Below are 57,671 nucleotides of genomic sequence, written 5' to 3' on the forward strand. Positions count from 1 at the left end.
CAAAAATTCGGTAAAACCTCGCTCTATGTGCTCGGTAACCTCGTTTTTGACCTCTATTTCAAGTGTTCCTCCCTTGCGGAGTGGTGCAAAGGTAGAAAACTTTACCTATTCCTTCCAAGACTTTGTTGGGTCTTTTTTTGGGATGCTGCATAACGCGCTGTAAACGTGGTGGATATTTTTCGGTAGTTGGTAGATCGTAGTTGGTAGTTTGTAGAAAGTAGTTCGTAGATTATGGTTTGTAGAAAGTAGTTCATGTTTGGATTGCTAAGAGCTCGTTGTTTATAGATTATGTTTTGTAGAAAAGGGCATGGGGACATGGAGGGACACGAACCAGAGGTTCGCGCCAGCATCAATTAGTTTATCAGAGGACACTCGACAGGTCGTAGTTTGCAAATAAGGACAGGTCATAGAAAAGAATAAGTACATAAAGATTGAAGACAGTAAGAGCATGGTTGCTGTTCATTGTTTAGAGAAGGGCGATAAGGAGAAGGGCGTATAATCGCAGAAACATGGGCAACAAGTCGTCGGCAGTTGGTAGCTCCTGGAATGGTTCGTCTTTAGGAAAATAGGTCATACTCGATCTCCGGAGAGATCGACGGACCATACAGACTACCTGCCTAAGCGCTGAACTTCCTCCCCTTCCTCGCGATCACCGACAGGGTTGTTGGCTATCGGATTAACCGACTAATTCCTCTAAAACAAAGCTGTCTCAATTTTCTTCCCGACAAACCAACAGCGATATACAATGAACAACCAACGAACTATAATCAATGAACTTCTCCTGCCCTCAAACGTTTTCGTTAAAAAACACTGCTTAACATTTAAAAATCATCTGGTTTATTAATATCATTGTAATAGGCCAAAAAATGATTATAAACAATACCCTCGCAGAACACACATGAACAAGGCCTAACTTCTTTAGATAATGCAAAGATAAAGTCACAAAAAAAGCAATACCATAACAGTAAAGCTTTCTCATGTTCTCGAGCAACTATAAACCAAATTTGAATACTACAATGAAAAAAACATTACGAGCCACATCGCTTATCCTTGCAGGGTTATTTTCAGCAGGCATGCTTCCTTATAGCTTATCTGCACAAACGACTACAACAGATCAAAAAGGTTGGCATGCCCTTTTTGATGGCAGCACATTAAATGGCTGGAAAGCCGTTGGCGGAAAAGCACCGTACACGGTTGAAGATGGTGCAATTGTGGGACGCATGACAAAAAAGACCCCCAACTCATTCTTGATTACAGAAGCAGAATATGGCGATTTTATACTAGAGTTGGATGTAAAGCTTGAAGGGAGTCAGACCAATTCCGGTATACAGACACGGAGTCATTTCGACGCCGCAGCCAATAATGGACAAGGACGTGTATATGGTCGCCAGATGGAGATCGATCCGACCCCACGCGCTTGGACTGGTGGTGTCTACGATGAAGCACGTCGCGGATGGCTTTACCCTGTAGATCTCAACGAAAGTGCAAAAAGTCTATATAAAAGCAATGCATACAATCATTACCGCATCGAGGCTATTGGAGACGAATTAAAAACATGGGTGAATGGTGTCCCCGTTGCGTCTGTCATAGATACCATAGATAGAAAAGGCTTTATTGGGTTGCAAGTACATAGTATCCCTGAAGATCTAGACGGGCAGAAGGTGTATTTTAAAAACATCCGCATCCAAACAACAAACCTAAAGCCTAAATCGTCGACAAATAATATACATATTGTCAATCTACAGCCTAATCAGTTAAGTAAATCGGAGAAAAAGGATGGCTTCAAGTTGCTGTTTAACGGTCAAAATGCCAACGAATGGCGCAGTGTACGCTCCGATAAATTCCCTTCGCAAGGTTGGTCTGTGGGCAATGGTACGATTACTGTTCTAAAATCCGATGGCGGCGAATCTACCAACGGGGGCGATATCATCACAAAAGATAAATACGCAGCATTTGACCTATCCTTCGAATTCAAATTATCACCTGGAGCTAATAGTGGTGTTAAATATTTTGTTACGTTAAAAGAACAAACGAACGGTTCTGCTATCGGACTTGAATATCAAATATTAGACGATGAGAAGCACCCCGATGCTAAGCTTGGTCGGGAGGGCAACAGAACACTCGCTTCTTTATATGACTTAAAGACATCAAATAGAGAAGGGAGAGCACGTAGACCTATTGGAGAATGGAACAGAGGGCGTATTGTTGTCACGCCAGACAATCAAGTTACACACTACCTTAATGGTATAAAAATGTTAAGCTATCAACGCGGATCGCAAGAGTTCAAAGAGCTTGTTGCTAAAAGTAAATACAAAGACTGGGAGGCTTTTGGCGAAGCTAAAGAAGGACATATCCTCCTACAGGATCATGGCGACAATGTATCCTTCCGCAACATAAAAATTAAAAAGATCAAGTAATCAAAAAAGACGAAAAATGATCCACTCTTTATCACGTAGAAGCTTTATTAAAAAGACCACTATGGTCGGTGGTGCTTTAATTATGTCAAATAGCCTGCTTGGAAATATCAAGATGGCGTCCCCCAACGAGCGCATTAACTTGGTTTGTGTAGGTATTGGCAACCGAGCCGCTGAAATCATTAAAGATCTACATAAAACCGGCTTATGTAATGTCGTGGGGTTATGCGACGTCGATTTAGGGGCTAAACACACGTTGGATATCTTAAAGCTATTTCCGGATGCAAAAAAATTCCAAGATTTCAGACGTATGTTCGATGAGATGTCCAATGAATTTGATGCTGTCTCTATTGGCACCCCTGACTTTGCTCACTTTGCCGTAACCATGCAAGCAATCGACATGGGAAAACATGTATATGTCGAAAAACCAATGGCCAGTACTTTTTGGGAAGTTGAGCTGATGATGAACAAAGCAGCCAAACATCCTAATGTGGTGACTCAAATGGGAAATCAAGGCCATTCTGAGGCCAACTACTTCCAATTTAAAACATGGCAGGAAGCAGGTATTATTAAGGATGTTACCCGTATTGATGCCCACATGAATATGCCGCGTCGCTGGCATACATGGGACCCGAATATAACGCGTTTTCCACACGCAGAAACAATTCCTGACACCTTGGATTGGGACATCTGGCAAATGCAAACCTTAGGGCACGATTATAATAAAGACTTTGTAAATGGACAATGGCGTTGTTGGTTCGATTTTGGTATGGGGGCTCTAGGCGACTGGGGCGCTCACATTTTAGATACAGCACATGAGTTTTTAAATCTGGGATATCCAACTTCAGTAGAGGCCATTAAATTAGATGGTCATAACTCATTCTTTTTCCCTATGTCTTCGACATTAAAATTCCATTTTCCGAAACGTAGCAAGATGCCGGCACTAGACATTAACTGGTACGACGGGCTAGATAACCTCCCGCCTATTCCTACGGGTTATGGGGTATCTGGACTAGACCCAAATATTCCACCCCCAAGCACAGGTAAAATAGAGCCTGTAAAATTAAATCCAGGAAAAATCATCTATAGCAAGAACCTAACGTTTAAAGGTGGGTCTCACGGAAGTACTTTGCAAATTATACCTGCAGATAAAGCGAAAGAGATGGAGCGAAAACTACCGGAAGTACCAGCCTCTCCTTCCAATCACTTTGCTAATTTCCTCAAAGCTTGTAAAGGAGAAGAAAAAACACGCTCTTCATTTGATATAGCCGGACCACTCAGTCAGGTCTTCTGTTTAGGCGTTATCACACAGCGATTAAATAATAAAATTATCTTCGACCCGAAGAAAAAAGAAATAACCAACGATAGATTTGCAAACGCACTATTAATGGGTCCCCCTCCTGCAAAAGGATGGGAACAATATTACAAAGTCTAATACACGCTTGTCTTTTGCAGCGCCGAGGGTGCTGCAAAAGACAATTACGAAAACGCACTTAATCCCGTAATATCTTGTCCTGTGATTAACAAATGAATATCGTGCGTTCCTTCATACGTAATTACAGACTCCAGGTTCATCATATGTCGCATCAGTGGAAAATCCCCAACAATTCCCATCGCACCAAGCACTTGACGCCCTTCGCGTGCCACTTTCAAAGCCATCTCTACGTTGTTTCGTTTCGCCATGGAGATCTGTTGCGGCGTAGCTCTTCCTTCGTTTTTTAAAACTCCTAAACGCCACGACAACAACTGTGCTTTGGTTATCTCCGTCAACATTTCAGCCATCTTACGTTGTTGCAACTGAAATGCCGCGATCGGTTTACCGAACTGCTCTCGCTCCGTAGCATACTTTACTACCGTTTCATAACAGTCTAAAGCAGCTCCAATCACCCCCCATGAAATACCATATCGAGCCGAATTAAGGCACGATAACGGGCCTTTCATGCTAGCAACATCCGGCAAAATATCTGTTTGCCTTATATATACATTATCAAATACCAGCTCGCCTGTACGAGAAGCACGTAAAGACCATTTATTTCCGGTCTCTATACGCGTAAAACCCGCATATTCTCTCCGCACGATAACACCACGAACCTTACCTGCCTCATCGCGTGCCCACACGACCGCAACATCACATATAGGAGCATTCGTTATCCACATCTTAGCACCATTCAAACGGTAACCGTCACCATCTTTTGTTAATCGCGTTTCCATTTGTCCGGGATCCGAACCATGATTCGGCTCTGTTAGTCCAAAAGCACCAATTAAATCCCCCTTTGCAAGAGCCGGTAGCAATTCTTGTTTTTGCTGTTCCGAACCGTATGTGTATATTGGAAACATCACCAAAGACGATTGTACCGATGCGGCAGACCGTACAGCCGAATCGCCCGCTTCTAATTCCTGCATAATCAAACCATACGACATCTGATCTAACCCCGCTCCTCCATATGTAGCGGGAATATAAACTCCCAATGCTCCAATATCTCCTAGTTTTTTCATCAATCCGGGTATTTCGGTATGCCCCTGCGCGTGCTCCTCTATAGTCGGACGGATTTCACGTTGAACAAACTCGCGAACGGCCTGCCGAACCATCTTTTGCTCCGCACTCAATAAGTCATCAATGGCGTAATAATCGATATTGATATTTCTCATAAAATAGATCTATTCGTTACTGAACTAAAATTATAAAATATTTTACACTTAAAATTTTATTTATAAAAATAAAATTCACTATTTTTATGAAATCATAGAATAATATAAACCTACATATGATCAAGAAAGAATTAAAAGCGCTTGGGATCGATCTGCTTGTTAATGGAACATCAACGGGCACCAAATGGTTTGGTCAAGGCGAAAAAATTACTTCGTTTTCGCCTGTCGATGGTAAATCAATCGGACAGGTCTCTTCTTCCACACGAAAAGATTACGACAAAGTACTTCAAGCTGCCGAAAGCGCTAAAAAGGTCTGGGCTGATATCCCTGCCCCAAAGCGAGGAGAAATCGTCAGACAGTTTGGAGACAAATTGCGTGAACTAAAAGATGTTCTCGGAAAATTGGTTTCTTACGAAATGGGGAAATCTTACCAAGAAGGACTAGGAGAAGTACAGGAGATGATTGATATCTGCGATTTTGCAGTGGGACAATCGCGTCAATTGTATGGATTCACGATCCACTCAGAGCGCCCGTCACACCGGATGTACGAGCAATATCACCCACTCGGTATCGTCGGTATTATTTCAGCTTTTAACTTCCCTGTTGCTGTTTGGTCCTGGAACGCGGCGCTCGCTTTAATATGTGGCGATGTTATTATTTGGAAAGGTAGCGAAAAGACTCCTTTATGCGCTGTCGCCTGTCAAAAGATACTAGCAGATGTATTAAAGGCGAACAAACTCCCCGAAGGAATCTCTTCTCTTGTAACTGGGGATGCTGAAGTGGGCAAATGGCTTGCAGAAGATAAGCGTATCGCTTTGGTTTCAGCAACAGGATCTACCCGCATGGGCAAACAGGTTGCCGTTACAGTAGCTAATCGGTTAGGCCGATCTCTATTAGAGCTTGGAGGGAACAATGCCATTATTGTCACACCACAGGCCGATTTAAAAATGACAATCATAGGTGCTGTCTTTGGCGCAGTCGGCACAGCAGGTCAACGCTGCACCAGCACCAGAAGACTAATCATTCACAAAGACATCTATGAGCAGGTGAAAAAATCTTTGACCGACGCTTATAAACAGATTAAAATTGGAGATCCATTGAACACTAAAAATCATATGGGTCCTTTAATCGATACCGATGCCGTTCAAAACTATCTCGTTGCCATTGATAAAATAAAGGCCGAAGGTGGAACATTACTTGTCAAGGGTGGAGTTCTAAAAGGGAAAGGCTACGAAAGTGAGTGTTATGTACAACCTGTTATAGCCGAAGTCGAAAATAGCTATGAAATTGTTCAAACAGAGACATTCGCTCCTATATTATATCTCATCAAGTACGAAGGTGAAGTGGAAAATGCGATCGCTTTACAGAATCAAGTAGCGCAAGGTTTATCCTCAGCAATCATGACGACCAATTTACGTGAAGCCGAGCTATTTCTCAGCCAGAATGGTTCAGATTGTGGTATTGCCAATGTCAATATCGGCACCTCAGGTGCGGAGATTGGTGGGGCCTTTGGCGGCGAAAAAGAAACAGGAGGGGGACGAGAATCGGGATCGGATTCATGGAAAGCTTATATGCGCAGACAAACGAACACAATTAACTACAGCACAAGCCTTCCTCTTGCACAAGGCATTAAATTTGATTTATAATGAGAGAACTACATAAACAACTTTCAAAACATATCTTAGCCGATGGTCTGCCTATAGAGCTAGATCTTGAAAACTCACACGGTTCTTATATTAAGGATCGCAATGGAGATGAATACATTGATATGTTTAGCATGTTTGCCTCCTCACCTGTGGGCTACAATCATCCGCATATCGTCTCTCAACAGGATTTCCTTGGGAAGATGGCGATTAATAAACCTGCCATGTCAGATGCATATCCTTATCAATATGCAGACATTGTCAATACCTTTGAACGTGTTGCTATGCCGAAGGAACTTTCCTACTGCTTCTTCATCTCTGGAGGTACACTTGCCGTAGAGAACGCATTAAAAACCGCGTTCGATTGGAAAACAAGACTTAACCTTTCACGTGGAATACAAAAAGAAGCTTCACAGGTTATTCACTTTAAGCAAGCATTCCACGGCAGATCGGGCTACACCTTATCGTTGACCAACACCAAAGATCCCAGAAAGTACATGTATTTTCCAAAATTTGATTGGCCAAGGATTACCAACCCGAAGTTAACCTTCCCAATAACAGAGGATGCGATTAGCGAGACGATACAGGAAGAACGTTTAGCGATTAAACAGATTGAAGAGGCTTTACAGAAAGCACCTCATGAAGTTGCCTGTTTAATTATTGAGCCCATCCAGGCCGAAGGTGGCGACAATCATTTTCGCAAAGAATTTTTCAAAAAACTACGTCAGATCTGTGACGAACACGAGATTTTATTAATATTGGATGAGGTACAAACGGGGCTCGCTATGACCGGTAAAATGTGGGCTTTCCAGCACTATGATATTATTCCTGATGTAATCGCTTTTGGAAAAAAATCACAAGTTTGTGGAATCCTTGCCAATCGGGAAAAGCTGGACCAGGTCGAAAACCATGTTTTTAAAGAATCAAGCCGTATCAACTCCACGTTCGGCGGAAATTTCATCGACATGATTCGCTTTAAATTGATTCTGGAAATTATTGAAAAAGAAAAGCTCGTTGAGAAAGCTGAAAAAACTGGTGAATATCTGCTAGACAAAATAACAAAATTGACCCATACACATAAGCACTTAAGCAATGCTCGCGGACTAGGCTTACTGGTTGCATTTGATTTTGACACACCTGAGCAGCGTGATGCTTTTGTACATTCAGCATTTGAGAACAAGATGATTATTTTGGGTTGTGGCGAACGGAGTGTCCGTTTCAGACCACACCTCACTGCGACTATTGAAGATATAGACAAGGCTATTGCTGTGGTCGAAAAATCGTTATAAGAATATGCCCCGGTCACTTCTTAGTCCCGGGGCATATTACGATAAATGTTATTGTTTCGGTATATCTTCAATAACCCGAAAAGCTCCACTTTCATCGGCAATAAAAGTCATGGGCTGTTCTGGATTTTTTATAATTTCAAACAATGTAAATCCCCATGGTTTCCAAAAGTTCTCCAACACCTGCCCATAGGTTTTCGCTTGCCAATTATCAAAAATAGGTTTCAACGTCCAATCGTTTAGTGGCATAGGTTCTACAAAAACCTTTTGTGGTGTTTCCATAAATGTATATTCGGGCAAACGATTAAAGAGGTATGCGGTGTAGAAATACCGAGCACAGATTTCTTCAAACTGAATCGGGTGCAACACATGGTCCTTAACTTTCTCCAAAACTTCTTCATGATAAATCGCATTGGTACCATTGTCTTGCAGTGTAGCAATAATCGCAAAATCCTTCATTCGTAAAGAAAAAATCAACGTATTGATTTCATCTCTATAATTAAATGTATCAGCTGGATTATCTACCGGGAGCACAAGAATGGTAAATGGATTCTTGTGTTCAAATTCCATCGGTAGAATCAAGGATTGCAACATGGTATGCAGGTTACGAAACTTATGCACTAAAGCTTGTGAAAAGTTCATATCCCCCCCACTGATCAGGGCTTGCTTGACGCCGGCCTGTATTTCATTAAAGACAACACCATATAAGATACGTCCCACCCATTGAAACAGGAGTTCTTGCGGTAATTCCCGAACTCCATGATAGCCTTGCTCAATCGCTTGCTCAACCGCATCATCCATAATTCCAATCGCTTGAGCCGCATCCACACTACACGGCAGCTTCAGGCTTTTGTAGGTAACGATATTCTCATCCAACATTTTAAAAGGACTTTCCTCTAACCCAAAAGCACGCATCATCCATACCGGGAACACTTGTATTTGCTCGTCCGCAGAGACAAGCGCATCACCTGTTAAGAAACAGGTTTGATTATCGAATTTAAAATCTAAAAATGGATTGTAAAGTTTCCGTGCCATATAGGGGCAAAGGTATTTCTTTTACCCTACAATCGTGTATGACTAATGTCAATAAAGATTCTTTTAGCATTTCCGTAAATTTCCCCTAGCTTTGTATCGTCAAACCAAATACAATGGCTATTAAACGCGCTGCAACAAAGAAAAAACAAACGAGTAAAAGAACTACAGTAAGCTGGAAACGAAAAATCGGAATATGGATAGCGCGTATTACCATTGGTTTCTTTGGTTTTTCGCTTTTTTGGGTTTTACTGTTGATTTTCATGAATCCCCCCGTGACCTTTCTTCAGCTACAACGTGCGATAGAGCGCAAAGCAGCAGGCAAAGAATGGAAAATAGAGAAAGATTGGCTTCCATACGACGAGATGTCAGATAATCTAAAACGAGCAGCCATTGCCGGAGAGGACGCCACTTTCCTGAAGCACAATGGCTTCGATACCAAAGCTATTATGGAAGCCTTTGAAAAAAATCAAGAAGGCAAAAAATTAAGGGGCGGAAGTACGATTAGTCAACAAGTGGCTAAGAATGTATTTCTATGGCCTGAACGATCGTGGTTTCGTAAAGGATTAGAGACCTACTTCACCGTATTGATTGAAGTATGCTGGAGTAAAAAACGTATACTTGAAGTATATTTAAATGTTATAGAAATGGGGCAAGGGGTGTATGGTGCCGAGGCCGCGGCTCAGTATTACTACAGCAAATCAGCCAAGAGCTTAACAAAAAAAGAAGCCGCTTTAATCATTGCGATTCTACCAAGCCCACAAAAATGGGATGCGCGCCGCCCATCCTCGTATGTAAATAGGCGAGCAAACAGTATTGTGCGTTACATCAACTATTACGATATCCCAAAATAAACTTCACTAATCTTTGTAGATCCGTACGTCAATTTTACCCTCTTTGGTGATTGTCCCGCGATACATCCCTTCGGTGTTGAAAGGCATGGCAACTTGCCCATTATGATCTAGAACGATCATACCACCATCGCCCCCGAGTGCACCGATCTTTTCGATTACTGCTTTTGCTGCCGCTTCAGTACTTATAGCGGAACTATACGACAACTGCGCCGCCACATCGTAGGCAGCAACCGTACGAATATAAAATTCACCCCAGCCTGTACATGAAACAGCGACCTGCTTGTTTGCATAGTTTCCAGCCCCGATAATAGGTGAATCTCCAACACGACCATATTTCTTGTTCGTCATCCCTCCGGTCGACGTCCCCGCAGCTAGGTTTCCATAGCTATCCAATGCCACACAACCTACCGTACCAAATTTTTCATCATTAGGCTTTGCCAACTGCGTTTGTGGTGCCCCATGATCTAATTCTGTTTTTTCAGCGTCTCGTTTTAAAATGCGTTGCAAGGCATCCCATCGCGGTTGCGTCCAAAAATAAGATGGGTCAATGATTTCCACTCCTTTGGTCGTTGCAAACTCTTCGGCTCCACGGCCCACCATCATCACGTGTTCAGACTGTTCCATCACAGCTTTAGCGGCCATAATAGGGTTACGAATCGTCTGTACCCCGGCAACGGCACCTGCTAGCAAAGTTTTTCCATCCATGATCGATGCATCCAATTCATTTTCTCCTTTATGATTAAAAACAGCCCCCTTTCCTGCATTGAATAACGGAGAATCTTCCATTACCCGAATTGCAGCAGCCACAGCATCAACACTCGTTCCGCCTCCCTTAAGCACCTGATACCCTTCGTGTAGAGACTGTTCTAAAACAACGCGATAGGCCTGCTCTAGCGCATCACTCATATTCTTTTTCAAGATCGTTCCGGCACCACCGTGGATGGCCAATACGTAGGTAGGTTGTTTCATCTGCTGTGCCTGAAGGATATACGAACAACACCCCAAAAGTGCAAGTACAAAAATTCTCTTCACCATCTTACTCGTCGTCTAAAAGATCCGACTTTAAATCGTCAATCTCACGACGATCTTTCTTCGTGGGTCTTCCTGTTCCGCGGTCCCGCTTCAGCATAGGCGCATGAAATACCGACTTAAATGCGTAGGTTTCCTCTTCCGGTGTCTGGTCCTCGTAAAACTGAACAGCCGTTTTCGCGTCGACGCGACGTTCCAATAATCCGACTACACGAATAACCTTACGCTCTGGTCCTTTTTGAATCTGATAGACCTCCCCTACTTTAACAACATAGGATGCTTTCACATTCTGTCCATTCAGCTTCACCCGACCCGCTTTACATGCCTCAGTCGCCAAGCTCCGTGTTTTAAACAGTCTAATCGACCATAGATATTTATCGATTCTTAGTTTTTCCTTTTCTTCAGCCATACAGCAAATTTACTTTAATTTTCATAAGTTTGTAACTACATTAAAATACATACAAAATCAACATGGAACTAGAAAAACTTCAGAAACAGATAGAAGAAGCTTGGGAAGATAGAAACTTATTGACATACTCGGAATATACTGATGCTATCCGTTTCGTCATTCAACAATTGGATGAAGGAAAACTTCGTGTTGCGGAACCTATTGGATCACGTTGGCATGTAAACGATTGGATTAAGAAAGCCGTTATCCTTTACTTCCCTATTTGCGATATGAAAGAGATTGACAATGGTCCTTTCATTTATCATGACAAAATGAAGTTAAAAACCAATTACAAAGAAATTGGTGTGCGTGTTGTTCCTGGTGCATCTGCTCGCTATGGCGCGTACCTATCCAAAGGCGTAATTATGATGCCTTCCTATGTGAATATTGGTGCTTACGTGGATGAAGGCACGATGGTAGATACTTGGGCAACTGTAGGTTCATGTGCACAGATTGGTAAAAATGTACATTTAAGTGGTGGTGTTGGAATTGGTGGTGTGTTAGAACCCGTACAAGCGGCTCCAGTTATTATAGAAGATAATGTATTCGTTGGTTCACGCGTTATCGTCGTAGAAGGTATCCGTGTGGAAACTGAAGCTGTTTTGGGTGCAAACGTCGTGTTGACAGCCTCCACGAAAATTATCGATGTATCCGGTGATGAGCCTGTGGAATATAAAGGTTATGTACCAGCACGTTCCGTGGTTATCCCGGGATCTTACACAAAGAAATTTGCTGCAGGCGAATACCAAGTTCCTTGTGCGCTGATTATCGGTAAACGTAAAGAGTCAACAGACAAGAAAACATCATTGAATGATGCTTTACGTGATCATAGTGTAGCCGTATAAATTAAACGATGTATACATCTTTCGATAGAGAAGATTTAAATAAGGCCTTAGAAACGCTAAAAAGCGGAGGCCTTATTTTGTATCCCACCGATACCATTTGGGGCATTGGTTGTGACGCCACAAATGAAGAAGCTGTTGCCAAAATATTCGCCCTCAAGGGGCGTGATATCGGTAAAAGCATGATTGTTCTATTACACAATGACAATCAGCTGGCCTCTTATGTCAACGATATTCCCGAAGTAGCCTACGAATTGATCGAATACACGGAGAAGCCGCTAACGATCGTATATAGCAATGCCAAAAATCTGGCTGCAAATGCGATTGCAGAAGATGGATCTATCGGCATTCGAGTTGTCAAACATCCTTTTTGTGAGCAGCTGTTGCAGCGTTTTAAGAAGCCTATTATCTCGACCTCAGCCAACCTGAGTGGCGAACCTTCGCCTAAAAGTTTTGCGGACATTGATGACGCTGTAAAACAAGGCGTTGACTATATCGTCGAATACCAACAAGATGAGGAAGGTGACGGCAAATCTTCTACCGTCATGAAACTTGATCCTAGCGGAAAATTTGTATTTTTGAGAAAATAAATAGCTAAATAGTAAAGACGATGAAAAAGATAATCGGACTCTTGTTCTGTGTGTTGGTTTCGCTTCAACTGAGCCAGGCACAACAAAAAATAGAACCTGCAAAAGCGGGTGTACAATATGGCAAAAAAATTGATGCCAAAAATGCAATCTCCGTAAACAAACTGGAAAACAATCTTAAAAAATCGGAAACCTTCACTGGAAAAATTGAAGGTGAAGTGGTTGAAGTTTGTAAAAAGAAAGGTTGCTTCATGACACTTAAACGCGATAATGGCGAAACCATTATGGTGCGTTTCACAGATTACGGCTACTTTGTACCAGCAGATCTGATCGGTAAAAAAGTAGCAGTAGAAGGCCGTGCGAAAGTGAAAGAAACATCTGTAGAATGGTTGAAACACTACGCGGAAGATAAAGGTGCCTCAAAAGAGGAAATTGCTAAGATCACGAAGCCGAAAACGGATATCAATATCGTGGCTGATGGTGTATACGTTATCAAATAAGTAAGGATAATTCCACCATAGAAAAGGGCTTCCATACTTTGGGAGCCCTTTTCATTTGAAAGTCTAGGCCTCAAAAAAACACATTTCTCGGCTGTGTTTATTATCTTAGCTGTTAATGAATAGCTTAAAGACGCACAAAACACAATCGATCAACATCAAAGGGAAACTATTCACATTTGATCGCCCTTTAGTGATGGGAATCCTCAACATCACGCCAGACTCCTTCTACGATGGCGGGCAACATAATAACGTAGAGCAGGCCATGGTCAAAGCCAATGAGCTATTGATAAATGGTGCTGACATTATCGATATCGGAGCTTATTCCTCTCGACCTGGAGCACCACTCATCAGCGTGCAGGAAGAGCTTAACCGCGCCATACCTGTAATTGAAAAACTGCACAAGGCCTACCCTGACGCGATACTCTCTATTGACACCTTTCGAGCGGAGGTCGCTGAAGCAGCAATTACTGCCGGTGCTCATATCATTAATGATGTATCCGGCGGAACTATAGATCCCAATATGTTTGCTACCGTAGCACAGTTACAAGTGCCGTACATCTTGATGCACATGCGCGGTATTCCAGAAAACATGCAAGAGCTAACCACCTATGATGATATCGTAGAAGATGTAGCTACTTTTTTGGCAGAAAAAGTAAACCAGCTACGTGCCTTAGGTGTAAAAGATATTATCTTAGATCCAGGCTTTGGTTTTGCGAAAAATCTAGATCAAAACTATGAACTCCTTCATCGTTTGGAGGAACTACAATATCTAGGTCTTCCGATTTTAGGCGGATTGTCTCGAAAATCTATGATTTACAAAAAACTAAATATTACACCCAGCGAAGCATTGACAGGCACCATTGTCTTAAATACGATCTTACTAACAAAAGGCATCCACATTCTACGGGTTCATGACGTTGCTGAAGCAAAACAAACTATTGATCTACTATTTAACCCCATACTGTGAAGAAGATAAGTGACATTGTAACCATTGGATTTGCACTCTTCGCGATGTTTTTTGGTGCCGGAAACTTACTCCTTCCTCCATTTATTGGCTTACAGATCGGCACACATATTTGGATTACGATCTTGGCCTTTGCCTTGACCGGCATTTTACTTCCTTTTATGGGAATTATATCCGTCAATAATTCCGGCGATAACTTTAATGATCTAGGACGTCGTGTTCATCCACAACTCGCACCTATTCTTGGAAGCATCATCATGATATGTATCGGTCCTCTAATTGCGATTCCTCGAACAGCGGCCACGACCTTCGAAGTAGGCGTGCTCCCGTCCTTTCCGGATAGTAACCACATTTGGACATCGATTATCTTTTTTGCTGCCACCTGGCTTTTCGCCATCGTTCCTTCTAAGGTTGTCGATCTGGTCGGTAATTTCCTGACTCCTTTTTTACTTATCCTCTTAACAATCTTAGTGGTCAGCGGTATTATCCATCCTACAGCCGTTCCTACAGAACGTTCTGTATCAACGACAGAAGCATTTAGTTTTGGTTTTATGGAGGGATATCAAACATTGGATGTCCTCGCTTCCGTCGTTTTCGCAGGCATTATTATCGCTGCAACAAAAACCAAGGGATACGCGTCTACAAAAGAAAAAAGCAAAGTCGTGATTGCTGCGGGTGCGCTCGCTGCTTATTGTGTATATATGGGGGATTAATTTATCTCGGTTCCACTTCAGGCATAACGAATCTCGATATCAAGAGATCCGAATTACTTATCCATATTTCTAGAACCGTTTTAGGAGAATATGGCACCCTCGCCATTGCGCTTAGTATAGCCTTAGCCTGTCTGACAACCGCTATCGCTGTAACCGCTGCCGTTGGCACCTTTTTTAGTGAGCTCACCGGCGGAAGAATAAGCTACAAAATATTGGTCACCATTTGCTGTCTGATCTCTGCCGTATTATCGATTACCGGTGTAGACAACATTATTCAATTTGCGTACCCTCCTCTGGCCTTCGTATACCCTATTGTCATTACACTCGTCCTTTATATTGTAATTTTTGGACGTTTCATCACCTCCAAATTACCGTATGTCGGAGCACTTATTGCGACGACGCTTATTGCTTCGCTAGGGTTATTGAATATGTTCAATCTGCTCTCGCCACAGGTCTTGGTTCAACTAAATCGTATTCCGTATTTTGAATACGAATTGGGGTGGGTTGTGCCGTCTATTGTATTTTTTGTCTTGTTCTTCGTTATTGAAAAAATCAGGAGCTTACGCAATTAGTCTTTGCCAAACTTGCGAGTACTCCGAACCATAGATTCATAAAAAAGAGCGTTAAATCTTCTTCGATTTAACGCTCTTTTTATAGTAGCAGCCCGGTCATTGACTACCCTCGCGCTACCAACTACGATCTACTAACCACACACTACCGAACCGTACTACCCGGTTTTATCGTTGATGTCGGATTAACAAAATCAAGGCGTCCATCCGCATCTTCTGCCATTAGGATCATTCCCTGTGATGTAATACCTTTAATCTCCCGTGGTTCAAGGTTCACTAAAATAGAAACTTGCTTACCGACAATATCTTCTGGTGCAAAAAACTCAGCAATTCCAGAAACCACAGTACGTTGATCTATTCCCGTATCAATCTTCAACTTCAAAAGTTTTTTTGTTTTAGCGACTTTCTCTGCTTCGATAATTGTTCCTATGCGTACATCCATCTTCAAGAAATCATCATAGCTGATATTCGCTTTTGCTGGCTCCGCAGTAGACTGGCTCAACGCATTGTGCGCCTTCGCATCGGCTAACTTCTGTAACTGGAAATCAACTTGTTCATCTGTAATTTTCTCAAACAACAAAGCCGATTCGCCCAATGTGTGCCCGGTAGGGATGATATCTGGACGACCAGCATTTTCCCATTCCTGCTTTTCAAGGTTCAACATAGCAAACAAACGATCCGAAGATTTCGGTAAGAATGGCTGCGCTAAAACCGCTAAGTTAGCCACAATTTGCCCCGCCACATATAAAACGGTTTTCACACGCTCAGGATCCTCTTTAAAAACTTTCCAAGGTTCTTCATCCGCCAAATATTTATTCCCCAAACGTGCAGCATTCATAAAGTGCCCCAGTGCCTCACGGAATCTATACTGCCCAATTGAATTGCTAATCTCTACCGGAAAAGATTTTAACTCATCCAATACCGATTGATCTTGCGTCGTCAGTGCAGAGCCCATCAATAGATCTCCATCAAAATATTTCTGACTCAAAACCATAACACGATTCACAAAGTTGCCAAGAATAGCAACGAGCTCATTGTTTACGCGGGCCTGAAAATCCTTCCATGTAAACTCACTGTCCGAAGTCTCCGGTAAAATAGAGGTAAGCACATACCGTAACTCATCCTGCCTACCCGGGAACTCTTCCAAATACTCATGTAACCAAACGGCATGATTTCTGGAAGTCGATAGCTTTTCTCCTTCTAAATTCAAAAACTCATTAGCCGGTACGTTATCCGGAAGGATATACTCTCCGTGTGCGTGTAAGATCGCTGGGAAAATAATACAGTGAAAAACAATATTATCCTTGCCAATAAAATGAATCAACGTCGAGTCGTCAGCTTCATTTTCATGTTTTTTCCAATAGTCTTCCCAATTCTTATTATTATCTATCGCCCATTGTTTCGTCGCAGAAATATAACCAATTGGGGCATCCAACCATACATACAGTTTCTTTCCTGCAGCTTCTTCCAATGGTACGTCTACGCCCCAATCCAAATCACGCGTCATGGAACGCGGCTGTAAACCCGACTTAAGCCAGGATTGACATTGCCCGAATACATTAGACTTAAGCTCTCCCTTCTTTCCTTCAATGAGCCACTCTTCGAGCCAAGGTTGATATTTATCCAACGGCAAGTACCAATGCTTCGTTTCTTTAAGAATCGGCGTCTTTCCGCTAAGCGTAGATTTTGGATTAATGAGATCTGTCGGGTTTAAAGAGGTACCACACTTCTCACATTGGTCGCCATAAGCTCCTTCGTTGTGACAATGTGGACAAGTACCGACAATATAACGGTCCGCTAAAAATTGTTGATAATCCTCATCAAAGTATTGTTCAGAAAACTTCTCAATAAACTCACCTTTTTCATAAAGGTTCAAGAAAAATTCCTGCGATAATTCATGGTGAATTTTCTCCGATGTACGGTGATAAATATCAAAGTGAATACCAAACTCTTCGAAGCTTTCTTTGATTTGTTTATTATACTTATCAATGATCTGTTGTGGTGTAACACCTTCCTTTTTCGCTTTAATGGTGATCGCAGCTCCATGTTCGTCCGAACCACAAACAAAAACGATGTCCTTTTTATTCAAGCGCAAAAAACGCGCAAATATATCTCCCGGAATATATGCACCTGCAAGATGTCCGATATGGAGAGGTCCATTGGCATACGGCAAAGCCGATGTAATAGTAAAACGATTCTTCGATAAAATACTCAAGGTGTAGTAATTTTAAATGATACGTAAATGGCCTGATAAACAGAAAAGACTTACAGTCACAAGACAGGTTGGAGTCCCTTAGCTTCTGTTGAAAAAAGGCTCTTTAAAAAAAGATTTGTTTCTTTCGCAAAGATAACTCAATTTGCGGTTAAAATAAGCGTGTCGTATGAAAATACCTGAATTTCTTAAGAAAGGCGATAAAGTAGCCATTGTATGTCCTGCAAGTTACATTAAGGGCGATATCGACCTTGCCGTTACGGTATTAACGGAATGGGGATTAGAAGTGGAAGTGGGCGAAACAGTCACCTCACAGTTTCACCAATTTGCGGGTACCGATGCCCTTCGTGCTGCCGACCTACAGAAAGCGTTAGACGACCCGTCAATAAAAGCAGTATTTGCGGCTCGCGGCGGTTACGGAACCGTTCGCATTATCGATCATATCAATTTCAACCGTTTTAGAAAACATCCTAAATGGGTGATTGGCTTTAGCGATATTACGGTATTACATAGCCATATACACCACCGATTTAATATTCCTACTATTCACGGACAAATGCCAAAGTCATTTGAAGATAGCTCCAAAGATGCGCTAGAATCATTAAAGCGTGCCCTTTTCGGACAAAAAATGGATTTCACATATAGTCAAACCGATTATCCAAATAGGTCGGGCAACGGATCTGGTCAACTAATCGGAGGTAATCTAGCCATATTACAAAGTATTCTTAGCTCAAAATCAGATGGCAAATATGATGGTAAGGTATTGTTTATTGAAGATGTTGGTGAATCACATTATAACATCGATCGTATGTTGTGGACACTTAAGCGTGCAAAAAAATTAGACAAATTAGCAGGTTTAATTGTTGGAGGTTTCACCTCGCTCAAAGATAGTGACCCCGCATTTGGTCAACGATTTGAAGACATAATAATGGACAAAGTTAGGGCGTATGATTTCCCGGTAGCATTCGGTTACCCAGCGGGACACATCGAAAATAATCACAGTCTCATAATGGGGAAAAACATCAAACTACGGGTAAAAAACGAAGAAACTTCGTTAAAATACCTTGATTAGTTTGCATAAATTCTGTTTTTTCCATTTTAATATTTTCAACAATTCCTCAATAGCTCTATAACTATTGAGGTTTAATTTTTTTATACGCCCAAATATCATAACGATTAAACGTTTTTATTCAATTCTTTACGAAAAGTATCCGCGGTGACATTCCTCATGATATTCTCCATAACTTAGCATCAGTAAAAATAAATTATGATATGGTTATGGAAATGGGACAACCAAATCCACTAAGATCCACAGATAGTTTGGATACGCTAGCGGCAAAGGTTTATTTAAATGTGGACGCCGACACACTTGTCGAGCAGACGATTGAGCGCGGACAGGGAAAGATAAGTGACCAAGGGGCACTTTGCATTGAGACCGGTAAATTTACAGGACGTTCCCCAAAAGATCGGTTTATTGTTAAAGATGATTACACTAAAGATGTAATCGACTGGGGAGAAGTAAACATTCCAATATCGACTTCAGCTTTTGATAATCTTTTGGAGAAAATGCAAATTTTTCTTCAAGATAAAGAGGTATGGGTACGCAATTGCTACGCTGGGGCTGATTCTAATTACAGAATCAATGTTACGGTTATCAATACGCTACCATGGGCAAATTTATTTTGTCACCATCTATTTCTTCGACCAACGAATGAGGAGCTAGAAACTTACAAACAGGAGTGGACTATTGTACAAATTCCTGAATTTTTAGCCGATCCAGCAACAGATGGTACCCGCCAAGAAAATTTCTCGATCATCAACTTCACCAAAAAAATGATTTTGATCGGTGGCACGGCCTATACAGGAGAGATGAAAAAAGGTATCTTCTCGGTACTGAACTTCATCCTACCACATGAGCATCAAGTGTTACCAATGCATTGCTCGGCTAACGAAGGTGCTAAAGGGGATACCGCTTTATTCTTTGGCTTAAGCGGAACAGGAAAGACTACGTTATCGGCTGATGTTAATCGTATGTTAATCGGAGATGATGAACACGGATGGACAAACGATACGGTGTTTAATTTTGAAGGAGGTTGTTATGCTAAATGCATCGATTTGAGTGCGGAAAAAGAACCGCAAATATTCGCTGCAATAAAGCATCCTACTTTACTGGAAAATATTCAATTCTTTCCGGGAACAAATACAGTGAACTATGCGGATGCGAAGCTGACAGAAAACACACGCGCCGCCTACCCTATTGATCATATTGAAAATGCGAAGGAAGTATCTGTGGGAAATATTCCCAAGAACATATTTTTCTTAACATGTGATGCCTACGGCGTATTACCTCCAATCTCTAAGCTTACTAAGGCACAGGCGATGTACCACTTTATTTCGGGGTATACCGCTAAAGTAGCAGGGACAGAGATAGGTATCACAGAGCCACAAACAACATTCTCTGCTTGTTTTGGAAAAGTATTCTTACCGGCACACCCGACAACATACGCAGAATTACTGGGTAAAAAATTAGATCTACACGGTGATGTTAATGTATGGTTAGTAAATACGGGCTGGACAGCCGGAGCGTTCGGTACAGGTAATCGCATAAGCTTGAAATATACACGTGCAATGGTTCAAGCAGCTATTGAAGGTCAATTGGACAACGCAACTTTTCTACCGCATTCGGTTTTCGGTATACTAATGCCGACATCTTGCCCGAATGTACCAGATGAGATCTTGAACCCGAAAGATACATGGGCAGACAAAGATGCGTATGATAACCAAGCGAATAGACTCGCTCAATTGTTTATCAACAACTTTGAAGAATATAAAGCTAAGGCTAGTGCAGAAATCATCAGCGCTTCACCAAGAATACAAGAAGTAAAAATCTAATATAAAAAAAGCAGCGTAAAGCTGCTTTTTTTATATCTACAAATAAACCTTGGCATGCCAGCTATCTCGTAACGGCACTTCCCATTTAAGGTCTATATCATCCGCATGGGTAAGCATATTATTAAATACTATAGTATCCTCATTCAACGCACCACTTTTCACTAACTCCTCAAATACCGTACTAGGTACAACCCTAAGATTGCCATCCTGATGTTTATAGGCTATTTTCAAACGGTCGAAAAGTTGAATGGATAGTTCATTTTCGATTTTCTTAAGCAGGTGAACTGATTTGTCTACAGAACATCCAGTAACCATGGCTTGTTCTTCATCCACAATTAAGAAAATAAACAAATTATACCGTATCTCGAACGAGCCAAGTAATTGGTTGCCGTGTGCAGTCCATTGTTTTACGAAATCACCAAGAATCTCACTTACTTGAACACACTCCAAATCAGTTAATAACCGATCACTCTGATAAATCCATAATCTCTTCATAGCACAATAAATTAATGCGCGTAATAAGGTGATATCATTAAATAAACAACAACACCTGTTACAGCCACATACAACCACATCGGATACGTAATACGGGCCAATTTCTTATGCCGCTCATACGCTCCTGCAATTCCTCTTACAAAGGTAATAAGTACAAAAGGAATAATGATAATAGATAGGAGAATATGCGTAATCAGGATAAAGTAATATACATAACGTATCGCACCTTCTCCACCAAAAGGTGTAGAGTCTGAGGTCATGTGATAAGCGACATACATGACTAAAAACGCAATAGAACAAGCCATGCACAGCTTAATCAAGGTCTCATGTAACTTTACTTTACCTTTCTTTACAGCAGAAACGGCGGCAACCAATAAGATAGCTGTAATACCATTAATGGCTGCATAAATTGGAGGCAAAAAGGATAATGGTTCTACGTCATAACCAAGTTTACGAAGATTTACACCAAATAATGCCGCAACAGCAACAGGAATTACAATGGAAAGAGTTACAATCCATTTTTTATATTTCTTTTCAGCTTCAGTCATTGCCATACTATTTCTGCTTAATTTTTAACGGTCTATTTCTTACTTCTTCCACCACCTGTAGTTTAATTTCATCCTCCAGACGCTCTACTTCTCCTTTTTGACTAATATCATAAAAGCCTCTAATTCTACGCTTAGAATCGATCAGTACAAATTGATTACTAATCAGAAATTTTGAAGAGTCCGCTGGGTCAATCATAGCATCAATCAACATCTGCTTTTGCGCGTAATCGAAAATATCCACATTGGGTTGGAACACCACCTGCCAATTGCCCCGCTCAACATTCTTATAAGGCTTCACAAAGGAGCCTAAAGTAGATACAGATTCCTTCGGATCGACGGAAATAGAGTAAAAAGAAACAATAGGATTGGATTTAAAGCGATCTGATAATGCATTTACATGATTAAACATAAGCTTTGAAAAGGACTGATCTTTACTGTAGAAGAGATGTGCTACCGTCAAAACGGTGTCCACTTCAAAAAAAGCCTTATTATTACCCTTAACATCTTTGAAGGAGATGTTAGACAAGGTGTGGAAAATGGTATCAGGGTATTCTCTGCCCCAATTACGTTTCATTTCACCACTTAACCTTTTCTCTCCAAACACAGGAAGAGAAACATATTCGTTTGAACCGAGCCGGTTAACGGCTATATATAAAAAACCTGGCAATAGTAAAACCATTGCCAGGATAATTACTTTGGATCTACTTCTTTGAGTAGGCTTACTCATCGTATATCTCCTATTTTAAAAAATTACTTATTCGGGAAAATTGGGTGTGCTTGCATTGCTCCGTGAAGGAAGTCTCCTTCAATAAGCATTAATACAATGAAGTATAAAATAAATATGAAAACCACACTACAACAAACAATAAATCCTGATTTCTCAAATTTTAAGTGCATGAAGTAAGCAACAATATAGAATGCTTTTACTAGGGTAAGTACAATGTAGATAATATTGACTAACATACCTTTTTGTAAAATTCCCCAATGGTGCACAAATCCAAGAGCGATTAAGAATTCTAAAGCTGTTAATGCTAATAAAATAAAGAATACTCTCCAGATACCTTTTTTATCCATACCAGCATGGTCATCATGGTGGTCGTGTGCTGCAATATTTTCGTGATGATGTGACATTATCTCAATTAAAATAATTAAAAAACTTTGTTAAACGAAATCAGATTAAGTAGAAGAACGTAAATACGAACACCCATACTAAATCCACAAAGTGCCAGTACAAACCAACTTTTTCTACCATAAGGTATGTACCTCTACGCTCGAACGTATTGTTCAACGTCATACTCAAAATAATAATATTTAAAAGTACACCGATTGATACGTGAAAACCGTGGAAACCTGTAATTGTAAAGAACAAATTAGAGAACTGTAATGCTGCTGTATAGGAAATATCTTTCGTAAAATAAGGTGCTAACGCATCCACTATAGCATTACCTTCTAGACCTGTAGCAGGATTTCTTCCGAACCAAAAACCTTGGTGATGTAAGTGGCTCCACTCAATTGCTTGACAACCTAAGAACATCAAACCACCTAAGATGGTCCATAACATCCATTTTACAACTTCATCTTTTCTATTTCTATGTCCCGCATCCACGGCCAATACCATCGTTACAGAAGACATAATAAGGATAAATGTCATAATACCGACAAACACAAGTGGTTGTCCTGATTCGGCAATTCCTGGAATAGATTGGAAGATTTTATCCGCATCGATCCATGTAGGCTGCGCAAACTTCTGCGTACCGTAATAAATCAAGAATGCAGAGAAAGTAAATGCATCCGATACCAAGAAAAACCACATCATGATTTTTCCATACTCTAAGTTCCAAGGAGACTTACCACCATTCCAAGGGCCGTCTTTTACCTTATCTAATTGCGATACAGTTGTTGTACTCATTTTTTACTATTATTGATTCAAAAGTAAGAAAACATATATATAAATCCATAAAAGATCGAGAAAATGCCAAAAAATACTGGCCAAATCCATGCGGAAAAGATTATCGGCATGTGGGATAGGCTTCATTGCCCCCATCAAACATCTAATCAATACGATCAAACCCGCAATAATGTGTGCTAAATGCAATCCTGTAAAAATGTATATAAAGGATTGCGAAGCATTAGGGTTAACAAAGAAAATACCTTGTCCAGCCAAAACCGTCCAAGAATGTACCTGTAAACCAAAGAAAACCAAACCCAGTAACAACGTCAAGATTAAGAAATTCTTTTGTTGTCCCAGTCTTTGTTTTTTTGCTGCATTATGCGCCAAATACAAGGTCACACTGCTTAGCAAAATCGTTATCGTACTATAGATAAACGCATTGGGTAACAATGTTTTGATTCCCTTATCAACGCCACTAGCTGTATACACGATGAATCCGCTGGATAATGCAGCAAACATCATGAACATACCAATCATACCTAGCCAAAGGTTAAACTTTTTGGCTTTTCTTGACTGGATAACTTCCTCAACTACCTGTTCCGTATTTTCCATCTATTAAAAAGGAATAAAATCAAACAATAAAACTAACTGTGTCAAAGGCAAATAGAAAAAAGATGTAAACATTACTTTTCTAGCCGATGCATCAGTCATGGATTTAGCATGTTGAAATCCATAAAAAGCAAACATTATCCCACCTAACAACGAAACGGCTGTAAAAACCCATCCGCCAAAACCATAATACATGGGCAAGAAGCCAACCGGTATCATAAGTAAAGCAGAAATAGCAATCATCCAAGCCGATACACGATCTTTTTCGCGGGTCGGTAACAAACGAAAGCCGGCATTTCTATAGTCCTCATCTGCCACCCATGCAATGGCCCAGAAGTGCGGAAATTGCCATACAAACTGAATTGCAAATAAAACGAGCGGTGTGATAACAATTGCGGCTTCACTAACAGCAGCATATTCCAAGCCAAAGCCCGCCGATTTAAAGGCAGCATAATAACCAATTAATGGTGGCAACGCGCCCGGAAAAGCACCAACTAGAACCGCAATTGGCGATTTTTGCTTAAGTGGTGTATAAATAAAGGCATACAGGATAATGGAGAAAACGGATAAAAGCCCGGCGATAAAATTTAATCGCACCAGCAATAACGTTCCAAAGATCCCCATAAAGACACTCAGTACCAACGCCTGTCCTGTAGTCATACGACCAGAAGGAAGTGGACGATCGGCAGTACGTTTCATTAATTTATCCAAGTCGCGCTCAATGATCTCATTAAAACCATTTGCCGAACCAGTAATGAAGAAACCACCTATGGTAAGAATCAGCCAATTGATCCAAATAATATCTCCCTGCTGTTTGGCGCCTATCAGAAAAGCTATGGAAGCCGAAAAAACGACTGTTAAAGTTAATCTTAGCTTAACTAATTTCTTAAAATCAGACAAAAACTGCTTCATGTAAACTACGTTAATCTCTTTAATGTTCTACAATTACACTAATCCGGCAAAGTTCTACAACAAACAGCATATTATCGTTGTAATTTTGTCATTAATAGCATCAAATAATATTGCGCTCCGAATAGCAAACTCGCCACTACCAAGTGCGTTGTTTGCGCGAAAGCAGGAACATTAAATCGGGCCAAAACAATACCAGAAAGCATTTGTATACCAATTAATACAATAACTATCCAAGCATATTTGCTTTGCAATGTCAATGAACTAAACCTACTTCGAACAAGGAAGAAAAGAATAACTGTTAATCCCAGTGAAACATAGGCCAATACTCTATGTACAGAAAATGAATCGCCTAAATTTGCTACCCATTCTTGTCGCGCGATGAGCTGACTACTTAAGTGGTCAATCGTTTCTCTAACTTCTGTACCAAAAACAACCTGTACAACCATTAAAACTAATGAAACAAAGGCCAATGCTTTTATTCCTTTAACATGTTGGTTACTGAGAATTGTTTTATTTCTTAATGTTGTTGCTTGATAAAATGTATATATACTGATCGCTACGATTAACAGCGCTAACAACATATGTACTGTGATAATCCAAGGCATCAGATTCGTGGATACCACGATAGATCCTAACCAAGCCTGAAGCACCACAACAAAAACATTTAAAACGCTCCATACTACAATGGAGGGTTTTGTTTTTAAATAGGTAAAAGAGAATATCGCCGAAAAAAGCAGACAGAAACCAGCAGCAACACCAACCAAACGATTAACATACTCCGTCCAAGTCTTAGCCGCGTTGAATTCTTCATGCGCCAATATCGACTGGTCGTGTCTAATCTTATCAGCCATTTCTGGATGACCAAAAAACTCTACAATTTTTGCAAATCGTTGATTCTTTTTGGCTCGGCCATCAATATATTGCTGTTCGTATCCCTCTGGCAGTTGAGATACATCCGTCGGCGGTATAATGCGATTAAAGCATTTTGGCCAATCCGGGCATCCCATTCCGGAACCTGTGCTTCTTACAATTCCGCCTGCTGCTATGACTAGAAACAGCACGATAATTGTAATTCTATTTGTTAAGACAAATCTTTTTTCTGCACGCGGATACATATATCCTCTCTTTCTACTAAAATATAAAGAGAGGTAGGTAAAAACCTACCCTTCTACTTCTCTATTATTTTGCTTATTCCACTCATTCTGAATGCGTACCGCTTCTTCGTTACCTTCGAAGTCGTGCGCCTGATTTGAGCTCATAGTCTCAGAGAATGGTGTTGTTTGTGGAATAAAGTCTGTGTCATGCCCAGGCTTACTGTAGTCATATGGCCAACGGTATACTGTAGGGATCTCTCCTGGCCAGTTACCATGGATATGCTCTACTGGTGTAGTCCACTCTAATGTATTTGATTGCCAAGGGTTTTGTGACGCTTTCTTACCAGTCCAAATCGAAGCGAAGAAATTCCAAAGGAAAGCCACTTGACCTAAACCTGCAATAATCGCTGCCCAAGTAATTAACAAGTTAACAGATACCCATTTCTCCATGAAAGGGAATGCGGTAAACGCGTAGTAACGACGTGGAACGCCATCAATACCCATAAAGTGCATTGGGAAGAATACTAAATATGCACCAATAAATGTTAACCAGAAGTGCAAGTAACCTAATTTAGTATCCATCATACGACCGAACATCTTAGGGTACCAGTGGTACACACCACATAACATACCAAATATAGATGCTGATCCCATTACTAAGTGGAAGTGGGCTACAACGAAGTAAGTATCGTGCAAGTTGATATCTAATGCAGCGTTACCTAAGTACAATCCTGTTAAACCACCAGACACGAAGAAAGAAACCATACCGATTGCAAACATCATTGCTGGAGTAAAACGGATGTTACCTCTCCATAATGTCGCAATGTAGTTAAATGCTTTTACCGCTGAAGGTACAGCAATAATCAATGTTGTAATCATAAATACACCACCTAAGAACGGATTCATACCCGTAACGAACATGTGGTGACCCCATACGATAAAAGATAATACTGTAATACCCACCAACGAATAAACCATCGCATGGTAACCAAAGATTGGTTTACGTGAGTTAGTCGAGATAACCTCAGATGTAAGACCTAATGCAGGCATTACTACGATATATACCTCTGGGTGACCTAAGAACCAGAACAAGTGTTGGAACAAGATAGGTGAACCACCTTCATTTGGTAAAATTTGTCCTTGAACTACTAAATCAGAAAGGTAAAATGATGTTCCTACTGAACGGTCAAAGAACAATAAAACAACCGCAGATACAAGAACTGGGAATGAAAGTAAACCAACAATGGCAGTTAAGAAGAAAGACCAAATAGTCAATGGCATTCTCCAAAGATCCATACCTTTAGTACGCATGTTCAAAATTGTACTGATATAGTTTACACCACCTAATACCTGAGATGCGATAAACAACGTCATACTAACTAACCAAAGCGTCATCCCCAATCCAGAACCGGAGATTGCTGTCGGTACCGCGGAGAGCGGTGGATAGATTGTCCAACCAGCTGCTGCAGGACCACTTTCAACAAAGAAAGAAGCAACCATGATAACACAAGCAACAAAGAAGAACCAGTAAGATAACATGTTCATCAATGGCGATGCCATATCACGAGCACCAATTTGGTAAGGAATAAGAAGGTTACTAAATGTACCTGATAAACCCGCCGTTAATACGAAGAAAACCATCATGGTACCGTGGATAGTAACCAACGACAAAAAGAAGTCGGGTTTAATACGACCACCTTCGGCCCATTTACCTAAAAATATTTCTAAAATCGGGAATTCTTTATCCGGCCACGCGAGTTGGATACGGAATAGAATCGAAAGCACCATAGCGAAGACTGCCATCACAATACCTGTGATCAAAAATTGCTTCGCAATCATTTTGTGGTCTTGACTAAATATGTATTTAGTTAAGAATGTCTCATGATGGTGATCATGTGAATCATGATGCGCTGCGCCGTGCGATATAACTGTACTTGACATATTCGTTTAATAAATTCTTATCTCAAATTAATTTAATGAAGCAGTAGTAAGCTCCTTAGCTTCTGATGATTCTAAAGCGCTATACTCCTTTTGCAAATCTTCAGTAAAATACTTGTTCTGTTTGCTTAACCACTCTTTGTATTCCGCTTCCGTAACAACGATTACTTTCTTCTGCATGTTCCAGTGACCAGAACCACAGATCTTCGCACACAACATCACGTAATCATATTTTGGATCGTTCATACGCTCACGCATTTCTTCTGTTGTAACCGTAGGTGTAAACTGGAAATAGTTAGTCATACCCGGTACCGCATTGATTTGAACACGGAAATCAGGAATATAGAACGAGTGAATAATATCTTTAGATACGATATGGAAACGCACAGATTTATTAACCGGAATAACAATATCTGATGCCTGAATATCATCCCATGCCGATTTATCACTAAAATCGATACCATAAGAGTTTAATGGTGTAGTCAATTTGTAGTTACGTTTACCAATTTTGCCATCAGCACCTGGGTAACGTACTTGCCATTGAAACTGCTCCCCTAAAACCTCTACCTGTAACGCAGATTTTTGCAAATCTTCAGGAATGTTAGTGATAGATCTCCATGTGAAGAAACCGAACAATACTAATACCGTAAGAACAACAGCAGGTACAATCGTCCAGATACGTTCGATTGTATCGTTGTGCGGATAGAAGTAAGCCTTCTTATCTGCACGCATTCTGTAGATATAGGTAAACGACAATAATAAGATGTGAACAATTACCAATACAATTGTAATAATGATTGTAGTAATAATAAACATCGTATCAATACGCGCACCATGTTCCGTTACTGCGGGTCTCCATGACCATGCTCCCCATACGGCATACCCGTAATAGATGAAAGCTAAGAACAATATCAAAAAGATGAACAACAATACGGCTTGAAACGTATTATTTGCTAATGGATTGAACTTACCATTCATTTTACGCGTTAGATCGTAAATAGAAAGGACTTTTAAAACGACAGCTACAATCGTACAAACTACCAAAAACAATAAAATGTAGTAGGTTAAGTTTTTGTACGCTTGTGGATCAATCTGTTTTACTTCTTCTGGTGCCGCAGTTGTCGCTGCTACCGTAGCACCTGCTGCCGCAGCAACCGTTGTATCAGTAGCGGCAGCTGTGGTAGCCGCAGCAGTATCGGTTGCCGCCGCTGCTTCAGTCACAGCGACTACAGTAGTATCTTTAGCTACTGAATCTTGTTGCGTTGCAAAGCTAGGCGTAGCGAAAAATAATCCTACGGCTAGTAAGCATCCCAAAACGGCTTTAAATCTGTTATTTATGTTAAATTTCATTTCTTATTATGACGTTTAAACGTATTTTACAACGATTAGAAATTATAGTTGATGATGTAAACTTTCATCTAAGAATGGATGATTCTTAGGTGCTAATGGATGCTTGCTAAGTTTCGTCATGACCAAGAAAGTAAACAAACCAACAAAACCAATAGCTGTACCAATTTCCACAAAACCAAAACCACGGTGTGCTTCAACTGTTCCTGGCATAATCATGATATAATAATCTAACCAGTGACCGCAAAGTAACAAAATTGCCACGAACAACATCATTCCTTGTTTACGCTTTGCATCACGATCAACTAACAACAACAATGGTGCTAAGAAGTTGATGATAATACTTAACCAGAACCAAGGTTTGTATTCAGGCTCCCATCTTTTGTAAAAATAAACTGTTTCCTCTGGAATGTTAGAATACCAAATCAACATGAATTGTGCAAACCAAACATACGTCCAGAAAATAGAGAAACCAAACATAAGCTTACCTAAATCGTGTAAGTGGTTTTCATTAACCCATGATAGGTAACCTGCTTTTTTCACTAAAATAGTAATTACAACGATCGTAGCGATACCACTCACCCACATAGCGGCGAAGTTGTACCATCCGAACATAGTCGAGAACCAGTGTGCCTCTAGCGACATAATAGTATCAAACGACCAAATAGGTGTTGTAAAACCAAAGATAACTAAGAAAATCGCAGATAACTTAAAGCTCTGTTTGTACGAGTTCAAACCACCTTCTAAATCTTCTTTGTATGACAACTTCGCTAAAATTACTGCGAAGATGCTATACGTTCCCATAAAGATCACTTGACGGATCAAGAAACCTGGTACATTCAAGAACGTAGATTTTCCTGCTACTAATTTATCAAAATTAGGGCTGTTCGGATCTGTAAGTCCGTCAGCATGCCAATGGTGATATAAGTTGTGTGTAGTTAATCCTAATCCTACGATTAAAAGTAGAATTAAAGCCGCAATCGGCAATATACTTGCCATAGCTTGCGGAATACGAATCAAACCAGCAGACCAGCCTGATTGTGTAACCATCTGAAGCGCTACGAAGAAAGCTCCAGCTGCACATACACAAGTAAAATAATAACCCATCAATAATAGGTTAGCGTATGTACGTTCAACCATAATATGGTCACTTGACATGAGGCCTATAACAATTGCTATAACGCCTACGGCAATTCCAACAAGACTTAGTATCTTTCCGATACCAGCAAATTGAAATCTCTCGCTGAAATTATAATCGTGATGATGATTGTGAGTTCCCATTTATTATATTGATGTTAGATTATTTTTTTTGTAATTCATGAACATACATAACCACTTGCCAACGTTCTTCAGGTGACAATTGAGAAGCGTGTGAGCCCATGGTGTTATGTCCATAGTAAATAGTATGATAAATTTTACCATCTGTCAAGTCGCTCATCAAACCTCCACGTGAAGAGTTAGCTGCATCGGATTTCGCATACGATGGTGGCGGCGGGAAATTCTCCAACTGACGTTTTCCACGTGAATCCTCTACGCTTCTATCTTTTGTCAATGGACCATCACCTTTACCATCTTTACCATGACAAACCGCACAGTAAGTATGGAATAATGCATCGCCTTTAGCTAAGTTTTCTTTGGTTACAGCTAGTGGGCTTGTAAGCTCTCTACCCGCACGCTCATACTCTTCTAAAGAATTAGCGAACTCAAAACGCTCAAAACCGATTGGTGTCGTACCTGATGGCGGCAATTGCGCAGTGATATTATTTTTAAAATTATTGTTTGGCTGATCCGGGTTATAAGCGATCGGATCATACATATTTCTGGAGAATTCCCATCCTGTACTACGCTTTGTTCCATCTCCACAGCTAGAAACTACTGCCGCTAATGCGAAAGCAGCACATACAGATCCAAGAAAATTCTTCTTATTCATAGCTAACATATTTTCTTTCATTGTATTTAACTTCAACAGCTCCTGCTTCTTTCAACAACGATTCCACCAAGGCGTGATCTGCATTTTCTTTCGCATCAATTGCGATAATAAAACGATCGTCAGAAGCACGTAGATCCATTACACGTGGTGCACGTCCTGGGAACAAATGGTTACGGTAAAAGAATGTCGCAACCATACCTAAGGCACACAACAAGATCGTAACCTCAAATGTAACCGGAACAAAGTTTGGCAACGGCAATGATGGTTTACCACCAATATTCATCGGCCAATCGTGTGCCATTGTGAAATACAACAAGCTAAACCCTAAACATGTTCCTAATGCACCAAAAACAAATGCTGCAATAGGTAAACGAGATGGTTTAACACCTAGCTTCGCCTCGATACCGTGGATAGGCATTGGTGTAAAACAATCATATATGCTGATATTGTTTGCTTGCAATTTATCAATCCCATGCATCATTTCATCGGGATCAGCAAAACTACCTAATATATATTTTGTATTGCTCATTGCTATTATTTTTGTTTTAATGCGTTAATGTCTTCTTCTGATACCGTATCATACTTCTTCAACGAGTTCGCAAAGAACTCTACTTGCTCAGCAGGGAAAGCACCTTCTTGCGCCAATTTAGTTTTATGTTGTAAACTAGATGACTTCAATAATAATTTAACCTCTGCAATCGCAATACCTGGTAAGAAACGTAAGAACAATAAGAACAACGTAAAGAATAAACCAATAGATCCAATGAAGATACCTACGTCCACCCAAGTTGGGTAGAACATCGCCCATGACGATGGAAGGTAATCTCTATGTAAAGAGGTAACGATAATTACGAAACGTTCGAACCACATACCGATATTTACGATGATAGATAATACCCAAGAAATCGGAATACTTGTACGGATCTTTTTGAACCAGAACAACTGTGGTGAAATTACGTTACACGTCATCATTGCCCAGTAAGCCCAAGCATACGGACCAGCAATACGGTTTTCGAATGCATACATTTCGTATTCTGAACCAGAGTACCATGCGATGAAAAGCTCTGTTAAGTAAGCAACACCTACGATAGATCCTGTTACCATAATGATTTTGTTCATCGACTCAATGTGGAACATTGTGATGTAGTCCTCAAAGTTCATTACTTTACGTAAAATCAAAAGTAAGGTCTGTACCATCGCAAAACCAGAGAAGATCGCACCCGCAACGAAATATGGCGGGAAGATCGTGGTATGCCATCCTGGGATTACAGAAGTTGCAAAGTCCATGGATACAATCGTGTGTACAGAAAGTACAAGTGGTGTAGAGATACCAGCTAAAATCAAGGAAACGATCTCAAAACGCTGCCAGCTTTTAACCGAACCGTTCCATCCGAAAGATAAAACGCTGTATACCTTTTGTTTCAAACCAGTTGCACGGTCACGTACAGATGCGATATCTGGTAAAAGACCACAGTACCAGAACACTAATGATACAGTGAAGTATGTAGAGATCGCAAACGCATCCCATACAAGTGGAGAGTTAAAGTTTACCCACAAAGAACCGAATTGGTTTGGAAGTGGGAAGATCCAATACGCCAACCAAGGACGTCCCATGTGTGCTACAACATACGTAGCGGCACAGATAACGGCGAAGATCGTCATCGCCTCTGCGGAACGGTTGATGGAGTTACGCCAGTTTTGGCGGAAAAGTAATAATACGGCTGAAATCAACGTTCCGGCGTGACCGATACCTACCCACCATACGAAGTCGGTGATATCCCAAGCCCAGCCTACAGTTTTATTCAGACCCCAAGCGCCGATACCTGTCCAAAAAGTATATCCAACACTCACAACCCATAACATAGCGCCTAATACAGCAACGGTAAAACCGATCCACCAGGCCTTGTTAGGTTTATTTTCAACCGGAAGCAAGATATCATCAGTCACTTTTGCGTAAGTGATGTTCTTGCCGGTTACTAAAGGTTCTCTTAATATTGATTCGTTATGCGATGACATAGTTTTTTTATTTCAAATTAGAATAAAATTACGCTTCAAAAGTATTTCTAACTTTGGTCATGTAACCAATGTTCGGTTGAACATTAATTTCTTCCAAGACGTAGTAAACACGCTCGTTACGTAGTGCTTTTGAAACTTCTGATTCTGGATCGTTCACATCACCAAAGATGATTGCATTTGCGGAACAAGCTTCTTGACAAGCCATTTTCACATCGCCGTCTTTCAACTTGCGATTTTCCATCTTCGCGTGTAGTTTACCCGCTTGAATACGTTGAATACACATCGAACATTTTTCCATTACCCCACGTGAACGTGTTGTAACATCAGGGTTCAATACTAATTGTGTAAACTCGTTGTTCAAGTAATTGTCAAAACGTGAATCATTCCAGTAGTTAAACCAGTTGAAACGACGCACTTTATATGGACAGTTGTTCGCACAGTAACGTGTACCGAAACAACGGTTGTAAGCCATATGGTTAAGACCTTCTGAAGAGTGTACCGTCGCTAATACTGGACATACCGTCTCACAAGGAGCATGGTCACAGTGCTGACACAACATTGGTTGGTGAACAACCGTTACACTTTCGTAATCTAGATCTGTTGCTTTAGCAATTTCTTTCTCTTTTGTAAGCTTCGCATCGCCAGCTTCTAATGTATAGTAACGGTCGATACGTAACCAGTGCATCTCACGACGACGACGAACCTCATCACGACCTACTACTGGAATATTGTTTTCAACATTACAAGCAACGATACAAGAACCACAACCCGTACAAGCATTCAAATCGATTGCCATAACCCATTTGTGACCCGGCGACTCAAATTTATTCCATAAGTCATACGTCTTATGTGTATCAGAGAAACGACCAGATTCCGAGTTAGGATCTTTTAAATATTTAGCGAATGTCGTCTCACGGATAATGTTACGACCTTCAATAGTATGGTGTGTTTGTGTCTGTGCTAATTCATATGTAGCAGAAGCTTTTGTAACAGTGGCTTTCGCTTCAAACTGAACCGTTCCATTTGCTAAGCGAGCGAAAGGGAATGCATTCTTACCTACATCATTACCTGCTTTACCAACTTTAGTACGACCATAACCGACAGCAATAGAAACGGTGCCTAATGCTTGTCCTGGTTGCAATACAACTGGTAACTCTACCGCATAACCATTTGCTTCCACTTTAACTGTACTGTTTTCACCTAATCCTAATTGCTCAGCAAATTTAGGGTTGATCGCAGCATAGTTGTCCCAAGTTACTTTTGAAACTGGATCAGGAAGCTCTTGCAAGTACGCGTTGTTCGCATAGCGACCGTCACGCATTACTGTAGATTCGTATAACTTCAATTCAACCTCACCTGCAACAGCTTTGGCTGCCGAAGCAATTGCTGCCGCAACAGCATTTACATCTACATTAGCTGTATAGGATGATCCTGTCTCCGAACCTTTGTAAACAAAACCTGTTTGCAATAATTCTTTCCAAGACTTACCTGTTCCCGCTAAGATATTAGCTTCCCAATTCTGTTTAACAAAATCGTAGATGTTTGTGTTATCTCCAGCCCACACCAAGAAACTTTGCTCTGCTTGGCGTGTATTGAATACCGGGTTGATTGTTGGTTGAACGATGGTATAGTAACCCTCTTTTGCCGAAGCATCACCCCACGCTTCTAAGAACGTACATGTAGGAGCAATAGCTTTTAATTCAGAAGCTGTCTCGTCCGCACGATCCGAGAATGAAAGTGTAAACTCAACTTTAGAAAGTGCCGATTTAACATCAGCTGGTTTAAAGTAATCGTATACAGGGTTACTGTTTAAGAACAAAGCTACACCTACTTGACCAGCAGTTGCATTCGCTAAGAACTGCTGGAAAGCAGCATCAGAACCTTGGTATTTCTTCGCGAAATTATCTAAATCGATAATAGCTCCGTATGCACCTAAAGCAGTGTTGATTGCATTGGCTAACAATTGTACATTCACATCGTTAGAACCTGCCACAACAACGGCATTTCCTTTAGCATTCACCAATTCTTTGGATGCTAAAGCAATTGCTGTTTGTGCTTTTTTATTGCTTACTCCACCTGCTAATGATTGTCCTGTAATAGCGTTATACAAGGAAATTAAAACAGCACCTTCTTCTGATGGTTTGATGGCAATACGTACATCCGCATTTGAACCTGTCATGCTTAGACCTGATTCAAACTGAATGTGACGTGACATCTGACCGTTTTTCAACGATTTGTAGTCACGGTTTTTGATATAGTCTTGTGTATGCTCCTCTCCTTCTAACCAAGATCCTAAGAAATCGGCTGCAACAGAAACAACAACATTTGCATTTTTAAAGTGGTAAGATGGCACGACAGCTTTACCGAAGCTTGCTTTGTTTGCTTCAATAATACCGCTGTATGATACGGCATCTACCTGCACTAAAGATGCAGTAGGGTATTTCGTCGTAAATTTCACAATTGCCGCTAGCATAGAAGGGCTATTCACCGTACTTGCTACAACAGCAATTTGTTTTCCAGCTGCAGCTGCTTTATCTAAAGCAGCGATAACTGTACTGTCTAATTTCGACCATTCAACATCTTTACCACCTACTTGTGGGTTCTGAAGCTTGGACATGTCGTACAAGTCCAATACCGAAGCTGCCGTTGTTGAATCTGTACCTTGATTTAAACCTATAGAGTTCGGGTTAGCCGCCAATGAAATAGGGCGTCCCTCACGTGTACGAACTAATACACTTTGTCCATTGAATGACGAAGCATAATAATTCGGGATTCCAGGAGTTACTTCTTCTGGTTTAATTATATAAGGTACTGCTTTATGAACAGGTGTACGATTACACGCTGCCAACGTAACAGCTCCTAAACCGAAACCTAAAGCTTTCAAGAAGTCACGACGAGGTGTCTTCGTACTCAAGCCGGCTTCATTTAATACATCTTCTACAGGAATAGATTCGGCAAACTCACCCTTACTACTTTCAACGAAAGCAGGTGTTTGTTGCAATTCTTCCAAACCTTTCCAATATTTTTTATTGCTATCCATTTAAGCTGTATATAAGATTGCGTATTCCAAATTAATTATTAATAGTGACACTTACCACACTCCAGACCACCGATCATGGCTGCAGTCATCTTCTCACCTTTCTTCAATTTCTCGTGTGCTTCAATCAGTTGATCGTAGTAAGCATTATCTGAATTAACAGCGGTCTCACGGTGACAATCAACACACCATTTCATTGTTAATGGCGAGTATTGATAAACCTCTTCCATTGTTTCAATTGGTCCGTGACATGTTTGACACTCCACACCAGCTACAACAACGTGTTGCGAGTGATTGAAGTAAGCAAAGTCTGGCAAGTTGTGAATCCGAACCCATTGAATAGGTCTAGGATTGTTACCGTATGTACGTGTATCTGGATTATAATCCAATGCTTTGTAGATCTTTGCAATTTCCGGAGAAAGCTCACCGTCGTAATGATCTGAACCCGTAATCGTGTTGTGACAGTTCATACATACGTTAGCCGAAGGAATCGAAGCATTTTTCGATTTAAACGCACCACCGTGACAGTACTGACATTCAATTTGATTTACACCGGCGTGAATCTGGTGCGAGAACTTAATAGGCTGAACAGGTTTATATCCTGTATGAACACCTACATTCCACATCGTATTCCATCCAGCAACACCTAAGAGTGCAACCAACATTAACACAGCAAAACCAACAAGCTTTTTGTTTTTCAAGAAAGCCTTAGCAAATTTCGCTTTACCACTTTCTTTGTACTGCTCATTTCTAGCTTGTGCAGCCTCGATTGCGGCCTGATTGTTTGCAATAACTTTCTCCAACGTGCGAATAACGCGGTTCAACACCACAATTACTACGACCGCTAAAACAACGATTGCAAGTAAACCAACGATCATCAACAAATTCGCATCGTCAGATTTAGCAGCACCACCGTCAGCAGCAGTTCCTTCAGCAGGACCAGCAGCAGCTTTAGCTTCTTCGTCTTTTACGTAAGCAATAATGTTTTTGATTTGATCGTCAGACAAATCAGTAAAGGATGTCATTACTGATTTATTGTACTCTTCGAAAATCGCTTTTGCTGCTGGATCACCAGAAGCAATTAACGCTTGCGAGTTGTGGATCCATTTCACTAACCACTCCTCTGAATGTCGCTCTGCCATACCTGCCAAAGCTGGTCCAACCATCTTCTTAGTCACACTGTGACAACTTGTACACTTGGACTTAAAAAGCGCCTGTCCTTCTTTGACATCCTGCGCATGCGACATTGTAACGGCAAATAACAACATCAACCCAACTGATATTGTCTTTGCAAGTCTTCCCAAAACGGATGAGATATTTCTCATATTTAGCACTTTATACTATTTATTTATGATGTAATAACTTTTAAAATGTATCGCAGAGAGGGTCTAATCCCTCCAAACAATGCACAAAAGTATAACTATTTAAGCAATCACTGACAATTTAATGACGCAAAATATCAATTTAAAACGATTCTAAATAGTTGTCAAAGTTTTGTAATAAATGGCCCTGATCAACCATATTGCATAAACAACGAATTCCATCAAAACATCAAAACGAAGGTAATCTTATTGTTTTTGAAAAAAATTTACGTCCTATGGTTTGACGGTAAAACACACGAGGCTTGCTCCTTGCCCACAAATTAAAATGTTGACTTTTGACTAACAAATTCTTACCCACAGAATCGTATCTTCGTATTTATGAAAGGGAGCTTTTTCGTCATATTGCTTTTACTTTGGGGCTGTAGCTCCTGTCGGCAACCAGCCCGGTCTGCTCTCGTTCAACATACACATGATAAGCACCTACAGATGAGCGATAGCACAAAATACAATGACCTGACTCCAGAGGAGGAATATGTAATTTTACATAAAGGAACAGAAAGAGCGTTTACAGGCGCATTATTGAATAATAAATCGGAGGGCACCTATGTTTGTAAGCGATGCGACGCACCGCTCTACAACTCTAAGGATAAATTCGAATCACACTGTGGCTGGCCTAGTTTTGATGATGAAATTAAAGGCGCTGTAAAACGAGTTACAGATGCCGATGGTCGTCGTGTAGAAATCTTATGCGCAAAATGTGGCGCACACTTAGGACATGTATTTGAGGGGGAACGTTTCACCGACAAAAACACACGCCATTGCGTAAACTCCATCTCGATGAAGTTTGTACCCGCGGACACAAGTGCTAAATTATAAAAAGTGCGTTCATCAGTTAGATGGACGACTCCCGAACAATGAGTTTACACGGAATAACAATTTTTCGCGTTTCTTTTAATTTGCCTTCAATTTCGGCAATTAAAGTTTGAATCAACTCTAATGTCAAATGCTCTATATCTTGGGAGACTACACTGATTGATGGATCGTGCAATTTAAATAAGGTATGTTCATCAAAAGCTACCATTTTAGGCAAAGCAACGTTTTCTCCTTTTAAAGCCTTTAAACCTGCAATAGCCAAGTAATTGGTAGCAAATAGCACCGCGTCAAGATTATTGGATTGTACAAATTCGACAATTTGCGCTTTTGACTCTTCATCATCTGTTTCCATTTGTAGCTTTTTGATGAAAGACGGTGTTTGAAACTCATCCATCGCTTGCATGTAACCATCCAAGCGATCACGCATCTGTGTCTGATTCGAATAAAGTGATATCAATCCGATCCGTTTATTAGCTTGTTCCAATAAGTGTCGTGTAGCTTCATATGCACCTTTTTTATTATCCGACACCACATAGCTCGTATCAACCGTTGGGATAAAACGGTCAAACAATACTACGGGAATATTATTTTGCTTGATATTGGAAATCGTTTCTTCCAAACCTTCCGAAGGCGTAATAATAAAACCATCAACTTGACGATCCATAAAAAGCTGAATCAGTTCTTTCGCTTTGTTCTCGTCGTTATTCATACTACAGTAAATAATATGATAACCGGCACTGTAAGCTTGACGTTCAATATACTTCGCTACATTAGAGAAAAAGGGATTGGCAATATCTTCTACTAAAAGACCTAAGATCTTGGTCTGTCCTGTACGCAGACTCTTTGCAAGTTGGTTGGGCTTATACCCTACTTTCTCCACATATTCCAAAACACGCTTCGTCAAAGCATCACTAATACGCTTCTCCTTAGCTTTATCATTTAAAATAAACGAAACGGTAGTTACGGAAATACCTAAAGCCTTAGCGATATCACTAATCAACACTCTTTTCTTCATACAATTTTACTTGGATAGATTCAGTCTGACTAAACTACTAAAAAATTTTAGCAAAAGCGAACTAATATGCTAAAAATAATTCTGCTAAAAGGTTTTATAAGAACAAAAACATTTTTTTCGTATTATTACACCGAAACAATAAACATAAATCTATGATTCATAAAACAGCGTGGGGGACAGCCATGCTTCTGACGGCACTGAATATAGCAACCCCACTCCTATCCAGCGGGCAACAGCTCACCAAATATGTGGATCCACTGATTGGAACGGGCGGACATGGACACACGTATCCTGGATCTACACGACCTTTTGCATTAGTGCAACTCTCACCAGACAATGGAAAAGGTGGTTGGGACTGGGTTAGTGGATATCATATATCCTCAGATAGTATTGCCGGATTCAGCCATATGCATCTCAGCGGAACGGGAATTGGAGATTGGCTCGACATTGCATTGATGCCGATGCTTAAAATAAATGATAATCCAAAAGCAGATATCAAACAAAAATTTGATCGTAAAGACGAAAAAGCAAGCGCGGGTTACTACCGCGTACAGCTCGAGAATGGTATACAGGTAGAGCTAACGTCAACGGAGCGCGTAGGCTTCCATCGCTATACTTTCCCCAAAAACACACCTAAAGCAGTCGTCCAAATTGACCTTAAACATCAATACAATTGGGATAAACCGACAAACAGCTATTTAACCCGTATCAATGATTCCACACTCGTAGGTCTTCGCGAATCTTCGGGATGGGCCGGTAAACAACATATCTATTTTGCAATCCGAACATCTAAACCTATAGATAATTTTACCGCAGTATCAACGTCTCAGCAAGAAGTACAAACTTTACAAGCGCAGGGCGTCATCGGACAAATAGCATTCAACAATACAGAAAATCTATTGCTGAAAGTAGCTTTATCAACGACTAGTCATGATAAGGCACTCCTCGCATTATCTGAGATACCGTCATGGAATTTTGAAGACACACAGAAAAATTCGAATATAGCCTGGGAAAATGAGCTGGGTAAAATCAAAATTGAAAGCCGTGATGAACGACTAAAAACCATATTTTACTCCGCGCTTTATCATACAGCGGTAGCTCCCACGTTATATTCAGACGCTGATGGAGTCTATAAAAACTACAAAGGAGAAACACACCGCATGACCAATCAAGGACAAAGGTATACCTTCTTCTCTTTATGGGACACCTTTCGTGCGTTGAAACCACTTTTCACCATCACACAACCTGATCGACATACAGACTTTCTAAATAGCATGCTTGCATTCTATGATGAAAATGGCTTATTGCCTGTTTGGGATCTCAGCACTTTTGAGACCAACACGATGACAGGTTACCATGCGATTCCTGTACTAGCAGATGCCATCTTAAAAGACTGGCCAGGCGTAGACGCTGAACGGGCCTATGAAGCGATGCGTAAGAGTGCTTTTCAAACTATTCGCGAGGTGCCGGCATACAATGAGTACGGATATGTTCCACAAGATGTAAATGGAGGCAGTGTAACTAAGACATTAGAATATGCGTTCGATGATTACTGTATTTCATTGGTCGCTGAAAAACTGGGCAAAACAGCGGACTATACCTTGTTTACCAAACGAGCCAAAAATTACACCCATCTTTTTGACCCGACAACGGGCTTTATGCGCGCCAAATATAAGAATGGTCAATTTGTAGAACCTTTTGATCCATTTTATTCAGAACATGATTTCGATAAGAGCCAATACATTGAAGGCAACGCATGGCAACACGCATTCTTTGTCCCGCACGACATTCGCGGATTGGCCAAGCTATTTCCAAAGAAAAATGGCTTAAGTGCCATGTTAGATACCTTATTTACGGCACCATCCTATATGACCGGAGAAAACCAATCACCCGATGCAAGTGGTTTTATTGGCCAATATGCCCATGGTAATGAACCCAGCCATCACATCGCTTATATGTACAGTTATATCGGAGAGGCCTGGAAGACGCAAGAAAAAGTACGTATGATTGTCGATTCCATGTACCATGATCGCCCAGACGGCTATGCGGGCAATGAAGATGCTGGACAGATGAGTGCGTGGGCCGTATGGTCTATGATGGGATTGTACCCCGTATCCCCGGTCGGTGGCGAATATGTGTTTGGTAGCCCAACCCTCGATAAATCGACTATAGCCATGCCTAATGGCAAGCAATTTACAATTACCGCACGCAACAATGGCCCGAAGCAGGTATATATTAAATCGGCTAAGCTGAACGGAAAAGTATATAATAAAACATTTATTACGCATGCAGATATGTTAAAAGGCGGCGAACTTGTTTTTGAGATGTCAGACAAACCCAACAAAAAATTCGGAAGTAGCCGAGATATTTGGCCCACCTCCATGGAGAATTAAAAAAATAAAAGCGACGAAAAGTCGCTTTTATTTTTTGGGAATAGTTATTGATTAGTTCTAGTAAGGAGAATAAAAAATGACAGATTTCAACAACATTAACATTCAGGATTTAGGAGACGACCAGAACACGCCGCAAGATTTCTATGATACCTTCAGGGAAAAACTTAACGCTGTGGAACAATTTCCATCATTATACACCTTTAAATTTATTCTAAAGGCTGATTTAGAGAAAATAGAGCAAGTAAAGGCGATCTTCGAACATCCGAGTTCAAAATTTTCGGAAAAAGAATCCGCTGGAGGAAAATACAAATCCATTACGGTAGAAACTTTTGTAAACAACGCCGAGGATGTGATTAACTACTACAAAGAAGTATCAAAAATAGAATCAGTAATGATGCTATAAAACAAAAAAAACGCTGTCAAAATGACAGCGTTTTTTTTGTTTTATGATCGAATCAAGATTACGCTTGTGGCGCATCAGGAGTTCCTGCATTTTGATCTTGTTTCGGTTTATCTTCACGTGGAGGGCGTGGCAATAAAGCCTTACGAGAAAGCTTCATTTTTCCTTGCTTATCCACATCTAATAATTTCACCGTTACCATATCGCCTTCTTTCAACACGCCGTCCATTGTTTCAAGACGTTTCCAGTCGATTTCAGAAATATGTAATAAACCATCTTTACCAGGCATGATTTCTACGAAAGCACCAAATGCCATGATCGATTTAACTTTACCTTCATATACTTCACCAACCTCTGGTTTAGCAACGATAGCACGGATACGTGATACTGCAGCGTCGATCGACTCTTTGTTATCAGCAAACACCTGTACGATACCTTTACCATCCACCTCTTCGATAGAAATAGTTGAACCCGTTTCGCGTTGCATCTCTTGAATAATTTTACCACCAGGGCCAATTACAGCACCGATAAATTCTTTATCGATTGTCAAGGAGATAATACGAGGAGCGTGTGGTTTGTAGTCTTCACGTGGAACAGCAATAGTTTTCTGCATCTCACCTAAGATATGTAAACGTGCTTCACGCGCTTGGTCTAATGCTTGTGTAAGCACTTCCCATTTCAAACCGTTTATTTTTAAGTCCATCTGACAAGCAACAATACCTTTTTCAGTACCTGTTACTTTGAAGTCCATATCACCCAAGTGATCTTCATCACCTAAGATATCAGATAAAATCGCATATTTTCCAGTTTTCTCATCAGAGATCAATCCCATAGCAATACCTGAAACTGGTGCTTTTAATTTAACACCCGCATCTAATAATGCCAATGTACCTGCACAAACAGTTGCCATAGACGAAGAACCATTCGATTCCAAGATATCCGAAACAACACGGATTGTGTATGGATTTTCTGCGTCAGCAGGTAAAACTTGTTTCAATGAACGCATTGCCAAGTTACCATGCCCCACCTCACGACGACCTGGACCACGGTTTGGTCTTACCTCACCTGTAGAGAATGCCGGGAAGTTATAGTGCAAAATAAATTTGTTGTAGCCATTGATAAATGCGCCATCAATCATTTGCTCATCATCCTTAGCACCTAAGGTTACCGAAGTCAACGCTTGCGTTTCACCACGTGTAAATACTGCGGAACCGTGTGCCGCTGGTAAGTAATCTACTTCAGACCAAATCGGACGTACCGTACGTACATCACGACCATCTAAACGCATGCCTTCATCCAACACTAAGTTACGTACAGCATCATACTGCACATCATGGAAATATTTTTTGAACAAGAATGCTGTATCGTCATCGATTTCTTCCGGCATTGTCGCTCTGTAAGCTGCTGCAATTTCAGCAAAACGCTCCGAACGATCGTGCTTTGCCGATGCTGATTTAGCAACTGCATATACTTGATCGTATGTCGCTGCAAAAATTGAAGCTCTCAATTCTAGATCTTCCGGCTCGTGGTTAAACTCACGCTTAGTCTCTGAACCTACTAATTTTGCTAATTCAAGCTGTGCTGCAACTTGTTTTTTAATTGCTTCGTGTGCAAAAGCGATCGCTTCTACCATCTCCGCTTCAGAGATTTCTTTTGCTTCACCTTCCACCATGCCGATATCTTGTGCAGAACCGGCAACAATAAATTCTAGGGTTGCTTTTTCAAGCTCAGACAACTTCGGATTAATCACCAACTGACCGTCAATTTTCGCTACGCGAACTTCTGAAATTGGTCCGTTGAAAGGGATATCGGAAACAGCGATTGCTGCCGATGCTGCTAAACCAGCTAATGCATCAGGCATAATATCTTTATCCGCAGAGATCAAGCTGATTGCCACCTGCGTATCTGCGTGATAGTTTTCAGGGAATAAAGGACGTAATGCACGGTCTACCAAACGAGAGATCAAAACCTCGTAGTCAGACAATCTAGCCTCACGGCGTAAAAATCCACCAGGAATACGGCCTGTCGCCGCATATTTCTCTTGATAATCTACAGATAAAGGCAAGAAATCAACACCTGATTTTGCCTCTTTAGCAGATACAACTGTTGCTAATAGCATCGTATCGCCTTGTTTCAATACTACGGCTCCATCAGCTTGTTTCGCTAACTTACCTGTAGACAATTCGATTGGGGCTAAATTACCACCAAGATCAATTGTAACTTTTTTTTCGTTATAACTCATTGTTTCTTAATTGCGGTGCATGTTTCGTCTTTGTAATTAAATGCACCAAGTTTTATGACCTTTAAAATCACACAAAGGTAAATAAATTTATACGATAAACGGACATCAAAAAAAAAAGCCATTTACGAAAGTAAATGGCCTCTTTGTTAGTTTCCTAAAAGCTTATTTGATGATATCACGTAAACCTAATGCCTTAATAATAGCACGGTAACGGTTGATATCTTTTTTGTACAGGTAAGCTAATAATGAACGACGTTTACCTACTAACATTTGTAGAGAACGCTGTGTGTTAAAATCTTTTCTGTTTTTTTTCAAATGCTCTGTTAAGTGAGCAATTCTTTTAGTGAATAAAGCTACTTGTCCTTCAGCAGAACCAGTGTTTGCTGCTGCACCTGCAAATTCTGCGAAGATACCAGCTTTGTACTCTTTACTTAAATACATCTCTTGAATAATATTGAAGTGTTAAAAATAAATTAATTGCCTGCAAAGGTAGGTAAAATAGTACAGAGTACAAAGCACTAAGTATAGAGTACCAAGTAACGTGCATTCAATACTTAGTATTACATACTATAAACTCAATACTATACACTCATTACTACGGACTATACACTACCAACTAAGTACGACTACACTTTAACATAAATTCCTTTTTTATCTAGTGCATAACAGATAGCCCACATCACCGCTAAGAAACACAATGAATAGACAAAAGAACCAACCTCTGGTGGCCCCGGGATCTGCGCACATACATTGTTATAAAACCAAGTCAAAGCCGTCGTATACTTAGCTGTTCCATCTTCCGCCATACCATTCGGAATTCGAAACAACCCTAAGAAGCGAGGAAGCAGACCACTAAGCACGAAAATAAAAAGAGGATTTTTACCAAATACATCAAAAAACTTCGTCACGGCATTCTTGACTCCTTGAACCTCGATAAACCAAATCATACCTCCGATCGTCATGATCCCCAGTCCTGTCGTATATAAGACATAGGAACTGGTCCATATTTTCTTATTGATTGGAAAGCCTAACGACCACGTCCAGGCCAAAACCACCAAGATAAATCCTGTTACAAACAAACCAGAAAGCAGCTTGAAATGTGGCTCCGCAGAAGCCGGTACTTTTGTCCATAACCAATCCACCTGTCCCTGTTTTTTAATAAACACACCTGCTAAATATCCAAATACAACTTGTACTATTGCCGGTAGGGTACTCATCAAACCTTCGGGATCAAAAGGCACCCCTTCTCCTTTATACATGTGGGCAACACCTAAAATCTGTTTATCAATGGCAGTACCAAACCATCCTTCCAACGAGTAAGGATCGCTTCCACCCAGGAAAGCACAGAGTCCCCAGTATCCCAATAGCAACACCGCAGAAATATATATTAACCGTTTAGGCGAAAAATAATACGCCAATACTGATGCAAAGAAGTATGCAACTGCAATACGCTGAAGTACTCCGAATATCCGGATCCCTTTTTCTGGGTTCTCGGCATTCACCCATTCCTTAAAATGCAGGCTATCTCCGACCCATTGCACAAAAGGCCACCAGTTCAAAAACAGTCCAATAGCAAATATCAATATCGTACGTTTGACGACTTTCTTCCAAAACATGCTATCTCCCGCATCTTGTAATCGTGGAATAACAAATGACATCGCGTTTCCAACGGCAAAAAGGAAGAATGGAAACACCAAATCTGTGGGTGTACAACCGTGCCAAGGTGCATGTTTGAGTGGGGCAAACATATGCGCCCAAGTACCTGGATTATTGACCATAATCATCAAAGCGACCGTAGCGCCTCGAAATACATCCAGTGAATAATAACGTTGCTTCATACCATATATAGGTTAAATATATATCGAAACTATGAAAAATAACCAACATGTTGCAAGAAAACGCACAAATAATAACAAAACCGAACTTATTAAAAAAATTAAAAAGTATTTGGAAGTTACTGAAAATTAACACGATATTTACATTACTATAACTAATCATATTATCGTGGAAAACCTAAAATCATCGATATTAAAGTCGCTGTACTTTTCGAGTACACAATCGATTGCGGAAATGAGTGAGACAATTGGCAAGAGTGTTCCATTGATTACTAAGACAGTTAATGAACTTATTTCAGAGCAAAAGGTAGTTGTCAACGGATTACGGCCATCGACCGGTGGACGCCGGGCGACGAATTACATGTTAAATGTAGAAGCCCACGGCCTCATCATTGCTATCGCTATAGATCAATATTTTGTATACGTTACAAGCTTCAATATAATCAATAAGCGTATTACTGCCCGATTAGAGGCAGCCATTTCAGGACAAACTGATGGAGAGACCTACGAAACGATTATCGCACTTGTACGCAATACCCTATCTCAAATTGAAGACAAACAAATATTAGCCATCGGGATTACAATGCCAGGGTTTGTTGATACAGAAACAGGCGTAAATAACTCCTACAGTCCGTCCTCCCCACTACACAATTTGCGAGCAAATGTAGAAAACAGATTTACGATACCGACATTTCTAGAAAATGATTCCACTGCTATTGCTATTGCCGAAAAAGAGTTTGGCTTGGCAAAAAAAATAAGTGAAGCCTTGATTATCAACCTAAACTGGGGCGTAGGACTAGGCATGATAATTCAAAATCAACTCTTCAAAGGTCATAGCGGATTCGCGGGTGAGTTTAGTCACATCCCGCTCGCTAACGAAAACAAATTGTGCTCCTGTGGAAAAAAAGGCTGTCTTGAGGTGGAAGCGTCCCTATTTTGCGCCGTGGAAGAAATTAAAAATGCAATACAAACTGGGGAACGATCTGTTCTGGAGACCATGGACCTTGACATCAATAACCTTACATTCGACAAAATAGTAGAAGCATATAATAAAGGTGATCAGGTAACGATCAAATCCATACGCAAAATTGCGCATATGCTTGGCAAGGGAATATCCACACTGATTCACATTATGAATCCTGAAAAAATCATTATTAGTGGTCGTGGTGCGATATTTGGTGAAACCTTGCACCCGCAGATCCAATCTTCAATTCAAGAATACTGCATACCGAGATTATCTAAAAATACAACCATAGAAATATCGACAATTAAGAACATTCAATTATTGGCTTCAACTTGCTTCGCTGTACAGCAAATAGGTTGGATAACCAAACAAACACTAACCATCAATTAATAAACAAAAACAATGAGCAAGATTTACAAACATTGTTGCACCTTAACGCTGCTTATGCTGCTCAGCATTTCAACGTTATTTGCACAGCAATCTGTTACCGGGAGAGTAACAGACGCTAGCGTTCCTCTTTCGGGCGCAACCATCTCTGTAGTAGGAACTACAAGATCTACACAAACTGATGCAACCGGTAGCTTTACGCTACAAGTAGCCAAAGGAGAGAGATTACGCTTTACCATGATTGGATATGCTTCAAAAGAAGTCCTGGTAGGCGACACGAAGACAATTGATGTGCAACTATCGGCTAATGAGGGAACCATTGACGAAGTTATTGTGACAGCCATGGGTATCAAACGAGACGCTAAATCATTGGGTTACTCCGCACAAAAAGTAAGTGCTGATGAAATTATGAAAGCATCACCTCCAGACCTAACATCCGGTTTGATGGGAAAATCTGCCGGATTAAATATAACCAGCTCTAACGGTGTACAGGGTAATTCCCAACGGGTCGTTATTCGGGGTAACAATAGTATCCTTGGAAACAACCAGGCGCTCATTGTTGTGGACGGTATCCAAATAGATAATAGCCCTCTTGGTGGACAACAGTCCAGTGTTGGCAAAGAAAGTCTTGAGAACCAAAAAGATTGGGGTTCTTTTATGAACTCCCTAAATCCTGATGACATCCAAGAAGTTTCTGTACTGAAAGGTGCTACGGCAGCGGCTCTTTACGGTTCCCGTGGCGCAAACGGTGTTATCTTGATTACAACGAAAAAGGGTGAAAACAGAAAAGGCTTAGGAATTGACTATAACTTCAGCACGCTGTTTTCTGATCCATTTAGGTTTTCAGAGGTTCAAAATTCATACGGGATGGGATTAGCCCGCGACATGTGGAGTGCCAATAAAACCTTCCGTAAAACAGATACCGGAAAAGATCGTTTCCCTGACCCTTGGGTTGATCTTTATGCCGACATCCCTGGCGGATATCAAGCATATGAGTTATTTAGTTGGTTCGGTCGTGGTGTTTCATGGGGTCCTAAATTAGAAGGACAAGAGATTGTATGGTGGGATGGTGAGGTTCGAAAGTGGGAACCACAACCTGATAACAGAAAAGCATTCTATAGAACTGGAAACACCAGTACACATAATGCTTCTTTCAGCAAAAGTGGAGATTTTGGTAGCATCCGTTTTGGTTACACTAGATTAGACAATACAGCTATCTTAAAAAATAGCGATTACCAACAAAATAATTTCAGTTTAGGGTCTAATGTAAATATCTCAAAGAGACTTAAATCCGAAATTTCTGTGAGTTACAACGATTATAATAGAAAAAATGCGCCTGACCTCGGCCAAGACTTTAGTTGGGGTACCTTTTCTATTTATAATATGTCCCGAGAATATCGTCCTATAGAATTCGATATGTACAAAAATGAAGATGGAAGCAAAGCTAACCTGGTAGGTTTATCCGCTATTGGAGCATACCCGTATCAAAACAATTACAATCAGCATCTATTCTGGCATTTATTGGAACAAAACCAGTACATGAAACGAAACCAACTCTTAGGTACCGCTAAACTTACTGCGGAAGTAACAGACTGGTTGAACTTGACCGGACGTGCCTCTTTAGTAAATGCCAACACAACGGTGGAGAGTAAATACACACCTACCGATGCCGCAGGCCTCCAAGGACAGTATGGACTAGAAACAATTAAAAACCAAGATGTGAACCTAGAAGCTTTTGGTACCCTACATAAAGATAGACTTTTTGATAGCGATTTTTCAGGAAGCCTACTCCTAGGTGCTAGTTCACTTCGCAGTAGAATGCATAACGTTAGTGCATGGAATAGTGGTGAAAAAGATGCAACCTATGGTCAATCCAGTAATTATCCATGGATCGTTCCTAATAAATATTATTTAGCAAATACCTCTTACCAAGGACTTCAATCTCTGCCTATTGAAAATAGAGCCGATTACAACATCAATTCGGTCTTTGGTATCTTAGATCTTTCATATAAAAACTTCTTATTCCTTCAGGTTACAGGAAGAAATGACTGGTCATCAACCTTGCCGCTTAAGAATGCTTCCTATTTCTATCCTTCCACTAGCTTAAGTTTTGTCTTCACAGACGCTTTTCAAGGATTAAAAACGGATTGGTTTAATTTTGGTAAGTTGAAAGCGTCCTACGCCGGTAGTGCAAATGGTACCGATCCTTATCTTGCCTACTATACGTATAGTCCTTATATTATTTCTAATTACATCAATGGCCAAGAACCTTCTACTTTTGGAGGTATGCCTGTCAGAAGTTATAAGGATGAGCTTCCACCAGCAGACGAATTAAAACCGCAAAGAAATACATCACAAGAATTTGGTCTTGAACTTGGATTTTTTCAAAACAGACTGGGATTGGAGCTAACTTATTATTCTACGCGTAGCAAAGACCAAATATTATCCAGCTCATTGGCTGGTTCCTCGGGCGCAAAATCCGTAAAATTCAACACGGGAGAACTTAGCAATAAAGGTTTTGAGTTTATTGTTAAAGGATCGCCAATTCGCAATGAAAACTTTAATTGGGATATCGTATTGAACGGAGCACACAACAAAAATAAAGTAATATCATTAGCGGATGGCATCGACATATTCCCATTACAGGATCTATGGGGAAATAACGGCGTTAGAATGTATGTGAAAGCGGGCGAAGAATATGGAACAATATATGGATACGACTACACCTATGTAAACGGGAAGAAAGTGGTAGAGCCTATTCGTGAGAAGAGCGATCCGGTAAACGGTAAAGTTGTTGGCTCTCGTTACGTTACGACAAAAGATTTAGTGCCTATCGGAAATGCTATGCCTAAATTAACGGGAGGTTTAGCAAATACATTTCGTTATAAAAGAATGAGCCTTTATTTCTTGACTGATTTCAGAATAGGTGGTCAGATCTATTCTGCAGACTACGCTGCTTCGATGGCCAATGGTATGGCACCGGAAACACTCTACGAAAGAGATGGAAATGGACTTTCGTACACTTATCCTGACGGAACAACAGCAAATCATGGCGTGATACTAGACGGTGTCTATGCTGATGGAACACCAAACAAAGATGTCGTACATTATATCTATAAATATAGCGGTCAGTATGGGGCTTGGTCGAATGTACCAATGCCGCGCAGCAATGCAATATTCACAAATTCTTGGGCAAAATTACGGGAACTGACTTTCACCTATTCTGTTCCAGGTAAAGTGCTAGACAGAACAGGTTTTATTCAAAATCTCGATGTATCCCTTATTGGTCGTAACCTATTCTACATCTTCACCACCTTACCAAACAAATTAAATCCAGAAGCAATCAACGGTATTGGTAATGCACAAGGTATACAATGGGCGCAATACCCGGGCACAAGAGAATATGGACTATCGCTAAAAGTTAGATTTTAAAAATTGAACAAGATGAAAAGAAAACATTTAATCTATATAGGAATCCTTTGCTATAGCCTAGTTGGATGTACCAAAGATTTCGTAGAAATCAATACGCCCCCCAAAGATCCGGTAACCGCATCTAACGAGGAGCTATTGAATGGAATTATTAGCTCTCTACCGATGACGGCAGGGGAATATTCAGTTATTAATTCCTGGATTTATCCGATTACGCAACAAGGTGTAGTCGCCGGAAGTCATCATTACAACTTTGATAACGCTAGAGATGGACTGTGGGAAACATATTATCAAGCATTGGCGAGTTACAGGCTGTTGGAAACGCGTATAGCAACAGATCCGGTTCCGGCCTCTAAGAATAATCTTCATGCGATGATCAAAACGCTTATGGCGTACCGAACATTCAAAACGACGAATTACTTTGGTAATATTCCATACAGCAAAGCAGGTTTTGCGCCAGCAAAAGATCCGGCAGGTTACAAAGTTAGTTATGACAAACAAGAAGATATATACACGGCGATCTTAACGGACCTAAAATGGGCTGTAGACAATTTCAGTACAGCGGCGGGACAGTATTCTCCGGGTGCATATGATACATTCTTTAAAGGAGATATTACAAAATGGATTAAATTTGCAAATAGTCTTCGACTACAAGTGGCCATCACCATGCATCATAAAAATCCAACCTTGGCAGGGCCTCAAATCGTTGAATCTCTCGCGAAACCCTTGTTAGAAAAAGGAGATGATGTCGGACTATGGCCTGCACAAATTCCAGGACTTCAATTTCAGTGGCGCCAATGGTCTTTTGTACAAGACTGTAACTTAAGGCTTGGTAGTACCATGTGGAATTTACTCTCCGATAACAACAGTACAGATGGATCAGGTATTTTCGATCTCCGTGCAAGGCTCTTTTTTGAAACCAATGGTACAGATCTATGGGCTCCAATTCCCCAGAATCAAAACCCAATCGTCGAAATAGGTACACCCTATGATGTGAAGGTTAGAAATAATAGTGGCAATTGGAATAATAAAGGTGGAAACCATTACTCCGCATTTAATTTAAACTTTGCTAATGATATTGAATATATTCCTGAGCTGATTCTTACCGCAGCGCAAGTATATTTTCTGAAAGCAGAAGCTTATAATAGAGGCTTGGGCGTTACCACCAATCAAGCGACCGCTAAAGCGGAGTACGAAAAGGGAGTAGAGTCATCGCTAACGATGTGGAAAAAGGTTGCGTTCAATACATCAAAATGGGTACAGGACAAACCTACTGCAGAAAATTTGAGTACACAAGAATTGAACAATGTACTACAGAATACGAAAGTGGCTTACGTCGTTGGAGATCCAACCAACTCTTTGCTCAAGATTTATGCGCAAATGTGGATCGATCAATACAGACAACCTTTTGACAGCTGGACACTGTTGCGTCGTACCGGTGGAAAAACACCGATGGCAACCGTGAATGTATCAAACTACACCAATACATATGGTTCATTAAATCGCTTCCGATATCCGGATAATGAACAAAGCTATAACAATGAAAATTGGAAAGCAGAAACGGGAAGTTCAGATCTGAATAGCAAAAAAATATGGATTCAACCATAACGTTAATTAGAAACAAAGAAGAGGAGGCACAACAGGCCTCCTCTTTTGCGTTAATTACTCCCTTAACAAGCCTAAATTTAGATTTAAGGATAATTCTGTAATACCAAAAATGGAATCAATCCCTAAATACTTTTTAAAAATTTAATCTATATTTTAAAAAGAAATATAAAGTTTAAAATTATTTTAAAAAGAGTTTGCAGGTTAATACGTTAATATATAATTTAGTAACACTAAAATCACTTTTTAATAAAAAGAATAGGTGTATTTGGTAATACTAACGAATTAAGAGTAACAGATTATTAACGTGCTAAAACGATTGACTAATCACGATCTAGAAATGAATTATTTCTTTTTTTCTATAGCACCTAATAAGCTAAATCCATTTTTATAAGATTATTAACAATTATGTATTATGAAGAAAGGAATAGATAGAACAATATAAACCAAACTCCGCAACCCTTTCGGGTTATTTAAACAACAACAAAGCAGAAGTATTGACATCACAAATGGTACACTGAACAGATCTTTTCACGATTCATCAAATACCTAATGTTTAATCGCTTCATCACTAACAACTAAAACAAAAAAAATGAGAGAAATCTACAAAAAGTATTGTGTCATGATACTTTTATTCCTCGGTGGTCTTTCTGTTGCGTTTGCACAAGAATCGATTACAGGAAAAGTAACAGATGGTAACGGGCCATTAGCTGGCGTAACCGTCACTATATCGGGTACTACTCGTGGCACTTCAACCGATGCAGAGGGTAACTTTGACATCCAAGCAACAAGAGGGCAAAAATTAAAATTCACATTGATCGGCTATACACCACAAGAGTTTACTATTGATGGCAGCAAGATCAATGTTCTGATGACGACGGGAGCGAATGCCATCAACGAGATCGTTGTAACCGGTCTCGGAGAGTCTAGAGATAAAAGTAAACTTGGTTACGCTATGACTCAGGTCACTGGAGAAGATATTCGTAAAACTAATGCAGTGAATCCTATCGCGGCCTTACAGGGAATGGTCCCGGGTATGCAGGTGAATGTTGGTACGGGTGGACCACAGGCTACTCCTCGTTTCTTAATTCGTGGTGCCGGTTCTTTAAATTCATTCGGGAACACACCACTTATTGTCGTAGATGGACTAATTATGGATGACGAAGTCGTTCTACCAAATAGAGGTGGCGAACAAGACTTTGGTAATATTCTGAAAAACTTCAATCTTGATGATATCGAATCTATTTCGGTACTTAATGGAGGTTCCGTTACAGCATTATATGGTAGCCGTGCTAGTGGAGGTGTCATCATGATTACAACCAAAAAAGGATATTCACAACGTGGTATCGGTATTTCCTTAACGCATACACAAGGCTTTGAAGATCCGTATGCAACAGCTAAATTCCAAGATAAATATGGAACAGGAACAAGTCCATCTGCTGTTTATCCGAAAGGTCAAGATGGCATTGAAGATATCCCTGCAAACGTATTTGGTTATAGCTTCGGACCTGAATTTGATGGACGTCTAGTCCGTGATCCGGGAGGTCACATTATGAAGTTCCAACCTAATGCAGATGTCCTTAAACTATATGAAACAGGACAATACCGTAATTCCAACTTAGCATTATCTGGTGGAAATGAGCAAACGACTTTCCGTCTATCCTATTCCAATAGCGGTGCTAAAGGAACTTCGCCTAATAATAAATTTGACAGAAATAGTATTGCTTTACGTGCGACACATCGTATCCGCAACGCCCTCATCGTTGATGCTGGTGCAACTTATGTAGGTAGTGTCGGCCTTAACCCCAACAGAGCATTTGGTGATAATAGCATTATGTATGGACTAACATGGGGCATGCCTCGTGAATACGATATGATGCATTGGAAATCACAATATCTTGATGCCGTCAATGGGGGTACTAGTAACTTAGATCCTGCCGGAGTACAAGGTCTTTATTTTCGTTTATATGAAAACGAACAAAAACAAAAAGAGCAAAACTTCAGAGGTAATGTAAATGCAAAAATTAACTTTACTGACTGGCTTCAAATGGAGAATTTGTTCACGGTAAACCTTTTAACCACAGCTAATGACCAGCTTACACGTGGACAAGAAAGAAACTTCAACGGTGGTCGCTACTATACAAGCAATTCAAGAATTCTTCAAACAAGATACCACAGTAACTTAAATGTACGTAAAAACTTCAACGACTTCGAAGTAACCTTCTTAGCGGGAGCCGAGATCAACCGTACAGAAGGAAAGGGAATGGAAGCCAACACAAACGGTATGCGAATTCCAGATATCTTCCGTCTTTCTAACACAGCAGGTCCAATTGGTTACACAGAGAATAAACCTCGAATCAAACAGGGTTTTTCATTGCTTTTCCAAGGAGCAATGACGTATAAAAATACCCTGACATTGAATGTTTACGGTCGAAACGATTGGGATTCCTCCCTATTGTATCCTGATGGTCATGGTAAGTATTCCTACTTCTATCCAGGGATGGATGCCGCATGGACCTTCCACGAAGATCTAAACTTACCTTCTCTATTCACGTTTGCTAAAGCACGTTTTTCTTACAATATCGTAGGTAAAGGAACAAGTGTTTATAATGCAATGACGGGCTACTATCTACCGCGTGGTAACTACAACAGTTTAAGCAACGGGGAACTTACTCGTTACGGCTTTGATTCAAATAAACTTGGAAATGCAAATTTAGTTCCAGAAAGAAGCTCCACTTGGGAAACCGGCCTGGACTTAAAAATGTTTGAAAATCGCTTTGGTGTAAACTTCACATATTATCAAAAAAACACCAAAGATCAAATTATCGACCTTCCAGTATCGTATGAATCGGGCGTAAGCAGCGCATTGATTAACAGCGGAAATATCAGAAACCGTGGTATTGAAGCACGTATTTTTGGAACACCAATTAAAAAGGATAACTTCTCATGGGATGTTGCGTTCAACTATACCCGCAACAGAAGTAAAATCTTATCATTGGCACCGGGTGTTACCGTTTCTTCTTTAGAAGGTGACGATGGTATCCGTACAATTGCAGAAGTTGGTGGTGAATATGGCATTATGGTTGCAAATTATGGCTATGCTCGTTTCCAAGCTCGCGATGGTAGTGGTGCGCCAATTGACCATGTTAACAATGGTAAATATGTAATGGCAACAAATGGTACAGCTGGTTATTTCATTCGTTCAGGAAATTATGGCCAAGGACTAGAACGTGAAGTTAGAATCGGTTCTACCCAACCAAAATTCCTAGGAAGTATTGTTAATACTTTTAACTACAAAGCTTTTACACTAAGCTTTATGCTTGACTCTAAGTTTGGAGGTTTTGTATACTCTCCAACCTATAACTATGGTTCGCAAACCGGACAAATGGCAAACACACTTTGGGGAAGAAAAGGTGAAGAGGGAAGTGTAAAATACACGGATGCAAATGGTAATGAAGCTTGGGGGATTATTCCTGACGCTGTATTCGCGCAAGGATCTAAAGGAACCGGAGGTGTAGATATTGGTGGTATGACGTATCAAGAAGCTGTGGACAAAGGATACAGAACACCTGTAAGCGCTTACTCATACTACGCAAACTCCCACAGTTGGGCTAACGGTATTCGTGAAAGAGCTGCTTTCGAATCTTCTTGGATTATGCTAAGAGATGTCTCCGTAAGCTTTGATATTCCGAGAGAGACTGCCTCCAAACTTAAATTAAATAATCTTCGTTTAACCTTAACAGGAAGAAATCTAGGTTATCTATACAATAGTCTTCCTGATAGATTAAACCCTGAAGACCTGGTAAGTACTGGTGCCGGAGCAGCATTCCTTGGAGGTGGAACTCCTATGACAAGAAGCTTTGCCTTTACGATAAATACTAATTTTTAATTGACATAGTACAATCTTTATGAAAAGATATTATAGATATATAGCATACGCCCTGTTGGCATCCTCATTGGGGACATCCATGATAAGTTGCAGCAGAGAAGATTTTGCAGAATATAACACCGATCCGGATGCGGTAATGAATCCTGCAATCCAACCTTTGTTTACTCAAGCTTTAACTTCGGTTCACGATACAGATTTTGAAGCTTTTTACGACAACTACAACTTCCTAAGTCGCTGGTCACGCACTTTTCTACAACGAACAGGTAATAGCGTAACGCTAGGTGAAAACGCGGCAAATACAAACCAACGATATAGTAGGTTTTATACCGGAGTAGGTCCCTTGTTAGTGGATATACAAAAGATGGTAGATAAAATGCCTGAAGCTGAGAAAGCTAGACATATATACATCCGTACATTGCCGACTATTGTAAAGGTATACTTTGCCTGGTATGTTTCCGACACGAACGGTAGTATCCCGTACTCGGAGGCTTTTCAAGCACGTTATGGAGGTACGATGACTCCTAAATACGATACCCAAGACGAACTATTTGCAACATTTGACCGTGAACTAAAAGAGGCCGTTACAATCTTACAAACGAAACAACCCGTAGATCAAGTTTCATATGGAACGAGCGACATTTATTTCCAAGGTAATATTACCAAATGGATTAAAGCTGCAAACTCCCTACGCTTACAGATTGCATTACGCCTCTCTAAAAGGGATCCACAACGTATGGCAACTATCGTTAAAGAGGTTCTTGCGGACAAAGATGGCGTTATAAACAGTGCAGCTGAACAGTGGGTATTCTACCCTGGTGCACGATTCACTGAGGGAGGGAACTGGAATATCACAGGTAATGGCCGCG

At 40.5% G+C, this 57,671-nt stretch carries 44 protein-coding genes and 1 pseudogene (1 of these 45 running past the window's edge); 20 read left to right on the forward strand and 25 right to left on the reverse strand.

The window, feature by feature from the left end:
* The first annotated feature begins 1,016 nt into the window (after window positions 1-1,016).
* Window positions 1,017-2,417, forward strand: a complete 1,401-nt coding sequence (locus B9Y69_RS11190; RefSeq protein WP_085473061.1) for a 3-keto-disaccharide hydrolase — start codon at window positions 1,017-1,019, stop codon at window positions 2,415-2,417.
* Window positions 2,418-2,433: 16 nt separating this feature from the next.
* Window positions 2,434-3,849, forward strand: a complete 1,416-nt coding sequence (locus B9Y69_RS11195) for a Gfo/Idh/MocA family oxidoreductase (RefSeq protein ID WP_085473062.1) — start codon at window positions 2,434-2,436, stop codon at window positions 3,847-3,849.
* A gap of 44 nt (window positions 3,850-3,893) precedes the next feature.
* On the opposite strand, the gene B9Y69_RS11200 is transcribed toward B9Y69_RS11195, so the two are convergent.
* Entirely contained in the window at window positions 3,894-5,063 is a 1,170-nt protein-coding gene (locus tag B9Y69_RS11200) for an acyl-CoA dehydrogenase family protein (RefSeq protein ID WP_085473063.1), read from the reverse strand.
* A 116-nt stretch (window positions 5,064-5,179) separates the two neighbouring features.
* On the opposite strand from B9Y69_RS11200, the gene amaB reads away from it, so the two are divergent.
* Together amaB and lat are read left to right on the forward strand one after the other, a co-directional pair.
* Complete coding sequence (amaB, locus tag B9Y69_RS11205) at window positions 5,180-6,709, forward strand: L-piperidine-6-carboxylate dehydrogenase (RefSeq protein ID WP_085473064.1); 1,530 nt, start codon at window positions 5,180-5,182, stop codon at window positions 6,707-6,709.
* Window positions 6,709-7,995: an L-lysine 6-transaminase gene (lat, locus tag B9Y69_RS11210; protein ID WP_234991209.1), complete on the forward strand. Its 1,287-nt coding sequence runs from the start codon at window positions 6,709-6,711 to the stop codon at window positions 7,993-7,995. The genes amaB and lat overlap by 1 nt, the downstream gene beginning before the upstream one ends.
* A gap of 48 nt (window positions 7,996-8,043) precedes the next feature.
* On the opposite strand, the gene B9Y69_RS11215 is transcribed toward lat, so the two are convergent.
* Complete coding sequence (locus tag B9Y69_RS11215) at window positions 8,044-9,027, reverse strand: hypothetical protein (RefSeq protein ID WP_085473066.1); 984 nt, start codon at window positions 9,025-9,027, stop codon at window positions 8,044-8,046.
* Window positions 9,028-9,140: 113 nt separating this feature from the next.
* On the opposite strand from B9Y69_RS11215, the gene mtgA reads away from it, so the two are divergent.
* Window positions 9,141-9,878 carry a monofunctional biosynthetic peptidoglycan transglycosylase gene (gene mtgA, locus B9Y69_RS11220; RefSeq protein WP_085473067.1) on the forward strand — a complete coding sequence of 246 codons (738 nt, stop codon included), beginning with the start codon at window positions 9,141-9,143 and terminating at the stop codon, window positions 9,876-9,878.
* Between the two features lie 6 nt (window positions 9,879-9,884).
* Here the strand turns inward: mtgA and B9Y69_RS11225 are convergent, their stop codons facing one another.
* Together B9Y69_RS11225 and B9Y69_RS11230 are read right to left on the reverse strand one after the other, a co-directional pair.
* Window positions 9,885-10,913, reverse strand: coding sequence for an isoaspartyl peptidase/L-asparaginase family protein (locus tag B9Y69_RS11225; protein WP_085473068.1), 1,029 nt, complete (start codon window positions 10,911-10,913; stop codon window positions 9,885-9,887).
* A gap of 1 nt (window position 10,914) precedes the next feature.
* Complete coding sequence (locus tag B9Y69_RS11230) at window positions 10,915-11,316, reverse strand: RNA-binding S4 domain-containing protein (RefSeq protein ID WP_085473069.1); 402 nt, start codon at window positions 11,314-11,316, stop codon at window positions 10,915-10,917.
* 62 nt (window positions 11,317-11,378) lie between these two features.
* Between B9Y69_RS11230 and B9Y69_RS11235 the strand changes: the two genes are divergently transcribed.
* The 5 genes and pseudogenes from B9Y69_RS11235 (at window position 11,379) to brnQ (ending at window position 15,533) form a co-directional block, all read left to right on the forward strand.
* Window positions 11,379-12,200: a 2,3,4,5-tetrahydropyridine-2,6-dicarboxylate N-succinyltransferase gene (locus B9Y69_RS11235; RefSeq protein ID WP_085473070.1), complete on the forward strand. Its 822-nt coding sequence runs from the start codon at window positions 11,379-11,381 to the stop codon at window positions 12,198-12,200.
* A gap of 8 nt (window positions 12,201-12,208) precedes the next feature.
* Window positions 12,209-12,787 (forward strand): L-threonylcarbamoyladenylate synthase, encoded by a 579-nt coding sequence (locus tag B9Y69_RS11240; RefSeq protein ID WP_085473071.1) that lies wholly within the window; start codon window positions 12,209-12,211, stop codon window positions 12,785-12,787.
* Window positions 12,788-12,807: 20 nt separating this feature from the next.
* Window positions 12,808-13,284 (forward strand): DUF4920 domain-containing protein, encoded by a 477-nt coding sequence (locus B9Y69_RS11245; protein WP_085473072.1) that lies wholly within the window; start codon window positions 12,808-12,810, stop codon window positions 13,282-13,284.
* Window positions 13,285-13,399: 115 nt separating this feature from the next.
* Window positions 13,400-14,251 (forward strand): dihydropteroate synthase, encoded by an 852-nt coding sequence (gene folP / locus B9Y69_RS11250; RefSeq protein WP_085473073.1) that lies wholly within the window; start codon window positions 13,400-13,402, stop codon window positions 14,249-14,251.
* A 44-nt stretch (window positions 14,252-14,295) separates the two neighbouring features.
* Window positions 14,296-15,533, forward strand: a pseudogene (gene brnQ / locus B9Y69_RS11255) (branched-chain amino acid transport system II carrier protein).
* Between the two features lie 142 nt (window positions 15,534-15,675).
* Here brnQ and metG read toward each other — a convergent pair.
* Complete coding sequence (gene metG / locus B9Y69_RS11260) at window positions 15,676-17,745, reverse strand: methionine--tRNA ligase (RefSeq protein ID WP_085473074.1); 2,070 nt, start codon at window positions 17,743-17,745, stop codon at window positions 15,676-15,678.
* A 166-nt stretch (window positions 17,746-17,911) separates the two neighbouring features.
* Here metG and B9Y69_RS11265 point away from each other — a divergent pair, with 166 nt between their 5' ends.
* Window positions 17,912-18,814: a S66 peptidase family protein gene (locus B9Y69_RS11265; protein WP_085473075.1), complete on the forward strand. Its 903-nt coding sequence runs from the start codon at window positions 17,912-17,914 to the stop codon at window positions 18,812-18,814.
* A 206-nt stretch (window positions 18,815-19,020) separates the two neighbouring features.
* Window positions 19,021-20,634, forward strand: coding sequence for a phosphoenolpyruvate carboxykinase (ATP) (gene pckA / locus B9Y69_RS11270; RefSeq protein WP_234991210.1), 1,614 nt, complete (start codon window positions 19,021-19,023; stop codon window positions 20,632-20,634).
* A gap of 36 nt (window positions 20,635-20,670) precedes the next feature.
* Here pckA and B9Y69_RS11275 read toward each other — a convergent pair whose 3' ends face one another.
* The 16 genes from B9Y69_RS11275 to B9Y69_RS11350 form a co-directional block, all read right to left on the reverse strand.
* Window positions 20,671-21,129 (reverse strand): ABC transporter ATPase, encoded by a 459-nt coding sequence (locus tag B9Y69_RS11275; protein WP_085473077.1) that lies wholly within the window; start codon window positions 21,127-21,129, stop codon window positions 20,671-20,673.
* An 11-nt stretch (window positions 21,130-21,140) separates the two neighbouring features.
* Window positions 21,141-21,683 carry a DUF420 domain-containing protein gene (locus tag B9Y69_RS11280; RefSeq protein ID WP_085473078.1) on the reverse strand — a complete coding sequence of 181 codons (543 nt, stop codon included), beginning with the start codon at window positions 21,681-21,683 and terminating at the stop codon, window positions 21,141-21,143.
* 1 nt (window position 21,684) lies between these two features.
* Window positions 21,685-22,404 (reverse strand): hypothetical protein, encoded by a 720-nt coding sequence (locus tag B9Y69_RS11285; protein ID WP_085473079.1) that lies wholly within the window; start codon window positions 22,402-22,404, stop codon window positions 21,685-21,687.
* Window positions 22,405-22,427: 23 nt separating this feature from the next.
* On the reverse strand, window positions 22,428-22,808 hold the full coding sequence (locus B9Y69_RS11290) for a cytochrome C oxidase subunit IV family protein (protein WP_085473080.1): 381 nt from the start codon (window positions 22,806-22,808) through the stop codon (window positions 22,428-22,430).
* A gap of 40 nt (window positions 22,809-22,848) precedes the next feature.
* The gene (locus tag B9Y69_RS11295; RefSeq protein WP_085473081.1) at window positions 22,849-23,586 is read right to left on the reverse strand and encodes a cytochrome c oxidase subunit 3; all 738 of its coding nucleotides are present in this window, start codon (window positions 23,584-23,586) and stop codon (window positions 22,849-22,851) included.
* Window positions 23,587-23,595: 9 nt separating this feature from the next.
* On the reverse strand, window positions 23,596-24,180 hold the full coding sequence (locus tag B9Y69_RS11300; RefSeq protein ID WP_085473082.1) for a cytochrome c oxidase subunit 3: 585 nt from the start codon (window positions 24,178-24,180) through the stop codon (window positions 23,596-23,598).
* Between the two features lie 3 nt (window positions 24,181-24,183).
* Window positions 24,184-25,089: a heme o synthase gene (cyoE, locus tag B9Y69_RS11305; protein ID WP_085473083.1), complete on the reverse strand. Its 906-nt coding sequence runs from the start codon at window positions 25,087-25,089 to the stop codon at window positions 24,184-24,186.
* A gap of 71 nt (window positions 25,090-25,160) precedes the next feature.
* Window positions 25,161-26,204 carry a COX15/CtaA family protein gene (locus B9Y69_RS11310; RefSeq protein WP_085473084.1) on the reverse strand — a complete coding sequence of 348 codons (1,044 nt, stop codon included), beginning with the start codon at window positions 26,202-26,204 and terminating at the stop codon, window positions 25,161-25,163.
* Window positions 26,205-26,249: 45 nt separating this feature from the next.
* Window positions 26,250-28,124, reverse strand: coding sequence for a cytochrome c oxidase subunit I (locus tag B9Y69_RS11315; protein WP_200811795.1), 1,875 nt, complete (start codon window positions 28,122-28,124; stop codon window positions 26,250-26,252).
* Between the two features lie 27 nt (window positions 28,125-28,151).
* The gene (locus B9Y69_RS11320; protein WP_234991211.1) at window positions 28,152-29,471 is read right to left on the reverse strand and encodes a cytochrome c oxidase subunit II; all 1,320 of its coding nucleotides are present in this window, start codon (window positions 29,469-29,471) and stop codon (window positions 28,152-28,154) included.
* Window positions 29,472-29,513: 42 nt separating this feature from the next.
* Window positions 29,514-30,749 carry a quinol:cytochrome C oxidoreductase gene (locus B9Y69_RS11325; RefSeq protein ID WP_085473086.1) on the reverse strand — a complete coding sequence of 412 codons (1,236 nt, stop codon included), beginning with the start codon at window positions 30,747-30,749 and terminating at the stop codon, window positions 29,514-29,516.
* A gap of 19 nt (window positions 30,750-30,768) precedes the next feature.
* Window positions 30,769-31,419: a c-type cytochrome gene (locus B9Y69_RS11330; protein ID WP_085473087.1), complete on the reverse strand. Its 651-nt coding sequence runs from the start codon at window positions 31,417-31,419 to the stop codon at window positions 30,769-30,771.
* Window positions 31,391-31,927, reverse strand: coding sequence for a DUF3341 domain-containing protein (locus B9Y69_RS11335; RefSeq protein ID WP_085473088.1), 537 nt, complete (start codon window positions 31,925-31,927; stop codon window positions 31,391-31,393). The genes B9Y69_RS11330 and B9Y69_RS11335 overlap by 29 nt, the downstream gene beginning before the upstream one ends.
* A gap of 5 nt (window positions 31,928-31,932) precedes the next feature.
* Complete coding sequence (gene nrfD / locus B9Y69_RS11340) at window positions 31,933-33,414, reverse strand: NrfD/PsrC family molybdoenzyme membrane anchor subunit (RefSeq protein WP_085473089.1); 1,482 nt, start codon at window positions 33,412-33,414, stop codon at window positions 31,933-31,935.
* Window positions 33,415-33,442: 28 nt separating this feature from the next.
* A complete protein-coding gene (locus tag B9Y69_RS11345) occupies window positions 33,443-36,454 on the reverse strand; it encodes a TAT-variant-translocated molybdopterin oxidoreductase (RefSeq protein ID WP_085473090.1) in 3,012 nt (1,003 codons plus the stop codon).
* A gap of 38 nt (window positions 36,455-36,492) precedes the next feature.
* A complete protein-coding gene (locus B9Y69_RS11350; RefSeq protein ID WP_085473091.1) occupies window positions 36,493-37,776 on the reverse strand; it encodes a c-type cytochrome in 1,284 nt (427 codons plus the stop codon).
* A gap of 375 nt (window positions 37,777-38,151) precedes the next feature.
* Here B9Y69_RS11350 and B9Y69_RS11355 point away from each other — a divergent pair, with 375 nt between their 5' ends.
* Window positions 38,152-38,649 carry a methionine-R-sulfoxide reductase gene (locus tag B9Y69_RS11355; protein ID WP_085473092.1) on the forward strand — a complete coding sequence of 166 codons (498 nt, stop codon included), beginning with the start codon at window positions 38,152-38,154 and terminating at the stop codon, window positions 38,647-38,649.
* Between the two features lie 16 nt (window positions 38,650-38,665).
* On the opposite strand, the gene B9Y69_RS11360 is transcribed toward B9Y69_RS11355, so the two are convergent.
* A complete protein-coding gene (locus B9Y69_RS11360; RefSeq protein WP_085473093.1) occupies window positions 38,666-39,661 on the reverse strand; it encodes a LacI family DNA-binding transcriptional regulator in 996 nt (331 codons plus the stop codon).
* A 152-nt stretch (window positions 39,662-39,813) separates the two neighbouring features.
* Between B9Y69_RS11360 and B9Y69_RS11365 the strand changes: the two genes are divergently transcribed.
* Window positions 39,814-42,054, forward strand: coding sequence for a GH92 family glycosyl hydrolase (locus tag B9Y69_RS11365; RefSeq protein ID WP_085473094.1), 2,241 nt, complete (start codon window positions 39,814-39,816; stop codon window positions 42,052-42,054).
* Window positions 42,055-42,130: 76 nt separating this feature from the next.
* On the forward strand, window positions 42,131-42,457 hold the full coding sequence (locus B9Y69_RS11370; RefSeq protein ID WP_085473095.1) for a DUF493 domain-containing protein: 327 nt from the start codon (window positions 42,131-42,133) through the stop codon (window positions 42,455-42,457).
* Window positions 42,458-42,515: 58 nt separating this feature from the next.
* Here the strand turns inward: B9Y69_RS11370 and pnp are convergent, their stop codons facing one another.
* The 3 genes from pnp to B9Y69_RS11385 form a co-directional block, all read right to left on the reverse strand.
* Window positions 42,516-44,696, reverse strand: a complete 2,181-nt coding sequence (pnp, locus tag B9Y69_RS11375) for a polyribonucleotide nucleotidyltransferase (protein WP_085473096.1) — start codon at window positions 44,694-44,696, stop codon at window positions 42,516-42,518.
* A 162-nt stretch (window positions 44,697-44,858) separates the two neighbouring features.
* A complete protein-coding gene (rpsO, locus tag B9Y69_RS11380; RefSeq protein ID WP_085473097.1) occupies window positions 44,859-45,137 on the reverse strand; it encodes a 30S ribosomal protein S15 in 279 nt (92 codons plus the stop codon).
* A 185-nt stretch (window positions 45,138-45,322) separates the two neighbouring features.
* Window positions 45,323-46,534, reverse strand: coding sequence for an acyltransferase family protein (locus B9Y69_RS11385; protein ID WP_085473098.1), 1,212 nt, complete (start codon window positions 46,532-46,534; stop codon window positions 45,323-45,325).
* A 232-nt stretch (window positions 46,535-46,766) separates the two neighbouring features.
* Here B9Y69_RS11385 and B9Y69_RS11390 point away from each other — a divergent pair, with 232 nt between their 5' ends.
* The 5 genes from B9Y69_RS11390 to B9Y69_RS11410 form a co-directional block, all read left to right on the forward strand.
* Window positions 46,767-47,885, forward strand: a complete 1,119-nt coding sequence (locus B9Y69_RS11390) for an ROK family protein (protein WP_085473099.1) — start codon at window positions 46,767-46,769, stop codon at window positions 47,883-47,885.
* A 12-nt stretch (window positions 47,886-47,897) separates the two neighbouring features.
* The gene (locus B9Y69_RS11395) at window positions 47,898-51,314 is read left to right on the forward strand and encodes a SusC/RagA family TonB-linked outer membrane protein (RefSeq protein ID WP_085473100.1); all 3,417 of its coding nucleotides are present in this window, start codon (window positions 47,898-47,900) and stop codon (window positions 51,312-51,314) included.
* Between the two features lie 12 nt (window positions 51,315-51,326).
* A complete protein-coding gene (locus tag B9Y69_RS11400; RefSeq protein WP_085473101.1) occupies window positions 51,327-52,919 on the forward strand; it encodes a SusD/RagB family nutrient-binding outer membrane lipoprotein in 1,593 nt (530 codons plus the stop codon).
* 619 nt (window positions 52,920-53,538) lie between these two features.
* The gene (locus B9Y69_RS11405; RefSeq protein ID WP_159451839.1) at window positions 53,539-56,805 is read left to right on the forward strand and encodes a SusC/RagA family TonB-linked outer membrane protein; all 3,267 of its coding nucleotides are present in this window, start codon (window positions 53,539-53,541) and stop codon (window positions 56,803-56,805) included.
* 19 nt (window positions 56,806-56,824) lie between these two features.
* On the forward strand, window positions 56,825-57,671 hold the start of the coding sequence (locus B9Y69_RS11410; protein WP_085473103.1) for a SusD/RagB family nutrient-binding outer membrane lipoprotein. 851 nt of this gene lie beyond the right edge of the window; 847 of the gene's 1,698 nt are visible here — the first part of the coding sequence; its start codon is at window positions 56,825-56,827; the stop codon falls past the right edge of the window.

It is taken from the genome of Sphingobacterium psychroaquaticum, assembly GCF_900177625.1.
In the GTDB taxonomy this organism is placed as follows: domain Bacteria; phylum Bacteroidota; class Bacteroidia; order Sphingobacteriales; family Sphingobacteriaceae; genus Sphingobacterium; species Sphingobacterium psychroaquaticum.

What these genes read in the sequence shown, in the direction of transcription:
- B9Y69_RS11190 (WP_085473061.1), top strand. Translation starts at nt 1,017, where the DNA reads ATGAAAAAAACATTACGAGCCACATCGCTTATCCTTGCAGGGTTATTT.
- B9Y69_RS11195 (WP_085473062.1), top strand. Translation starts at nt 2,434, where the DNA reads ATGATCCACTCTTTATCACGTAGAAGCTTTATTAAAAAGACCACTATG.
- B9Y69_RS11200 (WP_085473063.1), bottom strand. Translation starts at nt 5,063, where the DNA reads ATGAGAAATATCAATATCGATTATTACGCCATTGATGACTTATTGAGT.
- amaB (WP_085473064.1), top strand. Translation starts at nt 5,180, where the DNA reads ATGATCAAGAAAGAATTAAAAGCGCTTGGGATCGATCTGCTTGTTAAT.
- lat (WP_234991209.1), top strand. Translation starts at nt 6,709, where the DNA reads ATGAGAGAACTACATAAACAACTTTCAAAACATATCTTAGCCGATGGT.
- B9Y69_RS11215 (WP_085473066.1), bottom strand. Translation starts at nt 9,027, where the DNA reads ATGGCACGGAAACTTTACAATCCATTTTTAGATTTTAAATTCGATAAT.
- mtgA (WP_085473067.1), top strand. Translation starts at nt 9,141, where the DNA reads ATGGCTATTAAACGCGCTGCAACAAAGAAAAAACAAACGAGTAAAAGA.
- B9Y69_RS11225 (WP_085473068.1), bottom strand. Translation starts at nt 10,913, where the DNA reads ATGGTGAAGAGAATTTTTGTACTTGCACTTTTGGGGTGTTGTTCGTAT.
- B9Y69_RS11230 (WP_085473069.1), bottom strand. Translation starts at nt 11,316, where the DNA reads ATGGCTGAAGAAAAGGAAAAACTAAGAATCGATAAATATCTATGGTCG.
- B9Y69_RS11235 (WP_085473070.1), top strand. Translation starts at nt 11,379, where the DNA reads ATGGAACTAGAAAAACTTCAGAAACAGATAGAAGAAGCTTGGGAAGAT.
- B9Y69_RS11240 (WP_085473071.1), top strand. Translation starts at nt 12,209, where the DNA reads ATGTATACATCTTTCGATAGAGAAGATTTAAATAAGGCCTTAGAAACG.
- B9Y69_RS11245 (WP_085473072.1), top strand. Translation starts at nt 12,808, where the DNA reads ATGAAAAAGATAATCGGACTCTTGTTCTGTGTGTTGGTTTCGCTTCAA.
- folP (WP_085473073.1), top strand. Translation starts at nt 13,400, where the DNA reads ATGAATAGCTTAAAGACGCACAAAACACAATCGATCAACATCAAAGGG.
- B9Y69_RS11265 (WP_085473075.1), top strand. Translation starts at nt 17,912, where the DNA reads ATGAAAATACCTGAATTTCTTAAGAAAGGCGATAAAGTAGCCATTGTA.
- pckA (WP_234991210.1), top strand. Translation starts at nt 19,021, where the DNA reads ATGGAAATGGGACAACCAAATCCACTAAGATCCACAGATAGTTTGGAT.
- B9Y69_RS11275 (WP_085473077.1), bottom strand. Translation starts at nt 21,129, where the DNA reads ATGAAGAGATTATGGATTTATCAGAGTGATCGGTTATTAACTGATTTG.
- B9Y69_RS11280 (WP_085473078.1), bottom strand. Translation starts at nt 21,683, where the DNA reads ATGGCAATGACTGAAGCTGAAAAGAAATATAAAAAATGGATTGTAACT.
- B9Y69_RS11285 (WP_085473079.1), bottom strand. Translation starts at nt 22,404, where the DNA reads ATGAGTAAGCCTACTCAAAGAAGTAGATCCAAAGTAATTATCCTGGCA.
- B9Y69_RS11290 (WP_085473080.1), bottom strand. Translation starts at nt 22,808, where the DNA reads ATGTCACATCATCACGAAAATATTGCAGCACACGACCACCATGATGAC.
- B9Y69_RS11295 (WP_085473081.1), bottom strand. Translation starts at nt 23,586, where the DNA reads ATGAGTACAACAACTGTATCGCAATTAGATAAGGTAAAAGACGGCCCT.
- B9Y69_RS11300 (WP_085473082.1), bottom strand. Translation starts at nt 24,180, where the DNA reads ATGGAAAATACGGAACAGGTAGTTGAGGAAGTTATCCAGTCAAGAAAA.
- cyoE (WP_085473083.1), bottom strand. Translation starts at nt 25,089, where the DNA reads ATGAAGCAGTTTTTGTCTGATTTTAAGAAATTAGTTAAGCTAAGATTA.
- B9Y69_RS11310 (WP_085473084.1), bottom strand. Translation starts at nt 26,204, where the DNA reads ATGTATCCGCGTGCAGAAAAAAGATTTGTCTTAACAAATAGAATTACA.
- B9Y69_RS11315 (WP_200811795.1), bottom strand. Translation starts at nt 28,124, where the DNA reads ATGTCAAGTACAGTTATATCGCACGGCGCAGCGCATCATGATTCACAT.
- B9Y69_RS11320 (WP_234991211.1), bottom strand. Translation starts at nt 29,471, where the DNA reads ATGAAATTTAACATAAATAACAGATTTAAAGCCGTTTTGGGATGCTTA.
- B9Y69_RS11325 (WP_085473086.1), bottom strand. Translation starts at nt 30,749, where the DNA reads ATGGGAACTCACAATCATCATCACGATTATAATTTCAGCGAGAGATTT.
- B9Y69_RS11330 (WP_085473087.1), bottom strand. Translation starts at nt 31,419, where the DNA reads ATGAAAGAAAATATGTTAGCTATGAATAAGAAGAATTTTCTTGGATCT.
- B9Y69_RS11335 (WP_085473088.1), bottom strand. Translation starts at nt 31,927, where the DNA reads ATGAGCAATACAAAATATATATTAGGTAGTTTTGCTGATCCCGATGAA.
- nrfD (WP_085473089.1), bottom strand. Translation starts at nt 33,414, where the DNA reads ATGTCATCGCATAACGAATCAATATTAAGAGAACCTTTAGTAACCGGC.
- B9Y69_RS11345 (WP_085473090.1), bottom strand. Translation starts at nt 36,454, where the DNA reads ATGGATAGCAATAAAAAATATTGGAAAGGTTTGGAAGAATTGCAACAA.
- B9Y69_RS11350 (WP_085473091.1), bottom strand. Translation starts at nt 37,776, where the DNA reads ATGAGAAATATCTCATCCGTTTTGGGAAGACTTGCAAAGACAATATCA.
- B9Y69_RS11355 (WP_085473092.1), top strand. Translation starts at nt 38,152, where the DNA reads ATGAAAGGGAGCTTTTTCGTCATATTGCTTTTACTTTGGGGCTGTAGC.
- B9Y69_RS11360 (WP_085473093.1), bottom strand. Translation starts at nt 39,661, where the DNA reads ATGAAGAAAAGAGTGTTGATTAGTGATATCGCTAAGGCTTTAGGTATT.
- B9Y69_RS11365 (WP_085473094.1), top strand. Translation starts at nt 39,814, where the DNA reads ATGATTCATAAAACAGCGTGGGGGACAGCCATGCTTCTGACGGCACTG.
- B9Y69_RS11370 (WP_085473095.1), top strand. Translation starts at nt 42,131, where the DNA reads ATGACAGATTTCAACAACATTAACATTCAGGATTTAGGAGACGACCAG.
- pnp (WP_085473096.1), bottom strand. Translation starts at nt 44,696, where the DNA reads ATGAGTTATAACGAAAAAAAAGTTACAATTGATCTTGGTGGTAATTTA.
- rpsO (WP_085473097.1), bottom strand. Translation starts at nt 45,137, where the DNA reads ATGTATTTAAGTAAAGAGTACAAAGCTGGTATCTTCGCAGAATTTGCA.
- B9Y69_RS11385 (WP_085473098.1), bottom strand. Translation starts at nt 46,534, where the DNA reads ATGAAGCAACGTTATTATTCACTGGATGTATTTCGAGGCGCTACGGTC.
- B9Y69_RS11390 (WP_085473099.1), top strand. Translation starts at nt 46,767, where the DNA reads ATGAGTGAGACAATTGGCAAGAGTGTTCCATTGATTACTAAGACAGTT.
- B9Y69_RS11395 (WP_085473100.1), top strand. Translation starts at nt 47,898, where the DNA reads ATGAGCAAGATTTACAAACATTGTTGCACCTTAACGCTGCTTATGCTG.
- B9Y69_RS11400 (WP_085473101.1), top strand. Translation starts at nt 51,327, where the DNA reads ATGAAAAGAAAACATTTAATCTATATAGGAATCCTTTGCTATAGCCTA.
- B9Y69_RS11405 (WP_159451839.1), top strand. Translation starts at nt 53,539, where the DNA reads ATGATACTTTTATTCCTCGGTGGTCTTTCTGTTGCGTTTGCACAAGAA.